Here is a 45,235-nt window from a genome sequence, read left to right as displayed (position 1 = left end):
AGTCCCCATCAGCCATCGCATCAAGAAATGCGCCTGGAACGACGACTATCTCATCAATGCCATCACTCATATGCGATAGCCCTGCCCTCGTGGGGGAGATGTCGCGAAGGCGACAGAGGGGGTCGTCTCGCGTGGAGCGCCGGCGTCTTTATCTGCGATGGAGACGATAGGAGGCCGCGTCAGGACGAACCGCCCCCCTCGGTCGCCCTCGGCGACATCTCCCCTTCAAGGGGAGAGATCAGCAGTTTCTACGGCTCGGCGTCGAACACCGGCGTCATGGCCCTGATCGTGCAGGGCGTCGGGTTGACATGACGAATGCGCACCCGCCCCTGCCCTTCCCAGCTATCGTCGATCGGCACCTCGACATTGCCGGTGAACAATTTCGCCATGCCGTCGAAAGCAACCATGGACGGGATGCGAACCTGCTCCCAGCGGCCGCGGATGAACGACTGAACCTGAAGCCCGGCGATGTCGGTTTCCAGCAGCGAAAGAATGAGCTTGGCCACCTTCTTGCGCCGCCCGACGATCGATCCGTCGCGGCCGCCGACGTCGAGCTCCAGCGTGTTGGCTTCGGACTGGTAGCCGAGCCCGACCTGCCATTTGGCTGCCGTAGCCCCACCGGGCAGCGAAACCGCGCCAGCCGCCACCGCAAGGCCCTGGTAGACCTTGCCATCAGCCAGGACGTCGACTGTTTCGTCGTTGAGATGACCAAGCCCTGAGACCGTGCCGACAGCGACGCCGTCATAGGTCAGGCCGCAGTCGACTTCGAATGCATCCCCGATCACGCCATACTCAAACGGCGCGGTCTTTATTTCGATATAGCGCCTGGTCACGCCGCCGATCGTGCGCTTGACGATCAGCCAGAGATCGTCGTTGCCGTCCTGGCCGGGCGTCACCACGGCGCTTTCGACAACGGCCCAGTTCGATCCTGCGAAGCTTCCGGCGATCTTGTGGACATGCATGCCGCGAACGTCTTGCGACGGCTGGTGCGTGTAGCCGCCGAGCTCTCCATCCCCGAGCGGAAACCACAGCAGCGGGTCGGGGTCGGTCTGGAAGGCGAGTTCGACGACGCCTTTCTTCGGAATGTGCTCCGATATTTGACCGACATCGTCGGAAGTGAAGCGGCCGGTGGCATTTTGCGTTAGCTCGGCGATCGATTTGCGGGAGCGGGTGACATATAGGAACGACTGCCCCGCATCGACGGGACGCAGCGGGGCACAGCCAAAGGTCCGCGACCGGCGGTTCTTGAACGAGGACGGCGTCAGCGCCTCGTCGATGCCGGAGCCCGACAGCGCCCTCACCCCGCCAAGCGTTCCGATGATCAGCGCACCGTCCGATTCCGCCACCCACGTAATGTCATTGGCCTGGCCGCCACCTGCCTGCACGAATTCCAGCGCGTCGGTGTCTTTCTCGCCGGTGGCGAAGTTATCGAAATCGCCGGTTTGCGAGGCATAGACCGAGAATTTTCGGCTGAACGCCAAGCGCTCCTCGTAAAGCGAACCGCTCTGGACATACTTGCCGGGCACGAACGTGCCGAGACGCCAGCGGATGATCGGGCTGAGATCGGGCAGAGCGTGCCCGTATAACTGGACCGTGACTACCGTCGTGCTGGTCCGGCCAATGATCTTGGCCCAGCGCCAGAAGCCGTCCGCGCCAAGCAGACGAATGGCGCGACCGATATCGCTGGTCTGGAAGCCGATGCCGTCATTGATGCCGACGATCGAGGAGGCCGAAAGATCGAACGGCGTTTGCGACGGCGCATATTCGTGCAGGGCCAGTTCGGCGATAGCGGTTCCGTCGCTGCCGCCACCTGAAAACAGCAGCTGATAATATTCGTAGGCAACCGTATTGTTGAAGCCGTCGAAGAAGCGGGTTTCCGACTTGGACCAGCCGGTCTCTCCGTCCCGGCTGTCGAGCGTCGTCCAGTCGGTGCCGTTGTGCGAGGCCTGGAATTGCCACTGGGTCGGCGATGCAGTGTCTGAGTGATCATTCGTGGCGGTAATCCAGTAGGCGTCGACCGTCTTGGTCCCGCCGCCGCCGAACTGGTAACGCAGATACCCGCTGGGAAAGCCCGCTATGTTCTCCCCCTTCTGCTTGTCGCCATCGAACACCTGCCACACGTCGGATGAGCCGTTGCTGTTGCTGACCGTGCCGCTTGGCAGCGTATTCGAGGCCATCACGGGCATGGCGTTGCCGGTTGCGGCCGGCGTTAGCGTCGTGGCCGTGGTGTTGATCTTGTCGTAAGGGCCGTCGAGAAAGACGAAATCGGCGAGCGTCCAGGTCGTGTGCGCGGTGCGCGTCAGCACTTTGACCGGATGATCCTTGTGGGTGATCCACATCTGGTCTGCCGACTGGACGAATTGCAGGTCGAACAGATCGGCCTCGAGATAAGGCGAAACGACTTCGACCGTGCCGACACGCGCGCCATAGGCATAGACACGGATGTAGAGATCGCCGAATTCGAGCGCATAGGCCTGGTCGGCCGAGAAGATGAACGGGATCAGCCGTGTCGCCTTTGACGGAGCCTTCACCTGCGCGCAAAAATACGTGCCGCCGCGCTTCCTGATGCCGCCATGCGGCAGCGTGACGAAGTTGGTGCATTTCGACAGCGCCGCCCGGTAAAGCTCGAGCGAGGCGCGAGCATGCAAGCGGGGAGAAATCTCGCCGCGGATGAAAGCGTCCTGGACCGGATAGAGCGTGGTCATCGGCCGACGAACCTGTTGTCGCCGCGCTGGAGAGCCCAGGAGGTTCTGGATAATCTGCCGCCGCGCTGGATGGCATTGGCCGAGTAGGCGGCGTCCAGCGCCCTATCATAGGCGCTGCGGGCGACGTCGATCATGCCGGCCTTGTGGGTCAAGGGATGCGCGATCTTGACGGCGAGCGCCGCCACCATCACTTCGCTGAACAGCGCATCCCAGTCGTTCGGGTCGCTCAGATTGGCGACATAGCGGATGATGCGCGGGCCGGCCTGATCGGAATAGATCAGCCCGGCCTCCTGCCGCCATGAGAGCGGAACGCCGTCCGGCTCGCCATTCCCCGTCAGCGGCAAGGGCCGCAGGCAATCGGCAGGAAGCTCATAGGCAAAGTTCAGCGTGCCAGCGCCGCTGCCGGTGTCGAAGCCGGCGACCGAGGTCGCCAGGATGGCGAAGACAAAGGCATGCTTGGTCAATTCGGCCTCGCGGGTCAGGTCGAAATGCAGATTGAGCAGGCGCGCCGCCTTGGCGTCCTGGTCGAGGCTGTCGATCGGCGCCTCGTCGAGCACGGCGAGCGCCATGTTGGCGATGTCGAGCGGGGTGATGGCCATGGCTCAGGCCTCCGGCTGTGTGGTTGGTCGGGGAAAACGGGGCATGGTGCCTCCACGGCAAAAAGCCGCTTCAAGGCGGCTGGGGATTTCTTGTGATTTGTGGCTTGGGCAGATGTTGCACGTCTCGTGCATGAGGCCGTCACGCCACCAACCGCCCATCAGGAAATGGCGTGGCAGACGCTTCGTCAGTCGTCTTTTCCCATTCGAGCAAGGAAGACGGCAATGCTTGGGCTATTGCAGTTTCACGACACCGCCGCGCAACGCGGCGATGTCTTGCCTTGATTGTGTCAGCCGACGCGTGCGCTGGTCGCGATCCACTGCCCTGTTTCGGCTGACTTGACAAAGGCGCCTGATTTCACCCTTCCGGCACCTCCTGCCATAGCCAAGCCCTTGTCCAGGGCATCCTGAAGACTCGGCGTGTAGTAGGCGGTGTTTTCCAGACCGCTGAAGAAGTTTATGCGATGAACTTCCCCCTTCTTGCTCATGACAATCCCCGCTTTTCGGAGCACTTCCTGAACTGTTTTGTACTTCACGTTCATAGTTACCTCCCTTGCCGAGACAGTCAGCATCGCCCTTTCTTGTAACTGTTTGGTGCCGTCGATTGGCCAAAGGGCAACATGAATGTTGTAGCGAACCCCAAAATTCACATCACTCTGACGCAGCGCAGCGGGTGAACTTGGGATTCGCCACCGTGGCCGACCTGGCGTCCCGAAGGGGCGAGACGTCGGACGCCCGCCCCTTCGCCGATCAGGACTCGGTCGTCTTCAGCGCGATGAACGTCATGTGCTTGACGCTCGAGGCCGTGCGGTCCCAGTTTGCCGCCAGTGCCAACTCGACATCGGTGGCGAATTCGCCGGCCGAGGACGCGTCGAGAAAGCGGGTGCCCGGCACATGCGGCACGAAATGCCGGCGGCCGACCATTTCAGTGACGCCGCCGCCATGGCCCTGCCGCGGCTTGCGGTCGAACTCGAGCGGCCCGCCTTCGGTGTTGACCGGCAGCTCGTTCCACAGAATCGCCTTGTCCTTGAACATGAACGCGGTGTAGACGCCGCCGGCAACCGGAATGTCGTCATCGACGACGGCCCTCAGCCCCATGTAATAGGGGATCAGCGGCCCGCCCTGCTCGGACGACGGCACATAGTCGATGAGATCGGCGAGTTTCAGTGCCTTCATCTGTTTCGAATGCATCCAGATCGTCTTGAACTTGTCGGCGCGGTCGCCCATCAGATAGGCGGCCTCGATGATGTCGGTGTCGACGATGGAGGCGCCGGTGACGCGCACCAGGTCGCCGCCGTCATTGGCGATGTTGTCGGCCAGCACGCCTTTCAGGATGCCGAGCAGCGTCAGCTTGTTGGCGCGCTGCCAGTAGTCGGTCTGGCGACGCACGATGAGCTTCTGCGGATCGTCACCGGCAAGGATCGAGGTCAGGTCCGGGATGCCCCAGGCCTGCGCACGCACATTGCGGGCCGCGACTTCGCGGCGCGCGCCGATCTTCTTCATCTCGATCGAGTCGGCCGGGTCGTCATTGACCGGCTCGGAGGGATCGTTGCCGAGATCCTTCCAGCCGGGCATGTCGACGGAGCGCCCGCCCAGGCTGAGCTTCGAGGCGATCGACGGGTCGGAAAACAGGATCCCGGCCTGGTAAATCTCCAGCGACTGGACGTGCTCCTCGAACGAGTATTGCGCGTAGACGGACGGAACGATCGCGTCCGCGATACGGGTGTAGGCGTCTGCCATTTTTGTCTTCCTTCAGGTTTGGGGTCAAAGAGGGTTGTTGGGCATCCACAGGTCGGGGTTTTCGCCGGCCTCGCGTGCCAGCCGCCGGGCGCGGGCGGGGTCGCTTTTGACCAGGGCCGAGATGCCAGTCAGGTTGCGCTCGCCGGCGGCATTGCGCTTGAAGGGGTTGCCTCCGCTCAAGGCAGCATTGCCGTCGATCGTGTCTTCGCGGAACATCGCCTCGCCGATAGCGTGGAACGCCTTGGCGATCTGCGGGTCGGTCAAGGCGCCGTCCGGCAGAAGGATGCCCTTCGCCTTGTAGGCATTGACCAGGCCGAGCTTCTTCATCGCCCGGTTGGCGACCTCGAGCTTCTGGCGAAAGCCATCGCTCCCGGTCGGTCCCCAATCCCGCACGAGGTCGTCGTGCGTAGTCTCGACCGAGCGGGCAACGGCGATTTGCTGTGCCTTGGCCTGCTCGGCCATGTAGCCGACGAAGCGGTCGTGATAGGCCTGTGCAACCTTCGGGGTAGCACCTGCCTCGACCGCCCAGGCCTTGGACGCATTGGCGAGCTCGTCCGAATAGGCGAAGTTTTCGGGGAGCCCGTCGGGGCGCCGGTACTCGACCTTGTCGGGCGAGGTCAGCGGACGCATCGCCTCGGGCAGCCGGGCATGGAACCTGTCCCAGTCTTCCGCGGCTGCATCGGCTGCCGGAACGCGCAGGCTCTCACCCTGCTGCCGCTCCAGCTCCGCATAGGAGGCGAAAACTCGATCGAGGCTTTCAGGCTTGGTCCAGCCCTTGGTTTCAGCGAGCTTGCGGTTGCCTTCGGAAAGACCGTCAAACCAGCTTGCGGCCTTAGGCGGGGCGGACCCGTTGTCCCCGTTGGCCGGTGGCCGTGCAAGGTTGCCCGCCGGTGGCACCGCCACCACGGACCCGGCGTCTGCCAGATCTGTCATGAGAAGATTCCTTTTGCTGAGAGTTTGAAGGCCGGTGATGAGAGCACTGGCGGTGAAACTTGGTATCTCCCCCCTCGAGGGGGAGATGGCCGGCAGGCCAGAGGGAGTAGCCGCGCGTGGAGCGCCGACCTCATCTGTCGCCGGGGGTCGCGCCCGGTCGAACCGACCCCCTCTGTCGCCTTCGGCGACATCTCCCCCTCAAGGGGGGAGATTAGCGCCTACGCATTGTCGCCCCAGTTCTCCCAGAGCAGCGTGATCGTGCCGGTAACGGCAATCGTGCCGTCGGCATCGATGTCGGTGCCGGTGGCAAACGCCAGATTGAGATAGAGGTCGACCGGCGTCACGGTGCCGTCGAGCGTCAAGGCTGCGGCAACATCGGCAATCGACGCGCTCGACGGCGCGGCACCGGCGCCATCCAGCGTGCGGCCGGTCGCGGCCAGCACATTGACCATGGTTCCGGCGAGCACAGCGCTCGACGCTGCCGCCGAGCCGAGCGCCCAGGTCAGCGCGGCATTGTCGTTGATGGTCGATGCTCGCGGCGTCAGCACGGCGAACTGCAATCTTGCCGTGCCGCCCTTGATCCGCACCTTGCCATCGAGAAAGTCAAAGAGCTTCTGGCTGGCATAGGCCAGTGCATCGGTGACCGGCACCGGCATGGCATTGAAGGAGAAGACGGAGCGGTAGGCGCCGCCCTGTCCGGTCGTCCTGACGGCAAGCCCCGCCTTGGGCGGGGCAAGGCCGGCTTCTCTGGCGGCGGCACGCGAAAGCGTCCGGGCAAGACCTCGGGTCATTTGGTTTCTCCATTTTTGGGATTTGAGGAAGAGTTAGCCGCTGCGTAGAAAAAGCAGATCGGGCACATGGGCCGTCAAAGATCAGTCTCGTTTGGGCATCGTCTTGCCGAGCCGTCGTCTCCGGCCGTCAGACAAAAACAACCATGTCTTATTTCGTGAGGCACGGTGCCTATGTTCCGCCGCAAATGCGACCCTACTTGGCAAAATCAGCCTGCGTATTAGTTCATAGACTTCAAGGGAGTATCAGACGATGACCGTATCCAGAGCCATTGCCGCCATGTTCGTAACCGCCGCGCTGGCAGGCTGCGCGCAGACCGAAGCACAGCAGAGAACCAGCACCGGTGCGCTGCTCGGCGCCGGCGCCGGTGCGCTCGCCGGCCAGGCCATAGGCGGCAACACCAAAAGCACGGTTATCGGCGCAGCCAGCGGCGCCCTGCTCGGTGCGGTCGTCGGCAACGCCACCACCCCGCAACCGCGCGGCGAACAGCTCTGCCGCTATCAGGATCGCTACGGCCGCATCTACACCGCGCCCTGCGACGACCGTTATTATAACGGTAATTATTGAGCGTAGCGAAAGCGCCGGCGACAGCCAATCTCCCCCCTCGTGGGGGAGATGTCCGGCAGGACAGCGGGGCGCCGTAGAGCGCCAGCCATAACAGCAATTCCAATCAATGCAGAACATTCAATCCACGAAATTTTCGTCCACGAACATCTCGGCAAATTTCTGGGGTGGGAGGGTTACACCATTGACGCGGGCGATCTCGAGATTCCTTGCCCACATGTCCCGGATTGCTGCCGGCATTCCCTCGGGCATGTGCATAGAGTGGGCTATTGCGTCATGCCATTGTCCGTCGCCGCCATAGATAGATCGCAGTTTGGGGGCCATCCTTTTCAAGCCATCCTCCGACTCTTGAGAAAGTTCTCCGATCGCCCAGAGCACATAAACATCGAGCAGCCTAAGCAGCGGCTGTCCGTCATAACGTGGATTAGTCAACATTTAACCTCTCACGCATCATAGGTGGCATAATAAATAACCCGTTCGCAGATGGCGGAAATGCTTGGCTTTTCTTTCTGCGATGCAACCAAAGCCTCGGTAATCTCGATCGCAAGGTTGATTTCGAGAAAGTATGCCAGGCCCTCTTTAGCTGCCTCGGGTGGTACCAACACCCCATCCTGCTGAGGCAAAACCATCGCGTCTGAATCCTCTGTCCAAGGCTCCGCCGCGTAGATTGTGGGCTCCGCTGCGTAGACCGGGTCCTCCTCGTCAAATTCCGACAACCGCCCAACGATATCCAGCAACTTCATTTTTTTCCCCATAGGGAAAATCCTCCTCGGCCATTCGGATGCAGTGTTTTCTGGAAGATACTCCCTCGATCATGTTGAGATCTAGGGACGAGTTGCATTACACCGGGTTCGTAAACTTGCACAATGATCGGCCGAAAGCGTCATGGCCTCCGCAAGGTCAGTGCTCCCCGCACCCTACCCATCCGCCGGTGCCGCTTTCTCCGGCGCTGCCTTAAGCAGAATCCCGATAGCTCGATTCCAGTAGCGCACCGCTTCAAAATGCCCTTGTCTGGTCAACCAGATCTTATTCTCCAAACTGACTGGATCGCCGATCTCAAACAGCTCCATGCCCTTGGGGCGCAAATATCTATTTTGGTCGGGCATTTTCAGTCCACCAACCGAGCAAATAGATCGGCGAGGTCACGCGCTATCGTCTCAGCGGATTGCCGATTCATACCTATGAATGGGATGCGTACGATTGGCATGGCCGCATCTTCAGTGTCGAAGCCATAGCCTTCACCTCCTCCGTCAGATGCGAATAAGAAGATGCCTGGCGCATATTTTTCAACCTCATATCCGCGGTTGAAGTCAGCCAGTTCTTCGGCTTTAAAAAAATAGTATAGTTATTGCCGATGAAACCTTCGCCTCCATTATGCTCTTTGAGGAAATCATGTAATCCTTGGCAGCACGACTCCCAACCGTGCGGACAGGCCGTCGACGACTGCGGATTCAGCCGGTGCGTCGAATGTCCCTCAGTTAAATATGTCCCATTGCTATCGTCCCAGGTCGCTCAGCAACTGGTTCCACCACGGCATACCCCTGTTGTCGGTGAACTGCCGCCAAACTTCACTGGATTGATTTCATGCACATCCACTACGGCGCGAACTATGGCAACAATAGCACTACCGACCGTCGTAGGGCTCAATCGTCGCTGACGGAATACCAAAGCGGTCGAGTAGATTCAGCACACGCTCTATATGACCACACGCAGATCGCCAGCAATGATAACATCGCCGAACCATCCTTCCATCTGGTAGGTGAGTTTGCTCACAACAGGGGGTGAACGCTTGTGTCCATGATGGTGCCACGGCCTATTCTGCCGGCGACATTGGGCTTTATGTAAAAATAGTCCACCATTCACCTAATGAGGATCAAAAAAATGAAAGCCCAACCTCATTGCTACTTACCATCGTAAGGCTCGATGACAGCAAACGGTATTCCCAATGATTCCAGCAAATCAAGAATGCGTTTCGAGATGACGAGGCGATAGTCCGCTGCGATCCCGAAATCGTCCCGGCCGGCCTTGCCATTCACTTTAAGCCAGACGAAGGGTGGAAGTTCCTGCCCAGGTTGATCCTCATGAAACTCTTCGGATGTTGTCACTTCGGCGTCGGCGAACGTCGCGCCTGAAAACCCCATCTTTTGCAGTGCGCGCTGGGTGTCTTCGGTGACGAGGTAACACGGGAACGTCGTAACGATCACATCGCCAAACCAGCCCTCTATAACGTAGTGAAGCTTGGTCACGATTGGCGGATGGACACTCGAGTCAAGAACGGTGTTTTCACCAAGTCCACCAGCGACGTTCGGCCATATGTAAAAATATTGCATCACTCACCTATTGGAGGATTGAACAGATGTCCGTATTGTTTGTCGATATAAGTCACGTAGTCCAGCACCTGCTGACGCGTTGGCTGGGGGTGCGACGCATAAAATTTATCCCATTCGAATCGGAAAACGATCTTGTGCAAAAGGTTATCTAATCCTTTTGGTATGCCGCGAAGATTTTGAAGAGAGTGCATCTCATCTTCAGCAACAAGGCTTGGATATCTGGTCCATATCTGTTGCTCTGCAGCGTGATGGACGACAACCTCTCCCTTTAGATTCGGGTTCGCATCAAGAAATGTTTTGCGGTAATTTTTTGAAAGAGCTTTGCCAAACGATGCTCCCGGATGCCTAATCTTAGAGGGGTCTCTGGCGATCGACTTTATTATCGCAAGAAGCTCAGCCTTGTCAGGCTTGACGCCGGTGCTCAAGAGGTAAGCGGCCTCTTTTGCTGCATTTATTGCACGAGACTCAACCTCGGTCGTCTGGCGAACCGCCGCTCCCTCAACGGCGAGTTCTGATGTGGCCCGCGACCCACTGGCCGTAAGCTCCTCTAACGGCTTGGCAAACTTGCCCGTCCCGGCGCGGACAATGGCCAGTCCTTTTGCAACGGCTTGGCCGAGTGACTCGAACGCCAGGCTGCCCTCTGCAGCTAATCCGGAGGCAGAAGTGACCGGCAGTTGACTGAGCGCGTCCAAAGGATCGTCGCGCAGATCCTGAAGAAACAGCCCAATGTCGTGCGGGGCTCGGCCTAGGCCTTCAAAACCTTCGGTGAGGTAGTTGCCGAAGTCCTCCGCGGCGAGTTCCAGTTTCGATTGAGGTTTCCTGCGGTTTGAAGGAGCAGGCGGTTGATTCTGCTTCCCGGCGATCACAGGTGCAACAACGGGCCTAGCCGGTTGGCTTTCGACCGATTGAGGAAGCCCGGCTTGGACGAGCTGTTGGGATAAGGCTGCTCGGACCTCTGGATCGGACGCCCCACCAACGAGGCTGTACAGGATGGTGTGCTTGTCCGCCTGTGGCACGCTCCCGTCTTTGAATGTCGTGGCGATGTTCTTGAGAACAGACCATGGGAAAGGTTGATAGTTCTCGATGCCCAGTTGCTTTTGTGCTGCAACTGAAGCGGCGATTGCTCGGACATAAGTTCCTCGGTCGTAGGTGTCCGGCCCTCCTTCACGATTCCATGACTCGCTGTCGGGAGTGGTGATCTCGCTCCAGGCTGCGTCGACGCTCGGAAAGACCTTGCGAACGTATGCGGCAGGGTCCGTCCGTCTGGCGTCCAGCGTCTGAAGCGCGGCGGCGGCCGTGACGTGATACCGCGCCTGCTCCCCTTGGGAACCTGCAGGACCAGGTTCGGCATCGCGTAGCGCCGCATGGATTGCTTGGTTCGGCATGGTGCGCATGCCGAAGGCCTGACGACCAACATCAATCTTTCTGGCAAAATCCCCGTACTGCTTGCCGCCCTCCTCGACGCCATAGACAGCGATGAAGGTGTCCCGGCCAGGCATCTTGCCGGAATAAGCGCCAGTCTGTGCGATGGCGTCCGGCGCGTTCTGCTCGGCGAGACCGATGTTGGTGCGAAGCTCAACCTGCTGAGCAGTGTTGGCCGCCTGCGCCTGTCGGATCAGCGCTGCCTGTTCCTGTTGCGGAAGGTCGTCCCTGAACGCCTGCGCCACCCTTTCATCAGGCGTCTGCTTGCCGACGCGATCACCCTTCGCTGCCGCCGCATTGGGCGCACCAAAGGCGCTGGAGCCGCCAACGACTTCGGTGGTCGTCCTTAGTTCGGTTTCCAGCCTGCGCGGCACCCAGCATCTCTGCAGCACGTTTCGGGTCCTGGGCGATCATCGCCTGGATCAGCGCCTTGGCCGTATTGCCGCGCCAGGCGACTTCCGCCGCTTGTCGGGCAAGCGGGTTGCTGAATTTGGCGATTAGGTCAAAGCCGTTCTGCCGGATCGCGTCGAAGTTCTCGGTGTCCTTCGGGTTGCTTTGCGCGATGGCACTGGTTGAGATGTTGTCGACCTTGGTCCACTCGGCCTGCTCATACTCGTCGCGCCGCTGAAGCTGCCTCGCCGCCATCCGTAGTGAGCCGGCCTCGCGCAATGCCTCCTTCTGCCTGGCGAAATTGGCGCGCTGGCTTTCGGGCATTTTCGGCAGGGCATCGGCGAACAGCGTGTCGAAAAGGCCGGTCTTGATCATCCGGCCGGTGCGCGGATCGACCTGGCCATACATCGTGTCATGCAGGCCGCTGCCGTCGGCCGGCGCATTCGCCACCACCTCGTCTTCCGCCTGCCCGATCTGGCCGTTGAACCGACGGCGCGCGAGGTCGGCGTCGAACGCCTCCTCCTGCTGCTTCTGCTGCTGGTAGCGTTCGGCGACGGCAGAGAGCTCGTCGCCAAAACCCTGCATCGCCCTGCCGACCGGCGATCCTTCGGGATAGGAGAGCACATTGCCGGCATCGAGCCGGCGCTGGGCAAGCTGGAGAGGTATGGTCGCCATCTATTTGTGTCCTGCCATGAGCGCGCCGGGGATCGTGGCGCGGCGCTGCCGCGCGCCGGCCCCGTGCCGCCGCCTTCGTCGGGTCATGAATTTTGGAGAGGTCGCCAATGAGAGTGTCGCCGGCACTGAAGATGCTGGCGGTCTGCGCCGTCGGCTAAATGGCCTCGGCAAAATATTATCATTCCCTTATGAGTTGGCCGGGCTCGCGGACTCCCGCGAACGATCGGTCGGAGCAGGCCATGACTGTGGCAAGGCCGCCGGTCCTAAGCCCGCTACCCTTCCAACCGCGCCGCCTTCTCCAGCGCCGCCAGCTGCGCTTCGTCCAGCGTCAGGAACCCCATAATGTGCTGCACCACTTCGGCCCGCGCGTTGCTGAGCGCGCTGTGCAGCTCGAAGCCGTTCGGCGTCTTGGTCTTGGCCAGCCATTCACCGTAGGACGGGCGGCGGTAATAGCCGGTCGCAGCCGTCAGGTCGGCCAGCACCATCTCGCCGTCCTGGCCCGAGAATACCCTGAAATAGGCTTTGGCCAGCGCATCCCGCGCCTTGGCCGGGCCGCCGGCCTGGCTGGAATGGGCGAAGCGTTTGCCACTCATGCCCCGCCACCCTGTACGTCGCCACCCTGTACGCCGTTGCCCTGCGGCATCAGCCCGCCGAGCCCATCGAGCAGGCCGCTGTCGCGCGCCTGCACGGCCGCCGGTACGGCATCCCTGGCCAGCTTGCCGGCAGAAACGATCGAAGCCATGCCTGCTTGTGCGGTTTGAGCCTTGGCTCTGGCATCGCGGATGCCCGCCACTTCATCCTGGCGGCGGAAGATGCGTTGTGGGCTGCGGCCGGCGCCCTGCACGATCTTCAGCGCCTCGTCGCCGTCGATATTGTCCATGACGCCGGGGTCGAACTGCGCCATCTGCATGGCGGTGGTGACCACCTGGATGGTGTCGCGCGCTTCGGCCGAGCGGCGCAGCACGTCGAGCGGGCCGGTGAAGGTCGGCCGCAGCGCCTTGCCGGCAAGGCTCGCCGGCGGCAGGAAGCGGCTGTCTTCCTCGTAAAGTCCCTTGTCTTCCAGAATACCCAGCTCGCGGTCGAGATTCGAGGCAAAGCCGGCCTGGATAATCGAGCCGGAGGGGCCGAGCAGAGCACCCTTTTCCTCTTGCCGGATCAAGGCCTCGGTCGCCGTCATCTGCGGGTTCTGTACCAGCGTCTGGAACAGATTGACGAACATCATGTCGCGGATCTCCTCGGCCCGGCTGTCGGCGTAATTGAAGGCATAGGTCGGGTTCTGGCCGGTGGCGATCGGCGCGATCAGCGGCCGGCCGGCATCGTCGATCAGGCCGGGATAGTTCTCGCCGGGATTGAGCACCGGCACATAATCGAGCCTGGCCTTCGAGGCGGTCGCCGGATCGGTGATCTGCTGAAGTGCGCGCAGGCCGGAGCGCCGCACGGCGTTCTCTTCGCGCACCGTCGTCAATGCCTCGATGGTTGGCGAGATGCCGTAGGGATCGCCCTCATAGCGGCGCCAGTTGAAGCACGATACCGGGAAGGAGCGAAAACCGCTTTCCCTGACGATCGCCTCCTCGTCCTCGATCACATGATAGGACGCGAACGCGGTGTCGAGATACTGGTAGGAGCCGCTCAGGCTGTACATCTTGCGCTCGTCGCGCGGCTGGATGCACTGGATCAGCGAGATTTTTGTCTCGCATTTGGCGGGGTCGTCGACCAGAACTTTGATCCGCGCCGGCAGTCTGTCGTAGCCGAGCAATTGCGCCGCCTGTCTTGCGGTGCGCTCGTAGCGGCGGTGGAAGATATCGACCTGGCCCCAGCGGTTGCGCGAGAGATAGCCTTCGACCACCGGGATCGAGGCATAGCGGATCAGCGTGCTGCCAAAACCCTCCTCGGCGTAGAGATAGGCCGGGCCGTAGCGCACGACATTGCGCAGGCAGGCTTGCGTTGCCGGCACGAAATTCGAATTGGCGGAGTAGCGCAGCGAAAACAGGAAATCGCGCAGCGCTTCCGCCCATTCCTTCTCCTCGTCGGTTTCCTCGTCATTGATTGCCGCGGTCGACAGCCCATGCCATTTCTCCGACTGCGGGATGATCAGGCTTTCCAGCCCCGCGGCCAGCCGGTTGGCGGCCGAGTTGATGGTATTGGCGTAGACACGCGCACCGCGCCGCTCCTGCCGCTCGGACTGCGAGTCCGCGCCGGCCTGCCGGCCGCCGCTCCACATGTCGGGCGCATCGGGATCGCAGAATTCGGACACCGCCTCCCAGACATGCTCAAACTGGCTGCGTTCGCTCTCCAGTTCAGCCTGTCGCGACAGAATATCGCGAGCACGGGAATCGCTCATGGTCAGCCTCGCTTGATGGAATTGATTGAAAAAGAAAACGGCGGGACGCCGAAGCTGCCAATCTCCCCACTTGAGGGGGAGATGTCCGGTAGGACAGAGGGGGTCGTCTCGCGTGGATCGGCGACCCCTCTGTCGCCTTCGGCGACATCTCCCCCTCAAGCGGGGAGATTGGAAGCGCCTTATTCCGCCGGCGTCGTCTCCAGCGCGGCTTTGCGCCCAAAGCGCTGCACCACGAAACGTCCCATCTTCTGGCCGGGCACTTCGATCAGCGTATAGGTGATCCAGGACAGCAGGCACACCACCGGTAAGACGACGACAACAACGATCGCGAAGCGCAGCGGCGCCGACAATTCGTGGCCGAACTGGGTGATAACCAGAGCCGCCGCCGGCTGGAGAACCAGCAGATGGATCAAATAGATGCTGAAGGAAAGCTCACCCATCAGATGAAAGAACCTGTTGGCGAGCGTCATGGCGATCTTTCTGGCCATGATGCCCGCTATTCCCGGCAGCATCCGGTAGAGAACCAGGGCAAAGAAACCCACGACGAGCGCTTCGCGCATCAAAAACTTGCCAAGCCCGTAGCCGCCGCCGAAGGGCAGCGCGGCCAGAGCCATGGCCAATGTCAGATGCACGAAAGGCCGCTTTTGCCTTTGATGGACGACGCCCGCCAGCAGCATCCCGCACAGGAAAATCTGCATCTTCAGCGGCAGGAACGACGGCATCGGAAAATGCACCGACAATTGTCCCATCAACAACACGATCGCGCTGCCGATCGCCGCGACCAGGATACCGCTCCATATCCAGTCAAGCCTGCGCACCAGCAGCATAATCGCCGGGAACACTGCATAGAACTGCATCTCCAAGCCAAGGCTCCAGTCGGGCAGCGGCGTGCGATAGGCGAAATTCGGCACCAGGCCGAACAGGAACAGCAGATGGGCGCCGATGTTTTTCAAGCCGCCGTCGAGATAACGCTCGGGCGCCTGCGGCGACCGCAGCAGGAACTCGTCGATGACCATCCTGGACTGGTAGAGATAAGGGCCAAGCGCCAGGGCAGCGAACAGCATGACGTAGAACAGCGGCGCAATCCTGAAATAGCGGCGGGTCCAGAACTTCAGCCAGGTTTCCGGCCTTTGCCAGGGCTCCTTGTCCTGGCGCAGCTGGTAGTGGAACACCATCAGGAAACCGGACAGCATGATGAAGAGGTCGACGCCGAGATCCGGCTCGCCGAGAATAGGAATATGCCAGCCGGTCAACAGCAGGCAGTGTCCGATGAGCACCCAGATCGCGGCGAGCGCCCGAAGCCCGTCCAGGCACTCGATGCGCGATGACCGGGCTTCTGTCATGCCGGACTCCTCGATGGCCATGTTGCATTGCAGCATGGCGGCTGAGGAAGGAATGTCAACCGTGCGGAAGGAACACGAATTGCGCTCGGCTGTTACGGAAAACGCGGAAGCTGCGATCTCCCCCCTCGTGGGGGAGATGGCCGGCAGGCCAGAGGGGGGCGCGAAGGAACGCCAAGCTCAGTTTCGTTCCCACCGGAATGAGCCGATGGCGGCAATGCAAATTGATCACCAAGGCCGGCGGGACAGCGCCCCCCTCTGCCCTGCCGGGCATCTCCCCCACGAGCGGGGAGATTGGCAGCTTCACCGCTTCTTCACCAACCTTGCGTGCCGGCGCCAGTACCACCACGCCAGCACCCGGTTGCGGAACACTCTTCTCATGGCGCCCATGTCAAACCCCCAGCAGCACGCGGCGCGGGCCGGTCAGGTCGCCGGGCGACAAATCGGTCTTCACGGTTCCTGCAGTGCCATCATTGGCCGCAAGCTGAGCCCGTAACGCGGCTTCGCGCGCCTGCACGTCCTTGTCGGCAATGGTCGGTGTCGGCGGCAACGGCTTCAGCGCCGGCGGCTTTTGAAAAAGGCACATGGTTTTCTCCGAAATGAGAGCTTCTTGTCCAGTCGTAGAGCAGAAAGTCCTCGCCGTTCCGGCCATAGCCCGGCAGGCGGCAGCGTTGCGTCGCGCCCAGCCGGGCAAGCCAGCGCAGCGCCAAACCGTTGGCGGCCAAGGCGCGGGCCTCGACCCGCCAGGCGCCGCGCGCGGCAACTTCAGGCCCGAGCACCGCGTGAAAGAACTCCGTAATAGCAGGCACGCAGCGCCTCATCCGGCGCGTGCCCCAACTCCAGGCGATCCACAATCCGCTGCGCTGCTCGGCAGCACCGAAGCCGGCCTCCGGATTGCCGTCGAGCTCGGCGACATAAGCAAAGCCCTGCAGCGCCGTCAGTGCCAGCAAAACCGGCGACCAGTTGTCCAATTGGCAGTCGATTTCGGCCCGATCCTCGGGGCGCAGATTGGCGGCGATGTAGGAGAGGTCGCGCAACGTGGCGGGAATGATGCGGAGGGTCACCTGAACAACCCCAGCGGATCGGCCTGCCCGGCCTTCCGCCGCGCCGCCTTGAATACCGCCGGATCGACCACCGCCTCCCGCAGCATCATCACGCCATAACGGGTCGCGGCCATCAGATCGTCGCGCAGCTTCACCACCTGGCCGTCCCTGCGGTGATAGAGCCGGAACTCCTCGAACCAGGGCAGAAGCGTCGAAAACACCTTGAAGCGGCCGGATTGCATGCGGTCGAGCATGTCCATCAGCCCGGCCTCGACCGATACGGAACCGTCGGCGAACTGCGCATGGCTGGCGAGCATGTTCAGCCCATGCGCGGAATATTGCTTCGCAAGCGCGGTGCCCGCACCCTCCAGCGTCTCGCGACGGCCGTCGCGCGGCCATGCCCATGGCAGCCAATCGCCCCACGGTTTCAGCGTCAGCGCCTGCATGGCGGGAGTCTGCTGCGAGGCACGGCAGGCCTTCGTGACATAGACGACATCGGCTTCCGTATCCCAGGCAAGCTCGACCGCGGCCGAGGGATGGTCCCAACCGAAATCGAGTGCGCCGAGCCGCGGCCAGTAGCGCGGCAGCCGGAACGGCTCGCAGGCGATCAGCTCCTCGGCCACCGGAAAGATGCGGCCGGAGCCGAGCACCGGAATGCCCTTGGCCCGCGCCTCGCGCTCATGCGCCGGATAGGCGGCAATGATCTCGGCGCGCTGCTGCGGCGTATAATGCTCGGCATCGTCGATGGTCATGAAGGTGACGTGACGGGTCATTGTTTTCACCCTCGCGGCATTGAATCATGGTGGCAGGTGGGACGTATGCTGCTGTTCGGTAAGATGTTTTCATGATGGCGGGACAGCGCCCCCCTCTGTCCTGCCGGACATCTCCCCCTCAAGGGGGGAGATGGCAGCTTCAGCGTCTCGCTTATCCGCAAGCATTGGAGATTGGCGAAAGCCAATGCGACATCCAATCTCCCCACTAGAGGGGGAGATGTCCGGCAGGACAGAGGGGGGCGCGAAGGAACGCGAGTTGCGCGATTTCGCAGCCCTGTCATCCCCTCCCCATCCCTCCCACCTGCTCCGCGGACAAAAACAGCAGCACCACGTCCGACATGCCGAGCAGCGGCGTGAGGGTGACGATGGTGATGCCGCCGGTGGCGTTGGTGCGGGTCAGCCCTTCGGAATAGATGTCGAGCGGCGGCTCCTCGTCGAACCAGACGCCGTGCAGCGTCTCGCCCTGCCACTTCTCGCGGCCCTTCTCGTAACTCTTGAACGACAGCACAGATTCGCCGGCCTGCACGTCGCCACCGCCGCCCCAGGCCACCACGACGCTGTCGAGCGCGCCCGGCGCCCGCCCCGCCATCGTGCTGAGGATCGCGTCGGCCGGGATCATACCGGTGCCCCACGCCGCCTGCTGCTGCGGCGGGCCGATCAGGATACGCTGCGGGTTGTCGCGCGTGCTTTCGCCGGTGACGCCGGCCGCCGACATCCGAACCGGACAATCGAAAACCTTGCCTTGCCACCAGTCGGGATAGCGGCCGGTGAGGTGCATCGCCCACTCGGCGCCGCCGGCCCTGGTCTTGCCGAGCTGGTTGCCGGCCATGAACAGACGTTCGCGATTGGTCGCGCCGGCGGCGTGGAATTCGGCCTGTCGGGGATAGGGCCGATAGGCGGCAAGCTGGTTAGTGCGGCGCCTCCGGTCGAGCTCCGCCAGCAGGCTGAGGTATTCCTTCCTTGCCGCCCGGCTGTGCGAGGCCTTTTGCGGGGCCTGGTCTTTCGAGGAACGGCCTGAGGACGGCCTCGAGGGCGCGGATGCGCTGCCTGATTTCGTCATCGCTCAATGCATCCAGATTGTTGATGTTGACACTAAGATCCTTGGGCAGCACCGACAGCACGAGCTTCAGATACTGGTCGGGCTTTTCGGCGCGCACCTCGGCGATGACGCCGGCGCCATGGGCGCGGAAATCGGCGCGGATCGCTTCGAGAAAGCCGTCGGCCAGGGTCTTCTTCGCCCGCCTGGTCTGCTTGCCGGGTGCTTGATCGTGCGGCTGCGGATCGCCGGCGGAAGGGGCCCTGGCCATGCCCTACTCCGCCGTCCCGGCGGAGATCGCCGGCTTCTTGTTGCCTGGCCGCACGATGCGCCTGCGCGGCTTAGCCTTCTTGCCGGCGCGTGCCGACTTCGGCTTCGGCGGCTGGCTTGCCGGTTTCGCATCAGTCGTCGTGCCGGGCCCCACCGTACTGGCGTCGGGCAACGCATTCAGCCTTGTCCTTAGGATTGCCGCCGCCTTGCCGTCGAGTGCTCCCAACGGGAAGCCGAAACCGCCGGCCGCGTCGCCGGGGCCGCCGCGCACCATGCCGATCCGCACGCCAGCGGCGACCTGCTCGAAGCGGCCATGGCGTGCATAGGGTGCGGCGCCGGCGAACTCGCCAATAGCGCTGACGACCTCTCGGCCGTCATCGTCGATGATGATGGTGGCGTAACGGTTGGACATGGGGATGTTCTCTGGAGATGGGCGCTCAGTGGCGCGTTGGAAAATTTACGATTGGTGAGACTTGCAGTTCCGACGATCGCCAGAGCCGCGTTCCTTCGCGCCCGCCGACTTAACAGCCGGCAGTTCACGTAGCGTTTGGTCCAAAAATGAAGCCTGAAACAAAAAACCCGCCTCGGCGGGCGGGTCGTTGGAGCCAATTAGCACCATACCTATATTAGTAGCATAGCTGCCGGCACAAAGCAAGAACAAAATTCACCTGAGACGCGAAAAAACGCAGAGTAGCCGATTGGCGAAGCACACTGGAATCTCCGGCGAGACGCCACCGTCCGGATCAGAACAGGCATTCGCGCGTTTGACCCTTAGCCAATGGGAGCAAAAATCATGAACGTCGCCAATCTGCAACTCGAAGGCCTGCTTATGGCCATCGCATCGATCAATCAGGTCCTGGTCCGCAAGGGCGTGCTCTCCGTCGAGGAGATAGATATCGCCTTGCGCAAGGCCGAAGCCAGCGAGACCAACGAGGAAAGGTCCGAGGGCATGTCGGCGTCGAGCCGCGACGCAGTCAACTTCCCGATCCGACTGCTGGAGTTGGCCAATCAGTGTCAGCCGGAGACGGACATGCCGTCCTTCTCAAAACTGGCGCGCATGGTCGGTCAGATCAAGGAACCTTACAACGACCAGATGTGAAGCGGCGATCATGACTGACGCAGCGACAACGGCTTGCTGCGGCGGGGCGGCAAGACTGCCAGCGGCCCTGCAGGATCTTGATCAACTTGCTGCTGTCGGCCCCCGGCGAGGAAAGCCTGCGGTAGTCCGAGTAAGTCAACCTGCCATTTGCAAGGGCATTAAAGAGCCGGTTACAAAAGGCGCTGTCGTATCTTGCGACGCTGACATTCATGATTGCTGCGTAAGTCTTTCTTTCGTTGAGCGGCGTGGACCTCTCGCGTGCAATGCATTCGTTGATCGCCACGCGCTTGGTGACAGGGCTGCCTTCAAGCGCGGTATGCATCGTGTTGAATTCGCCCTAGGTCAACGTGGTGCAGCCGGCAAGCAGTGACGCGCCGATCATGGCGGCAGCAAAACGCGTGGCGATGTTCATGAATTCCCCCTCAAGACCCGCGTCTTGCTTACCCCGCCGAATGTTGGAAGTACAGAGGGAATGCAGGCACATCTACAAAAAGCATAAACCTCGAACGTTTTTACTTTAGCTCTCGCTTTTATTGCACTCGACCTGCGATGGCCTAAATGACGGCATCCGGCCGTCCTCGATCGTCACGACGATGCTGGTGCGGATCGAGACGCCGGATCCGAAATTCCGGCATCACCCCCTGCCAAGCCTCAGCGCCAGGACGCGGCCCGGCCCATGCACGGCGGCAAACAGCAGCCCGGCCAGGAAGGTGAAGTGATCGACGAAGAAGCCGAACTCCGCCTGGTTGCCGGCCCAGTGCGACGGCCCGTGGAAGGCGAAGCCCAGGAACAGCACATAGGCGCCGGCGACGAGTGCTGCCCATGAGAAGAAGGCGCCAGTCAGGAAGCATAGAACGAGGACGACCTCAAGCAGGGCTGCGCACCAGGCCAGGAAGAGCGGGAATGGAAACCCGGCCGCCGCGATATAGCCGGCGGTGGCGCCGATATCGACGAACTTGAAGATCACGGCCATCAGGAAGACGGCTGCGAAGATCAGGCGGGCGATAAGGATTGCCGCGGTCTGCCACGGCGACTGGACGGTTGATTGAGCGGTTTCCAAGGTCACGACGTCCTCCCAAGAGTTACGATGGTTGTGCCCCAAGGACGCACCACCAGCCGCAAGCCCGACATCATCCCCCGAAAAACCTGCAGGAGACAAGTGCGCGGGGAGAAAGCCTCGCAAGACCAGGTTTCCTCGCCCCTATTCATGGGGGAGAGGTGGCGCGGCAAAGCCGCGACGGAGAGGGGACTGCGCCGGCAAAGAAAGGCCCTCTCCGGCCGCTTCGCGGCCCTCTCTCCGCCGCGAGGCGAGGAACCCGAGCCTGGAACTACCCTAAGTTCACCCCCGGCTTGCTGATCGGCTCCCGTACCGTTCCATACTGGCTGCCCCAGCGGTCGGTCATCGCCCAGCGTATGTCCCAGAGTTCCGGGAAGAAGCGGTGGCGGGCGCCGGCCTCCAGCAATTCGACCGGCCTGCCCTTCAGCGATTTCGCGCCGAGGCCGATCGTGCGGTGGATGAGATAGAGGTGGTTGGCGCGGAATTTCTGGAACAGCTCGTCGAACTCGACCAGCGCTTCGGCAACGACATAGCTGTCGCCGTGATCGTAGCCGGTATCGTAGACATCCTCGACCGAGAGGCCGCGGCCGTCGAGGTATGACGTCTTGAAGGCCCGCCACAGATCCGGCGGCAGACGCAACAGCTGCTTGAAACCCGGCGATTCCTGACCGCTGCCATTGCCGAGCTGCAGCCGGATCTGCTGGTACTCCTTGGGCGACATGGTTTCGAGCAGGTCGAGCTGCGCCGTCATCAGCCGCATCAGCCGGTGCACGCGCCCCATCAGCGTGACGATGCGATGCGTGTCCTGCTTTTCCAGGAAATCAACGACGTCGATCAGCGTGTAGGCGATGAGCTTCATCCACAGCTCCTCGACCTGGTGCACGATCTGGAACTGCAGCTCGTCGGCATTGACCATCTCGGCCAGCGGCTTCTGGCAGGCCAGCAGCCTGTCGCATTTGAGGTAGATGCCATAGTCGCGCATCTCGGGCGTTTCGATGCGGGCATAATAGTCCTGCTTGTCCATGGCCATGCTCCTTGCCGCGGCCGTTGGGCCGCAGGCGTTTGTTGGATCCCGGTCCCCGAGTCTAATCGCTTTCTTGCCGAACATTGTCCCTTTCTGTTATTCGATTGGCGAGAAATGAAGGACGAATGCTGCTTCTGAAGCAGACAGAAAGAACGAATGATGCTGGATGCGGTCGACCGGAAGATCGTCGCGGCGCTCGAACGCGATGCCCGCACCTCCTTTGCCGCGCTCGCCGACGAGGTCGGCTTGAGCAAGACGCCGTGCTGGAAGCGGGTCAAGGCGCTGGAGGATGCCGGCGTCATCCGCGGCTACTCGACCCGGATCGACCCAGCCAAGCTCGGCTTCGGCATCGAAGCCTTCATCCAGGTGTCGATCGATTTCGAACTGTCGGACGCCTTCGAGGCGGCGGTCAAACAGCATCCGCTGATCCGCCGCTGCCACGCCACGACTGGCGAGGCAGACTATCTCCTGCAGATCGTCACCGTGGACATGATGGCGCTCGACAGGATGCTGCGCGAGGAGCTCAGCCGGCTGCCCGGCGTGCGGCGCACGATCACCTCGATGGCGATGCGCGAGATCAAGGGCGGCATCTCGTTCGCCAATGCCGTCGGGCATACACAGACCAAGCGATAGACCGGTCAGGCCCTGGTCATCAATTCGCGGCCCAGCCGCTTCGGTTGCTCGGCGCGCAGAACCACATTTGTCGTCACCGTGCCGTACCGGCCGATGCTGTCGACGATGCTTTCAAGGTCGGGCGGTGACGGGACCACGACCTTGACCAGAAAACAATCCTCACCGGTCACCCGCAGCACCTCGACCACCTCCGGCAATTGGGCGAACTTCTTCAGGCAGGCCTGGATATGCTCATGCGTGGTGCGCAGGCGGATAACCGCCATGGTGCCGAGCCCGAGCGCTGCCGAATTGATCACCGCCTTGTAACCGAGGATGACCCCGCGCTCCTCCAGCCGCTTCACCCGTTCCGAGGTGGCGGGCTGGGACAGTCCGACGCGGCGGCCAAGCTCGGAGATGCCGATGCGGCCATCCTCCTGCATGATCTCAATGATCGCCAGATCGGTGGGATCGAGCCTTGGCCGGTAATCGCCGTTCCGCATGATCGCCTTTAATCCATCGGATTTCGTCGCTGCTTTCCGATGATCTCTCATTCCGCCGCCGGGGAGAAGACCTAGAATTGCACGCGCTGCATCAGGAAAGAAGGGCTTCGCATGACCGAATTCATCATTGTGCCGGGCATCGGCGGATCGGGCAAAGCCCATTGGCAGACGCATTGGCAGCAGGCAAGCCCGGCGATGCGGCGGTTCAGTCCGGCGAGTTGGGATGCGCCGGATTTCGACGACTGGGTGGCAGCACTGGAAACCGCTGTATGCCAGGCATGGACACCGCCGGTGCTCGTCGCCCATAGCCTCGGCTGTCTGCTGGTCGTACACTGGCAGCGGATCTCCCCCCGCTCTATCGGCGGCGCGTTGCTGGTCGCGGTTCCGGACCCTGCGTCGTCGGCCTTCCCTTCCTCCGCCCGAGCCTTCGCCGACGCGCCGCAACAACGGCTTCGCTTTCCGTCGCTGATTGTCGCCAGCACCAACGATCCCTACGGCTCGCTGGACTATGTCAGGGCGAAATCCGAGCGCTGGGGCAGCGATCTCCATATCGCCGGGCCGCTTGGCCACATCAATGGCGACAGCGGGCTCGGCGACTGGCCGGTGGGAATGGAGCTGCTGACGGCTTTTCTCGGGCGAACGAAGCAAGCGCCCGAGCCGCCGTGCTTCAGCCGTGACCGCAATGGGACGGCTACCGCGCCGCCGTCCTGATCTGGTTTGCGCCGCGGCGCCGCGCCTCAGTTCGATGCTGCGGCAGGTGTGCTGAGCTCCAGGAACGGCACTGTCGAACCCGGGATCATCGACTTCGGCAATTCGCCGTTCCATCTCTCCGCCTTGGTCAGTTCGACCAGCAGCGGATTGTTGGCGATCGCGGCGGCGCGAGCCTTGATGGCGCCCGCGGTCGCATCGCCTTCGACCCTGGTCTTGTAGGCGCTGGCCTCGGCTTCGGCCTTGACGCTGTCGGCGCGGCCCTTGGCCTGGGTGACGGCGATATCGGCCTTGATCTTTTCCTGCTGCAGGTTCTGTTCCTGCTTCTGCACCTCGACCTGCGCCGTCATCCTGGCTTCGACCGCCTGCTCGTAGGCGTCGGAGAAGTCGATGTTCTCAACCTGCACGCTGTCTATCATCACCGGGCCGTCGGTTACCGCCGCGATGGCGTCGGCGACGTCCTTGTTGAACTTCGCCCGGTTCTGGATAACCGACACCGCGTCGTACTGGCCGAACACGGTCTTGATCTCCTGCGGTGCTTTCCTGGCAATGACACGGTCGGCCAGTGCCTCTATCGATCCGTAATTGGTGTAGACGTTGCTGACTTCGGCGGCCGGCACGTGGAAGTTGACGGTGACGCGCATGTCGGCCGGCTGCTGGTCGCGCGAATAGGCCTGCATGGCCGGCAGGCCGCCGCAATCGTTCTGGTTCTCGCAGCCCCATTTGAGCACCTGCTGGCGCAGGCTGATCTTCTCGACGCGCTGCAACCACGGCAGCTTGAAATGCAGTCCGGGATCGACGACCGAACTCAGTGCCCCGTTGGTCAAGAGCACGCCGCGGTCGCCCTGATCGATCGTGTACCAGGATCCAAACAGCGCAAAGATGCCGAGCGCCACGATGAGGAGTGCGACCAGGCCGGAACCGATCGACCCCGACGCCGTCCCCGGCTTGCCTTGCGGACGGCCTGAATTGCCTTGCGTTTCGGTCATTGCCCCAACCCACCCGATTGCCGTGCTGCTTTTGCCCACAATAGCGGCGGCATTGCAATCCTCTCGACATTGAAGGATCTTCGCGCCGGCCTGGCGGACCGGCGGGGTGGTCAGGCTGGCTAGCGGATTTCCCCTGCAGCCGCGGCAGCGGGCTGGGACGCGCGGCCTGGCGTCTCCTTCTGCCGTTCGGCATCGCTTTTGCGCTTCGGGCAACCCTCGTAGTCGTGGTCGCGCCCACCGCAGTAGGAGCAGCATTTTGCCGGCGCGTCGGAGCGAAGCATCGTTGGCATGCACAAGGATGCACGAAAACCCGACAGATTGCGAAGGCTTGCGCACCGGCAACGTCGATTTCGCCACGGAACCGCTGCGGTCGCATGAAAGTTATCTGCTCATTGCAACGGGAGCACAGGACATGGCCGACGACCCGAACCATTACGAGACCGGAGCGAGGAAATATCCGGCAAAGATGAGCCCCGACGCGGCCGACCAATTTTCGCAGGATGCGGCCGGCAACAAGCCGCCTCCTGGCGGCATGGGATTGACCAGGCCGGCTGACGATTTCGACGACAAGACCCGGCATTCGGAGGGCCGGAACCCGCCGCGCGCAGCGATCCGGCCAGACGACAAGGCCAGCCCCAACAAGCCCGGTGAGGACGCGAAACGATGAACGTCGCCAATCTCCAGCTCGAAGGATTGATGATGGCGATCGCGGCCGTCAATAATGCGCTGGTCCACAAGGGCCTGCTGTCGGTCGACGAGGTCGACATGGCGTTGCGCCGGGCCGAGGCGGCGATGACGAGCGACGAGCGTCTCTATGAAGACATGTCGCCATCCAACCGCGACGCCGTCTGTTTTCCGCTCAGGCTGCTGCAGGCGGCCAACAATGCCCAGGGGGAAACCGGCGTACCTTCCTTTGCCGAACTGGCAAGGATGGTCGGCCGGACCAAGCAGCCCTATAACGACCAGATGTGATGGAGGACACCATGGCCGACGACAAATCCAAGACCAAGCAGGATCGCAAACTGGTTTCCGGCGAAGAGCCATACGAGGTCGCTGCCTTTGCCCGCAAATACGGCATACCGCAAAGCGAGGCCGCGACCATCATCAAGCGTTACGGCCCCTCGAGGAGGAAGCTCGACGCGCATATGGCGAGCCGCAACGCCTGATCCAACTCTGGCGGCGGCCGCCGTTCACGCCGGAAGCGTCCCTGCCCTGCCGCCTTGTCGAGAGTATCGGCACCGTCAGCCGTGACCTGTCGGGTTCGCCCCTGTGGGGATTCAACGCCTAGTTTTGACAGCCGCGGAATACTCTCGCGGCGCAACAACTCATTTACCTCGACGCTGTACCAGTCCGGTGAGCAAAGCCGGGGGTCGGATGCAGGAACAACTATTGCGTTACGAATGTGTCATGGAGCCGAACGGCCGTTGGATGGTGTGGGACATCGTTCACGATCTGCCGGCGCAATTTTCGGAAATCGCGCTGATCGGCCTGAGCCGTCGTGAAGCGGTTTCGCTCTGCCGGCTGCTCAACGAGACGAGCCGTTCCGAGACGCGGCAGAGCCGGGCCTCCTGAGAAGCGCGTGCGTCTCAGGCCTGCCAGGCTAAGAGGATTTTACATGCGATCGACAATATTCGGTTTGGTCCTGTTGCTGCCGGCCGCCGCAGTGGCAGAACCGATCGAGACGCAGAAGATCATCACGGCGGCGACCGGCGACTGGAACGGCGACGGCGCCGCCGATCTGGCGATGATCGTCGAGACCGAGCCCGGCCATCCCATGGACCTGCATTTGTTCCTCAGGGACCGCGACGGCAATTTTCTCAGACCTGCCGGGGTCGTGCATGAACAGATTTACGGCGAATGGAAGGATTACGAGCGGCCGGGCCCCGCCACATCCGACACCGAGCCCGAACTCACCGCGCTCGCCAACGGCTCGATCAAGCTCTATGTTCCGGCGATGGAGATCGGCAGCGAGCGGACCAACAAGACGCTGACGCTCGCCTGGCGCAACGGCACGTTCGTCGTCGCCGGTTTTGCCTACGAATATTGGGATTACATGGACGACAATGTTGCCGGCGACTGCGACTACAATGTGCTGACCGGCAAGGGCAAAAGCAGCAAGAAGCTGGCGGACGGCAGCACCAGGCAAGCGACCGTATCGGTCGAAGGCAAGGTCATCCCATTCGCGGAATGGACCCCGGGCACTGGCTTCAGCGCTTGCGGAGAGTGAGAGGTTTCGGTTGCCTCACTGCAGCGGCGGCTTCCACAGCAGACTGTTGCGATCGGCGGACTTGACGCGAAGCCAGGTTTCGCGGCCGTCGCGCAGCACCCGGAGCGGGATCTCGGCGCCCGCCGGGCCGCTGTTCCAAAGCTTGCGATAAAAATCGGCAAGCCCATCGACCGCCGTGTCGCGGACATCCGAGATGACATCGCCTTGGCGAAGGCCTGCCTGGGCGGCTGGACCGCCTTCGGCGACGCTCATCACCACGACCTTGCCGTCGCTCTCGGCCGAGAAGGCGCCGAGCCATGGCCGCGGCGGCTTGGCGACCTGCCCGCGCGTCAGCAGATCGTCGAGGATGGGCGGCAGAAGATCGATCGGCACCACCATGTTGATGTCTGCGACCTCGCCGTTGCGGCTCATCTGCAGGCGCAGCGAACCGATGCCGAGCAGCCTGCCATCCGCGCCGATGAGGCCGGCGCCGCCCCATGAGGGGTGAGCCGGCGCCGTGAAGATCGCCTCGTCGAGCAGATATTCCCAATAGCCGGCGAATTCCTGCTTGGTGACGATTCGCGCCCGCACGGAGCGGCCGACGCCGTCGGAGAGCACGACGGGATCGCCGATCTTCGCCCTGGACGCGTCGCCGAGCGCAATGGCGGGCAGCCCGAGCGGCGCCAGCGCCTGCACCAGGCCGAAGCCCGACTCCTGGTCGTAGGCGAGCGCATGGGCGGGAACCACGCGCCCGTCCTGGTCGGCCAGCCAGACCTCCTCGGCCTCGGTGATGAGATAGCCGATGGTGAGTACCAGCCCGTCGCCGCGGATGACCACGCCACTGCCCTCGCGGCGGGTGCCAAGTGTATTTGCCGTGAAGGCGTCCTCCGGCACGGTGGCGCGGACGGCCACGATGGATCGCAAAAGGGGTTCGATATTCATGCTTTGGTTCCCGGCAATGTTCGCAGGCTTATATGGGCTATAGGTATGGCGCAGGTGATCAGGCGCAAGAGGTGGCGCCGGCTTTGGCGTGGACCGGCGCCGCGCCGTTCGCGCCGGGGTTTTGCAACAGCGCCGGCAGCCCTATCTGTACCTACGGCTATCCCAAGCTGCCCTATGCAAAGTTCCTCCGCCATTACCCACGTTGATATCCGATATCCTCCCAACCCAACCCTTCCAAAGGCCTGCCAAATGAACGACTACGCAACGGACCAATACACGCCGCCAAAAGTCTGGACCTGGAACAAGGCAAATGGCGGCGCTTTCGCCAGCATCAATCGGCCGATCGCCGGCCCGACGCATGACAAGAAACTGCCGGTCGGCAAGCATCCGCTGCAGCTTTATTCGCTGGCGACACCGAACGGCGTCAAGGTGACGATCATGCTGGAGGAACTTCTGGCGCTCGGCCACAGCGGCGCCGAATACGATGCCTGGCTTATCAGGATCAACGACGGCGACCAGTTCGGCAGCGGCTTCGTCGAGGTCAACCCGAACTCGAAGATCCCGGCCATGATGGATCGCAGTGGGAAAAAGCCGGTCCGCATCTTCGAATCCGGCTCGATCCTGCTCTACCTCGCCGAAAAATTCGGCGAATTCCTGCCGACGGAGCAGCCGGCCCGCGCCGAGACCCTGTCATGGCTATTCTGGCAGGTGGGCTCGGCGCCCTATCTCGGTGGCGGCTTCGGCCATTTCTATGTCTATGCGCCAACGAAGATCGAATATGCCATCGACCGCTTCGCCATGGAAACCAAGCGGCAGATGGACGTGCTCGACCGACGCCTCGCCGAAAGCGAGTATTTAGGCGGCAGCGACTATACGATTGCCGACATTGCGGTGTGGCCCTGGTATGGCGGGCTGGCCAAGGGCCGCATGTATGACGATTCCGGCGAGTTCCTGCAGGTGGAGCAGTACAAGAACGTGCAGCGTTGGGCCGACGCCATCGACGCGCGGCCGGCGGTCAAGCGCGGCCGCATGGTCAACCGCACCTTCGGCGAGCCTTCGATGCAGTTGCACGAGCGCCATGATGCCAGCGATTTCGAGACCAAGACGCAAGACAAGCTCGCGGCAGCCAAAAGCTAAGCCGACGACGCGCCGATCTCTCGCCTTGTAGGGGGGATCGGCAGCTTCGGCTGACTGCTCAGGCCCGTCTCTACCGCCGCCATCCAAGCTGGCATCAACAAAAGGGAGCTTGCCAGCCGGTTGTAAAATGTGGCGTTAGGCACCGTCGTACAAGCAGCAGGCAGGTTTTCCCGCTAGCTCAAAAACGACGATATGAGTTGGGCCATATATATTAGTTGACTAAACTAGCGGAACGTCCAATGCACATTCCCAGAACCGAACATGTCCTGTCTAGACCATGATATCTATATGGGACATACTACATAAGCTGAACGCGACCTCGACGGTTTGGCGGCACAGCCCTCAGACGCCGCGGCTTTACCTCCGCGCTTTTCGCCCCGGATCCGTAGATCAACCGGACGACGAACAGGAAATATCCAACCTGCATGACGATCAAGGTCAAGATCGTCCAGGCCAGCGTCTTCCAGATTGAACCCGTCGCAAGGTAAGTCGAGATCGCCACGACGGACGATATGGTGGTCAGCCCCACCAGAAACCGTGGAAAGTTCATGACTTTTGCGCCGCCCCGTAACTCGCAACAGCCGGGACGAACTCCCCTAACCCATTACCCCGGACCAACGTTTTCACTATTTTGGCAATTGCGCAACCACCAAATAGAACTGCAGTTAACGCATGCTTCCGTGATCAAGGGCTGCGTGTCAGGTCACCAAGGTGGGCTGGCTTGGACGGCGGCTGCGCGTCCCTCCTCCCCGACCAGCTCTCCATACCCCCTCACAACCCCATCAAGCCCACGTATTCGCCACGTCTCCCCTTCGCACGCCTCGAGATAGGACTGGCCGAGCGGGACTTTCCCTCCGCCGTCCGGCAGGTCCAGCACGTAGACGGGATTGCAGATGCCGGACAGGCGCGCACGCAAGGCGCTGACCAGCGCCTGGCCCTCGGCGATCGTGGTGCGCCGGTGCGCCATGCCGGGCACGAGGTCGCCGTGGTGCAGGTAATAGGGTTTGACGCCAAGGCGATACATCAGCTCGCGGCACAGCTCTTCCAACACCTCGACCGTATCGTTCACGCCTTTCAGCAGAACGCTCTGGTTGAGCAGCACGAAGCCGCCCTGCCTTAAAGTACGGCAGGCCCGCTCGGTCGCCTCCGTGATTTCGCGTGGATGGTTGAAATGGGTGACGACAGTGACCATCAGCCGGCCCTGCAAGGCTTGAACCAACCGGCCGGTGACGCGCGACGGCAGCGCGACGGGTACGCGAGTGTGGATGCGCAACAGCCGTACGTGCTGGATCGCCTCGACACGGGCGCGGATTTCCGCCAGCGCCTTGTCCGGCAGCGACAGTGGGTCGCCGCCGGTCAGGATCACCTCGCGGATTTGCGGATGGGCCGCGACATAGGCGAAGGCCTCGTCGAGAGCTTCGCGCGTATAGCCGCGGCCGATCGAGGTCAGCTGCTCCTTGCGAAAGCAGAACCGGCAATAGACGGCGCATTGATAGGTCGGGAACAGCAAAACCCGGTCGGCATGTCGATGCGTCACTCTAGGCACGGGACTGAAGGCGTGGTCGGCGATCGGATCGTCGAGTTCGCCCTCCTGCTCTGCCAGTTCGTCGGGCGACGGGATGACCTGAAGCCGTATCGGATCGGCGGGGTCGTTCCAGTCGATCAGGTCGAGATAGGCCTTGGGGATGCGAACCTTGTGGCGCGTGGCCGCGGCTTCGGCCGCCGCCCGCTCGGCTGGCGACAGCGGCAGCGAATCCAGATCGCCTACATGCCGCACGCCCTCGCGAACATCGTCCCGCCATGCGGCATCCGCCTCGCGAGCGCGCCTGTCATCGGCTGTCATGACGGCCGCATCGACCGCCATGCTGGCGTCGGGGATGTCGGGATGTGAGGTCATTGCAGGCTCCTTGAATTTCGGCCGGGGTACAGCATCGGAGCCAGGACTTGAAGGCAATAAGCGGTGTTGGGCCGGGTTGGAGGGCGCGGCAGGAAGCCACAACCGGCCACTGATCGGCCCAATCGTCCAACATCGCTGAGGCACAACATTAGCTTGCGCTCATATTAGCTTGAGCGTATACACATAAACGGCCGGTGATCTACCCCCCAACCGGTTAGGCTCGGCGCCAGTCCCTCCCTACCCCTCAGGTCAACGACGCCGGGCCGCTCGGGGTCCGCCCGGTCGCCCGCGGCTGAGACCGGATCGTCGACCTCTTCGATGTCGATCATGCCCCCTGCTCGAGCAGCACCCAACTGAACATACCAGCTGAACACATCGGCGATGCCCGCGTCTCTCGGCCTTCCCGTCGCCGGCCGCGGTCGCTAATCTCGGATTGCGAAAAAGCTGGAGAAGAGCGTATGGCGAACGACTTGTCGCCAAGGCTTTTGGCGATTGTCAATGCGCTGCCCTTGCGGCAGGGCATGCGAGTGCTGGAGATCGGCTGCGGACCGGGTGCTGCAGCGCGCGAGATCGCGCGCCGGATCGGCGGCGGGCACGTGCTGGCGATCGACCGCTCGGCCAAGGCCATCGCGCAGGCCGGGGCCGCCTCGCGCGCCGAGATTGCGGCAGGCCGGCTGAGCCTTCGCCAGGTCGCCATCGAGGATTTCGAGTTGGAGGCCGATGAGAAGCACTTCGACATTGCCGTTGCGGTGCGCGTCGGCGCGCTGGACGGGCGTCATCCCGAAGCAGGAAAAATTGCCCTGCGACGGCTCGGCGCCGTGTTGACCGCGCAAGGCCGGCTGTTCATCGACGGCGGCGATCCGCTACGCGAAATTGCGATACACGGCTGAACAGCTCGTGCTTAGCCTCCGGAATCGAGCGGCAGAGCTGGGTGCGCGCCTCAGCTCCGCAACCCCGGCGCCTCCTGCCCGGTGCGCTCGACATATTCGGTATAGCCGCCGCCATAGGTGTGGATGCCCTCGGGCGTCAGTTCCAGCACCCGGTTCGACAGCGCCGCCAGGAAATGGCGGTCATGCGAGACGAACAGCATGGTTCCCTCGTACTGCGACAGTGCCGTGATCAGCATTTCCTTGGTGGCGATGTCGAGGTGGTTGGTCGGCTCGTCCAGCACCAGCAAATTGGGCGGATCGAACAGCATCAGCGCCATCACCAGCCGCGCCTTCTCGCCGCCCGACAGCACGCGGCACTTCTTCTCGATCTCGTCGCCGGAAAAGCCGAAGCAGCCGGCCAGCGCCCTGAGCGGCGCCTGGCCGGCCTGCGGAAATGCATCTTCCAGCGTCTGGAACACGGTGCGCTCGCCCTCCAGCACTTCCATGGCGTGCTGGGCGAAATAGCCCATCTTGACGCTAGGGCCGCGCGCCACCGTGCCATTGTCCGGCTCGGAAGCGCCGGCGACCAGCTTCAGCAGCGTCGACTTGCCGGCGCCGTTGACGCCCATGATGCACCAGCGCTCGCGGCGACGCACCTGAAAATCCAATCCCGCGTAGATCGAGCGGCTGCCATAGCCCTTGTGCACGTTCTTCAGCGTCACCACGTCCTCGCCGCAGCGCGGCGCCGGCTGAAAGTCGAACGATACCTTCTGGCGGCGCTTAGGCGGCTCGACCCGGTCGATCTTGTCCAGCTTCTTCACCCGGCTCTGCACCTGCGCGGCATGCGAGGCACGCGCCTTGAAGCGCTCGATGAAGGCGATCTCCTTGGCCAGCATCGCCTGCTGGCGCTCGAACTGCGCCTGCTGCTGGCGGTCGGCGATCGCCCGCTGCTGCTGGTAGAATTCGTAGTTGCCGGAGTAAGCGGTCAGCGAGCCGCCATCGATCTCGACCACCTTGTTGACGATGCGGTTCATGAACTCGCGGTCGTGCGAGGTCATCAGCAGCGCGCCGTCGTAGTTCTTCAGGAACTGCTCCAGCCAGATCAGGCTTTCGAGGTCGAGATGGTTGCTCGGCTCGTCGAGCAGCATGGCGTCGGGCCGCATCAAAAGGATCCTGGCCAGTGCCACGCGCATTTTCCAGCCGCCGGACAGCTTGCCGACGTCGCCGTCCATCATCTCCTGGCTGAAGCCAAGGCCGTCCAGCACCTCGCGAGCACGCCCATCCAGCGCGTAACCGTCGAGCTCCTCGAAGCGGTGCTGTGCCTCGCCGTAACGGGCGATGATCTCGTCCATTTCACCGGCGCGATCGGGGTCGCCCATCGCGTGCTCGAGCTCGCGCATCTCGGCCGCCACTTCGCTGACCGGCCCGGCGCCGTCCATCACTTCGGCAACGGCACTGCGGCCGGACATGTCGCCGACATCCTGGCTGAAATAACCTATAGTGACGCCGCGATCGACCGAGACCTGGCCCTCGTCAGGCTGCTCCTCGCCGTTGATCATGCGAAACAGCGTTGTCTTGCCGGCGCCGTTAGGCCCGACCAGCCCGACCTTCTCGCCCTTCTGCAACGCGGCGGACGCTTCGATGAAGACGATCTGCCGGCCGTTCTGCTTGCTGATGCTTTCGAGACGAATCATGGTTTTCCAGGAAAGGCCAAAGGAGAGTTCCCGCGCCAATACGCGATAGGCCGCGCCGGCGGAAGCCCGCAGTGGTGAGGCGCCCCGCGCCAAATTGTCTGAACCCTATCGTTGCATCGCCCGCCGGAATCGCTCGTCCAGCTGCTGGAACTCGGCAAAGAGCCCATCGCATGCCCGGCGACCCGCTTCGCATCGCATAGTCCGTGTTTGGTACCAACTGCCCTGCCGGTCCCTGCTGAGGCGATTGCAGGTTATGGCGGGATACGCCTGTTCGGTGGGCCTTGTGAAACTCCACTGTGTCAGCCCGTCAGCAGAAACGAACCGTTCGAAGCGGGATGAGGCAGCAACGCGACGCAACGCGGGAGACGCCCTCAGTTGCTCGACCAAATCCAGTGCGTCAGCACCGTGGAAACCGCACATCGTCGACGGCCCACGCGCGTCGCGGTGGATGCCTTCGTCCACAGTCTGGGCGTGCGAGGCGCCGTAGGTTGCGAGCATAATCGCGCCGACTACACGGAATCTTCTCACTGGAGCTTCCCTATTGGCTACTGCATTCCTTCAACACTGTTGGTTGCAGCAGGACCACTCACCCGATCCCGTCGCCTCATAGGCGCCGGCGGCGCGTCTGTCCTCAAGTCGCACCGGCCGGCACAAGGACACTACCGGTGAAGCGAGCGCCGCTCCGATGCCGCTCCGATGCATAACGACAGGCTCGCCGTTGACATGGACTTTGCGCTGGTTTTGGTCTTGGTCCCGGTCCCGATCTTGTCACTAAACCCAAGCGCGATGTTTATCTCGTCCGATCGCCTTCGCAAAGTAGCCGGCGGTCCGGACGATCACACCCGGCCCGATGTCCCGCCCTCGCCAAAAATCCGGGTCACCCAGTCGATGAACACGCGTACCCGTGGCGCGAGCTGGCGGTTCTGTGGGTAGAGCGCCGACAGCGGTGTCGGCGACGGCGGGTAATCCGGCAGCACTTCGACAAGCGTGCCGCGTGCGAAATCCCCGGCGAAGCGGTAATGCGGCGCCTGCACCAGGCCGAAGCCGAGACGCGCCAGCTCCGCCATCGTGTCGGAGCCGTTGACCGTCACCCGGCTCGGCAGCGTGACATAGCGCAACGCGCCGCCAACGGTGAATTCGAGCGGCATGATCTCGCCGGTCCGTGACGAGCGGAAGCCGACCATCAGATGGCCTTCCAGATCGTCGGGGGTTGCCGGCATGCCGTGCTTTTCGAGATAGGCGGGGCTGGCACAGGTGACTTCGCGCAATGTTGCCACCCGCCGCACGATCATACCGCTGTCGGCCTGTTCGCCGGAACGCAGCACGCAGTCGATGCCCTCGCGCACCAGATCGACCAGCCGGTCGCCGTCGCCGATATGCAGGTCGATCCCGGGGTAGCGGTCGAGGAATTCGGTGAGCCGCGGCAGGATGAAATGGCGGGCCATGAAGCCGTGCACGTCGATCCTCAAAAGGCCTTGCGGCTGCGCCGATTGAAAGCCGGCCTCGGCATCTTCGACATCGGCAAGAATGGCGAGGCAGCGCTGGTAATAGGCCTGGCCGTCCAATGTCGGCCTGACATGGCGCGTGGTGCGTTCCAGCAGCCTCACCCCCAGCCGCGCCTCGAGATCCTTGATCGCCTCGGTGGCGCTCGATCGCGACATCGACAGATCGGCGGCGGCCGCGGTGAAGCTGCCGCGCTCGATCACACGGACAAGCAGGCGCATCCGGTCGAGACTGTCCATCGCCATTGTTCGCCATATCCGAATGGTGTTGGCAAGTCCCGAGCGATTATCCCGCAGGATTTATCGCCTATTTTCAGCGGACAAGAATTGGAGAGCTGACATGACTGCGCGGAATGCAAAGGTGGCGCTGGTAACCGGCGCCTCGAAGGGTATCGGCGCCGAAATTGCCAGAAGGCTGGCACGCGACGGCTTTTCGGTCGTCGTCAACTATGCCAGGGGCGCCGAAGCAGCCGAAGGCGTGGTGCGCGGGATCGAAGCGGCGGGCGGCACGGCGATCGCCGTTCAGGCCGATGTCGGCGATCCCAAAGGCGTGGCGCATCTGTTCGACGCAGCCGAGCAGGCGTTTGGCGGCCTCGACGTGCTGGTCAACAACGCCGGCATCATGAAGCTCGCGCCGATCGCGCAGATGGACGACACCGGTTTTGAGCAGCAGGTCGCGGTGAACCTCGGTGGCGTCTTTCGTGGCATGCGCGAGGCCGCAAGAAGGCTGCGCGACGGCGGCCGCATCGTCAGCTTCTCGTCCAGCGTGGTCGGGCTCTACCAGCCGACCTACGGCGTTTACGCTGCCACCAAGGCCGGCGTCGAGGCGATGACGCATGTGCTGGCCAAGGAACTCGGGCCGCGCGGCATCACAGTCAATGTCGTTGCGCCGGGGCCGGTGGCCACCGAGCTGTTCCTCGGCGGCAAGTCTGAGGCACTGGTCGAAACGATCACCAGGATGATCCCGCTGGGGCGGCTCGGCCAGCCCGCCGACATCGCCGGCGTGGTGTCGTTCCTCGCCGGACCGGACAGCGGCTGGGTCAACGGCCAGGTGCTGCGCGCCAATGGCGGCACGGTCTGACTTTACCTCCAACAACCAACAGGAAATCGACGTCATGCCCTTTGCAAACTTCAAGGTACCTGAGCGCGCGCTGTCCGCCGCACAGAAGGAGGACCTCGTCCACAAGACCACAGCCCTGTTCGTCGAAATGTTCGGCGAAGGCGTGCGCCCCTACACCATGGTGCTGATCGAGGAGGTCGCCGATGGCGGCTACGGCCGCGCCGACGTGGTGTTCACGATTCCTGGGGCAGGATAAAATCCTGAACCCCAAGCACCGCCTTCACCCGCTCGAGCGCCAGCTCGTCATGAAGATTTCGATGGAAAAGACGTTGCAATAGGCGCCAAGGCCGCGCAGCGACGAGACGCGCAACGGCATGTCGGCAACGAAATGCCAGTTCACCCGCTGGTTCGGCGCGAACAGCTTCGTCAATCATGTGATCGCTTCAACTGCCGCGGCCGCGAGCGAACGCGGGTTCGGGGACGGCTAAGCTGCCGATGCCCTTCTTTGAGGGACCGTCAAGGGAGAGATTGCAGCTTGGCGGTCGCACGCTAGATCGCAGGCAGAGGCTAACGCGAGGCCAGCCATGGACGATTGGAAGCTACCTTGGGACGGCGGTTGCCTATGCGGCGGGATACGCTTTCGCGTAAGTGCCCCGCCCTTGCTGACGATGGCGTGTCACTGCACCGGCTGCCAGAAACTGAGCGCCAGCGCGTATTCCTTGACCATCGCCGTGCCGAGCGCCGGTTTCGCCGTCACCCAAGGCGAGCCGGCGGTCGGCGGCCTGCACGGCCCGCACCGGCAACTCTATTGCCGGGATTGCAAGAACTGGATGTTCACGCGTCCGCATGGCCTGGACTTTTTCGTCAACATTCGTGCGACCATGCTGGACGAACATCATTGGTATGTGCCTTTCGTCGAAGTCTTCTCATCGGAAAAGCTGCCCTGGGCTTCGACCGCCGCTACCCACAGTTTCGCTACGCAGCCCGACCTTGAGGGATACGCCCCTTTGATCGAAGCGTTCGCCCGTGAAGCGGCGCGGCCAACCTGACTGGTTGGCGCCCGGAAAGGCGGCGCCAGTTTTCGTGCTTCACCGCAACTCCGCCCAGACAGGCGCGTGGTCGCTGGCGCCGGTCTCGCCACGCACGTCGCGGTCGATACCCGCCGCGACCAGCCGGCGCGACAGTTTCTTGCTGAGCAAGATATGGTCGAGCCGCAGGCCGGCATCGCGCGGCCAGCGATTGCGGCGATAGTCCCAGAATGTGTAGAGCGTCTCCGTCGGGTGCTTCTTGCGCAGCGCGTCAAGCCAGCCCTGGTCGAGCAGCCGCTGGAACGACGCGCGGCTTTCCGGCTGCACCAGCGCGTTGTCGTCATAGGAGCGGGTCGGGTAGATGTCGCGCGCCTCGGGCACGATGTTGTAGTCGCCGGCCAGCACCACGGGCAGGCCGGTATCGAGCAACTGCGCCGCATGCGCCTCCAGCCTTTCGTGCCAGGCCAGCTTGTACTGGAATTTCGGGCCGGGCTGCGGGTTGCCATTCGGCGCGTAGAGCGAGGCGACGAGGATACCGTTGACCGCCGCTTCGATGTAGCGCGCCTGCTGATCGCTATCGTCGCCGGGCAGCGCCTCGCGGGTCAGAACGGGTTCTGAGCCCCGCGAAAGGATGGCGACGCCGTTCCAGGTGGGCTGCCCGACCCAAACCGCGCCGTAGCCGGCGGCCGCCAGCGCAGTGCGCGGAAACTGTGTCTGTCTCGCCTTGAGCTCCTGCAGGCAGGCGATGTCGGGTTTGGCGGCGGCCAGCCATGCGAGCAGGTTCGGCAGCCGGCTGTTGATGTTGTTGACGTTGAAGGTGGCGATCTTCATCGGCCTGCTTCAGCGCACGATGCGTTCGGTCCACGCCTTCACCGCATCAGCGAGCGTCTTCAGATGATCGGCGGTGGAGAAGCCGGAGATGTTTTTGCGCGGCTTCAGATCATGGTCGCCATCTTCCAGCCAGAGAATCTCGATCGCCTCGGACAGAGCATAGGTCGCGACCTCGTCTTTGATCCCGAACTCGTCGCGCGTGCCCTGGAGGATCAATGTCGGCGTCTTGAGATCGGCGAGGTGCTTTGTCCGAAGCTGCGTCGGTTTGTCCGGCGGATGGAACGGATAGCCGAGGCAAAGCAGGCCCGAGATCTCGCCCTTCGAAAACATCTCGTCGGCGATCATCGAAGCGACGCGTCCGCCCATCGAGTTGCCGCCGATGATGAGCGGCCCCTCCACGCCCTTCGCCCGGAGGTCGGCGATCGCCTTGACGTATTCCGGGTTAACCGTCTCGGCGCGCGGCGGCGGCTTGCGATGGCCGTAGCGGCGGGCGGCCATGTAGTGGAATTCAAAGCGCGCGACGCGGAAACCGGCCGCGGCGAGCGCTTTTGCCGTGGCTGTCAGCGAGGGCGAGTCCATAGGAGCGCCTGCGCCATGCGCGAGCAGGATGGTGATGGCGGCGGTGTCGGGGCCGTCGAAGAGGAAGGTGGTCATGGGGCGGCCCACTTATAGAGGCCGCGTTCCGTCCCACCCCCCTCTGTCCTACCGGACATCTCCCCCTCAAGGGGGGAGATTGGATGTCGCCGCCGGTTTCGCCAACCACTAAAGCTGAAAGGCACGCGGGGCACCGAAGCTGCCGATCTCCCCCCTTGAGGGGGAGATGTCCGGCAGGACAGAGGGGGGTGTTCAAGCGCAGGCATTGGATTACCTCACCCCGCCGACAGCCGCGCCAGCTGCAAATCCACGAACTGTATCCCCTTGGCCGCCATACGCGCCCATTCGGAATTGGCGTCGAGTTCGAGGTAGCGCACCCAGCGACGCCGCGCCTCGGCGAAATTGCCGGCGTCGAACTCCAGCCTCGCAAGGTTGAACACCGCGTCGGCATAATTGGGATCGAGTGCGATAGCCTTCAGCAAATGGCGGCGCGCCGAGGCTACCCGCCCCTCTTCGCTCATCAGCCCGGCAAGATTGAACCAGGCCTCGACGAAGCCGGGGTCGCACTTGATGGCGCGGGCATAGTCGTGCGCCGCCTCGGCCGCTTGGCCGGCGGCGCGCAGGCAGTTGGCGCGGTTGAAGGCGGCGATCGCATCGCTCGGGTCGATGGCCAGACAGCGCTGGTAGAGTGCCGCCGCCTGCTCGTGGTCTTCAGCCTCTTCCGCCGCCTCGGCATCGGCGAACAGCTCTTCCAGCGTGTCGTCATCCCGCGTTCCCAGATCGAACAGCAGCTGGCCGTCGAGTTCGCTCTGGCCTCCCTCGAGATAGATCGCGTCGGCCCGCCCATGCTGCGAGCCGACGGCGAGCGACTTGGCGGTGAGCGAGGCGACCGGGCCCGAGCGATGCACAGAGCGGGCGATCGCCCCCCATGAGGCGCCGCCGGCAACCAGCCCGGCATATTTGCGGGCGAGGATCAGGTCGCGAAAGGAATACGGTTCGCAATCATGCTCGAAGGCATCGAACAGCGACAAAAGGTCGAGATCCGCGCCGGTCAGCCGCGACTGGTCGATCAGCGACTGCCGCGACAGCGCCGAAGCCTCCGGCGCTTTCATCAGCCCGAGCAGGCGCAGGAAGCCGTTCTCGCTGACCAGCTTGCGCCCGGCCGCGCGCTCGGTGACGACGCGGCGTTCAATCTCGGTATCGCCGGCCCTGGCGAGCAACATGCGGCCCAACACGACATGTGTGGTGCGCCGAGTGACGCCGCGCCGCAACTGGCCGTGCCGGCGCTCGACCTCGCGCGCCGCCAGCCTGAGCGGAAAGGCGGCCAGCGCGCCGACGATACCGAAGACCGTGCCGGCGAGAGCCGTCACGCCTTGCTCTTGCCGACGGCTTTGAGAAGGTTCGCCTTGAGCGGGTTTTCCTTGGCCGCGGCGGCGCCGGCCTTGGCGGATTTCGCCGCGGGCTTGGCCGTTTCATCGGCCTTGCTCTTGGACTTGGCCGGCGGCTTGGCCGATTGCGACAGGCTCGCCTTCAGCGCATCCATGAGGTTGATGACATTGCCGCGCTCAGGCGCCGCCGCGATGATAGGCTTGTGGCCCTTGAGCTTCTCGCGGATCATCGCCATCAGCGCGATCTCGTAGCGGTCCTCGTAATTCTTTGGATCGAAGGTGGTTTCCTTCTGCTTGATCAGCGCTTCGGCCAATTGCAGCATTTCGGGATCGGGGTTTCCGGCCGGGATATTGCCGAAATATTCAGCCGTGCCACGCACTTCGTTCGGATTCCTCAAGGTGCAGACGAACATGCCGTTCTCGCGCGCGCCGATCGTCACGACGCGCTCGCGGCTGGACAGCACAAGGCGGGCGATCGCCAGCTTGCCCGATTTGCGCATCGCTTCGCGCAGCACGGCAAAGGTCTCCTCGGCCATTGCGCCATCCGGCGCCAGGTAATAGGGCGCGTCCTGATAGATGACGTCGACCGAATGCTCGTCGACAAAAGCCTCGATGTTCATCGTATGGTTGGATTCGATGCGCACCGCATCGAGATCGGAGTCCTCGATGATGATGTACTGCTTGTCCTCGTATTCGTAGCCCTTGACCAGGTCCGAACGCTCGACCAGCCCGAGCTCGGGGTCGACCGGCTTCATGTTGATGCGGTTGTGCGTCTTCTTGTGCAGCTGATTGAAGCTGATGCGTTCGCTGGCGCTCGTCGCCGGATAGAGCCGGACCGGACAGCTGACCAGACTGAGCTTGAGGTAACCTTTCCAACTTGCCCTGGGCGCCATGAAATACTCCTACGCGGCCTTGTGCTGTCGAACAGTTCGCAGCGTTCATTCGCCCGGAGGACGAACGGGACTGCCGAAATCCTACATTGCCCTTACAATACCGGGCCCTTACAATACCGGCAAATCCCTAGCGAAATCTTCCTCCGCTGAGAGCCGCCTGCACGCAAGAGGTCCCATGGCGAAGAATAATTCAAATTTTCCGGAGCGTCGATGGAGTCTGGGGCCCGCAGAACTACCTCGCGGTGGCTATCAACGGCAAATCCCGGGCGAAATCTTCCATGTCGGCCCAAGGGTCGCCTGACGTCGCCAGCAGGCCCGGCAGTGACGAATAATTCAGGTCCTGCGGGGCGTCGATGGATTCCAGGTCGCTCCAGCTCACCGGTGTCGAGGCCGGCAAATTGGTGCGGGCGCGCAGCGAATAGGGAGCCGCCGAGGTGTGGCCGCGCGCATTGCGGTGAAAATCGATGAAGATGCGCCGCTTGCGGTTCTCCTTGCCCATGGTGGTGGTGAAAGTGTCGGGCGCGGTGGCGGCAAGATGCGTGGAGATGGCGCCGGTCGCCTGGTGCAGTTTCTTCCAGTTCTGCTTTTGTGTCACCGGCACGGTGATGTGGATGCCGTGGCCCCCGGAGGTCTTGACGAACGGCACCAGCCCTAGCGCTTCGAGCTCGCTGCGAATATGCACCGCCGCCTCCACCACGTCGCGCCAGGCGATCCCCTCGCCCGGGTCGAGATCGAAAACGATCAAATCCGGCTTGTCGAGCCGCGTGCGATGGGTGCCCCAGGTGTGGAACTCGACGACGCCGAACTGCGCCAGCGCCAGATAGCCCTTGGCGTCTTCCACCGAGAGATAGGATTTGGTCTCGCCCTCGGAGTTGGTCGCCTCGAAGGTCGCCACGGATGACGGCATGCCGGTGAAGGCATGGCGCTGGAAGAAACAGTCCTGCGGTCTGCCGGTCGGGCAGCGCACCAGCGAGACCGGCCGGCCGAGAATGTGCGGCAGCATGAAATCGCCGACCAGCGCGTAATAGACGGCAATGTCGAGCTTGGTCGGGCCGGTCTTGCCGAATAGCCGCCGCGTCGGGTTGGTCACCCAGATGGTTGCGAGGTCGGCCTCGGCGATCAGCCGCTTGCGCTTGGCCGAAACCGGCGTCGACAGGCCGACGTCGCGCAGGCCGCGGAACACGGCATGGCGCAGCGCATTGTCGGTGGTCCGGTTGGCGTAGTGGATATGCGCCGAAAGCAGCGGCCGCACCCAGTTCATCTCGCGCATGATTTCGCGCGGAACACCTTCCGGCGCGGACGCCCCGGCGCGCAACGGCTCCAGCCGCGCCAGCAACTCGCCGGCGGTGGCGGCGTCGAAGCCGGTGCCGACCTTGCCGCGATAGTGCAGCTCGCCATCCTCGAATTCGCCGAGACCGAGTGCGGCCAGCCCCTCGGCCGCGTCGGAGACAGTGTAGCCGGCGATAACGAAATCGCCGGTCTGAAGCGCCTTGGTCTTGGTCCAGGTCTTGGTGCGGCCGCTCTGGTAGACCGCCGTAGCACGTTTCGAGACGACGCCCTCCAGCCCCATTTCCGATGCCTGGTCATAAAGCGCCTGGCCGTCGCCCTCGGCGTGATCGCTGTACTGGATGGCGGAGTTGGCGCCAAGACCGGACAGCAGCTGCGAAAGCAGCGTCTTGCGCCGGCGGAGCGGCACTTGCCTCAGGTCCCAGCCGTCGAGATAGAGAAGGTCGAAGGCATAGAAGTGGAGCTTGTTGCCGGCGCCTTCGGCCAGCGCATCCTGCAAAAGGGCAAAGCGGCTGATGCCCTTGGCGTCGAGCGCGACGACCTCGCCGTCGATGATCGCCTCGCGGCAGGGCAGCCTGGCGAAGGCAAGCGGCAGGTCGCCATAGCGCTTCGTCCAGTCGAGACCGGCGCGGGTGATCAGCCTGACCTTCCCGTCGGAAACATGCGCCATGGTGCGGTAGCCGTCGAACTTGATCTCGTGCAGCCAGGCTTCGTGCGTTTTTTCCGCGGGACCTTCGCCGCCCGGCGGTTTCGGAACCTGCGTCGCCAGTTGCGGCTCGATACGGGTGGGCGGCGGCGCCTTGACGGCGCCCGGCAATGCACCTGGCTTCAGCACCACCGGCTTGGCAGGCTTGGCGGCCGGCTTCGGCGTTGCCGCCAGTTCCTCGATGCGGCGCCCGGATTTGACACTTTCCGGCCGGGCTTCCAGTATGTCGAGCTTGGCGTCGGCGGCCAGATCACGCTCCTTGAACAGCAGCCAGTTCTTCTTGCCCTCATCCTCGCCGGGCTTCGGCTTCAGCCGCGCCAGCATCCAGCCGCCATTGAGCTTCTCGCCGGCGAGCCGGAACTTGAAGGAGCCGGTGCGCAGGCTCTTCTCGACGTCGTCCATCGGCGCCCAGATGCCGGTGTCCCAGACGATCATCGGCCCGCCGCCATATTCGCCCTCGGGAATGACACCTTCGAAGTCGATATATTCGAGCGGATGGTCCTCGGTCTCGACCGCCAGCCTTTTGTCGGCCGGATTGAGCGAGGGGCCGCGCGGCACCGCCCAGCTCTTCAGCACGTCGCCGACCTGGAGGCGAAGGTCGTAGTGGTCGGCGGTGGCGTGGTGCTTGTGAACGACGAAGCGGTTGCCTTCCCCGGCAACCAGCCCGCCGGCGGGTTCCGGCGTCCTCGTGAACTCGCGCTTCGCGCGATAGGCCTTGAGCTTCGAAGGAGCTGGCATGGACTAGACGTAGGTGGCGGGCAAAAGCAACGAGCGCAGCATCAAAATCCCATCGCAGCGGCGCTCCAATGTCACGGCATCGATCCCAGGGTCTCCGCGACGCAGCTTCGCTCCTGCTCCGCCCTGGGATGACGAAGGATGGGAGGTCACGCCGCTCAATCGTCGGTGGCCGGTGTCAATTCGAGTTCGGCCGGCGACAGGCCCTGCTGCAGCTGGCTGAGCCGGAATTCGTCGACCCAATAGGCCTCGCCGTCGACCAGCACGCGCGCGCTGTAGCTGCCGGCCGAAAAACGCTGCGCAGTGATGTACACCTTGTGGCGGTCGAGCGCCTTGCGCACCGCGGCGCGCTTGGATTTTTGGCTGGTAGCGGAACTGGCCATGCAATTTGCTCATACACGCAGAGCCGCAAGACAAGACGGCCGGCTCAAGGATGGCTGAGACGGGGTGTCGTGTCAATTTCGGCGAGCGAGCGTCCCACGACCGCCGGCGCATAGTGCCCGACGTCCATATATCAGGACGTGACACTTCCCCGGACTGGATGAAGCATCCCTCGAATGGATGAAGCTAAAAGCTCGAATTTATGCGTAGGCTCGTGGTGCACGTCTTCCAATTGGCGTCGCGGGATAGCAAGCCCCCGACCGAGGTCGCTTTTTTGACGAACGGAAAACGGACAGACATTGGCCTCAAAGCTGCGGTTCCACCTGCAAGCGGCGCCGAGTTGCTGAAATCCAGGGGCTGGTTTCGTGTCAAATGGCAAAAAATACTCTTGGCTAGTATGTTGATCGTCGGCGCGACAATTACGCTCTCGACTGCGTCCGCAGTTGAGATCGAAAAGCTGCGGCAGCAGGCGACCGCCGATCACACGGAGCTGGTGAGCGAAGCCGCCCAGGCGGCTTCGACGGATGCCGCCCCGCTCGATCGCCAGCTGGCCGAGCTCGCGGCTGAGATCGAAAAGCTGCGGCAGGACGCGACGATCGACCGCGCGACCGTGGCGCAACTGCGGACGCAGGTGAGCGAAGCCGCCCGGGCGCCGCCACCGGATTCGGCTACGCTCGATCGCCAGTTGACCGAACTTTTGGGTCAGATCGAAAAATTGCAGCAGGTGGCGGCGGGCGACAGCACGAACCTCCTCCAGTTGGTCGAAAAGCTGCGGCAGGACGCGACCGCCGACCGCGCGGCAGTGGCGCAGCTGCGGACGCAGGTAAGAGAAGCCGCCCGGGCACCGCCACCGGATGCGGTTACGCTCGACCGCCAGCGGACTGAACTCGCGGCCGAGATCGAAAAGTTGCGGCAGGGGGCGACCGCCGACCGCGCGGAGCTGGCGCAGTTGCGAGCGCAGGTGAGCGAAGGCGCCCGGGCGCCTCCGCCGGATGCGGTTGCGCTCGATCGCCAGCGGGCAGAGCTCGCGGCCGAGATCGAAAAGCTGCGGCAGGGGGCGACCGCCGACCGCGCGGAGCTGGCGCAGTTGCGAGCGCAGGTGAGCGAAGGCGCCCGGGCGCCTCCGCCGGATGCGGTTGCGCTCGATCG

Annotated in this window: 52 protein-coding genes; 15 read left to right on the top strand and 37 right to left on the bottom strand. The window is 63.0% G+C overall.

The window, feature by feature from the left end; translation table 11 throughout:
• Positions 1 to 248: 248 nt before the first annotated feature.
• From NKH17_RS30335 to NKH17_RS30310, 6 genes are all read right to left on the bottom strand, one after another.
• Positions 249 to 2,705 carry a phage tail protein gene (locus NKH17_RS30335; RefSeq protein WP_352901392.1) on the bottom strand — a complete coding sequence of 819 codons (2,457 nt, stop codon included), beginning with the start codon at positions 2,703 to 2,705 and terminating at the stop codon, positions 249 to 251.
• A complete protein-coding gene (locus tag NKH17_RS30330; protein ID WP_352901395.1) occupies positions 2,702 to 3,304 on the bottom strand; it encodes a phage connector family protein in 603 nt (200 codons plus the stop codon). Before NKH17_RS30330 ends, NKH17_RS30335 begins: the two co-directional genes overlap by 4 nt.
• Before the next feature lie 287 nt (positions 3,305 to 3,591).
• A complete protein-coding gene (locus NKH17_RS30325; protein WP_352901398.1) occupies positions 3,592 to 3,843 on the bottom strand; it encodes a hypothetical protein in 252 nt (83 codons plus the stop codon).
• 208 nt (positions 3,844 to 4,051) lie between these two features.
• On the bottom strand, positions 4,052 to 5,041 hold the full coding sequence (locus NKH17_RS30320) for a Coat protein (protein WP_352644941.1): 990 nt from the start codon (positions 5,039 to 5,041) through the stop codon (positions 4,052 to 4,054).
• Positions 5,042 to 5,065: 24 nt separating this feature from the next.
• On the bottom strand, positions 5,066 to 5,974 hold the full coding sequence (locus NKH17_RS30315) for a hypothetical protein (RefSeq protein WP_352644943.1): 909 nt from the start codon (positions 5,972 to 5,974) through the stop codon (positions 5,066 to 5,068).
• A gap of 218 nt (positions 5,975 to 6,192) precedes the next feature.
• Positions 6,193 to 6,765 (bottom strand): hypothetical protein, encoded by a 573-nt coding sequence (locus NKH17_RS30310; protein ID WP_352901401.1) that lies wholly within the window; start codon positions 6,763 to 6,765, stop codon positions 6,193 to 6,195.
• 250 nt (positions 6,766 to 7,015) lie between these two features.
• Here NKH17_RS30310 and NKH17_RS30305 point away from each other — a divergent pair, with 250 nt between their 5' ends.
• Positions 7,016 to 7,330 carry a YMGG-like glycine zipper-containing protein gene (locus NKH17_RS30305; protein WP_352687421.1) on the top strand — a complete coding sequence of 105 codons (315 nt, stop codon included), beginning with the start codon at positions 7,016 to 7,018 and terminating at the stop codon, positions 7,328 to 7,330.
• A gap of 117 nt (positions 7,331 to 7,447) precedes the next feature.
• Here NKH17_RS30305 and NKH17_RS30300 read toward each other — a convergent pair whose 3' ends face one another.
• The 14 genes from NKH17_RS30300 to NKH17_RS30235 form a co-directional block, all read right to left on the bottom strand.
• The gene (locus NKH17_RS30300; protein ID WP_352807205.1) at positions 7,448 to 7,762 is read right to left on the bottom strand and encodes a hypothetical protein; all 315 of its coding nucleotides are present in this window, start codon (positions 7,760 to 7,762) and stop codon (positions 7,448 to 7,450) included.
• A gap of 8 nt (positions 7,763 to 7,770) precedes the next feature.
• Positions 7,771 to 8,082, bottom strand: coding sequence for a DUF7716 domain-containing protein (locus NKH17_RS30295; protein WP_127205314.1), 312 nt, complete (start codon positions 8,080 to 8,082; stop codon positions 7,771 to 7,773).
• Between the two features lie 162 nt (positions 8,083 to 8,244).
• Positions 8,245 to 8,433 carry a hypothetical protein gene (locus NKH17_RS30290; protein WP_352475512.1) on the bottom strand — a complete coding sequence of 63 codons (189 nt, stop codon included), beginning with the start codon at positions 8,431 to 8,433 and terminating at the stop codon, positions 8,245 to 8,247.
• 795 nt (positions 8,434 to 9,228) lie between these two features.
• Positions 9,229 to 9,657: a hypothetical protein gene (locus NKH17_RS30285; RefSeq protein ID WP_352475513.1), complete on the bottom strand. Its 429-nt coding sequence runs from the start codon at positions 9,655 to 9,657 to the stop codon at positions 9,229 to 9,231.
• Positions 9,657 to 11,453 carry a hypothetical protein gene (locus NKH17_RS30280; RefSeq protein WP_352901406.1) on the bottom strand — a complete coding sequence of 599 codons (1,797 nt, stop codon included), beginning with the start codon at positions 11,451 to 11,453 and terminating at the stop codon, positions 9,657 to 9,659. Before NKH17_RS30280 ends, NKH17_RS30285 begins: the two co-directional genes overlap by 1 nt.
• The gene (locus tag NKH17_RS30275) at positions 11,356 to 12,144 is read right to left on the bottom strand and encodes a hypothetical protein (RefSeq protein ID WP_352901409.1); all 789 of its coding nucleotides are present in this window, start codon (positions 12,142 to 12,144) and stop codon (positions 11,356 to 11,358) included. Before NKH17_RS30275 ends, NKH17_RS30280 begins: the two co-directional genes overlap by 98 nt.
• 272 nt (positions 12,145 to 12,416) lie before the next feature.
• Positions 12,417 to 12,737 carry a Bbp19 family protein gene (locus tag NKH17_RS30270; RefSeq protein ID WP_352509923.1) on the bottom strand — a complete coding sequence of 107 codons (321 nt, stop codon included), beginning with the start codon at positions 12,735 to 12,737 and terminating at the stop codon, positions 12,417 to 12,419.
• Complete coding sequence (locus NKH17_RS30265; protein WP_352901412.1) at positions 12,734 to 14,485, bottom strand: portal protein; 1,752 nt, start codon at positions 14,483 to 14,485, stop codon at positions 12,734 to 12,736. Before NKH17_RS30265 ends, NKH17_RS30270 begins: the two co-directional genes overlap by 4 nt.
• Before the next feature lie 179 nt (positions 14,486 to 14,664).
• Entirely contained in the window at positions 14,665 to 15,828 is a 1,164-nt protein-coding gene (locus tag NKH17_RS30260) for an acyltransferase family protein (RefSeq protein ID WP_352799336.1), read from the bottom strand.
• A gap of 467 nt (positions 15,829 to 16,295) precedes the next feature.
• Entirely contained in the window at positions 16,296 to 16,889 is a 594-nt protein-coding gene (locus NKH17_RS30255) for a hypothetical protein (protein ID WP_352901415.1), read from the bottom strand.
• A complete protein-coding gene (locus tag NKH17_RS30250) occupies positions 16,886 to 17,641 on the bottom strand; it encodes a phage terminase large subunit family protein (RefSeq protein ID WP_352901418.1) in 756 nt (251 codons plus the stop codon). Before NKH17_RS30250 ends, NKH17_RS30255 begins: the two co-directional genes overlap by 4 nt.
• Before the next feature lie 277 nt (positions 17,642 to 17,918).
• Positions 17,919 to 18,470, bottom strand: a complete 552-nt coding sequence (locus tag NKH17_RS30245) for a terminase large subunit domain-containing protein (RefSeq protein ID WP_352901421.1) — start codon at positions 18,468 to 18,470, stop codon at positions 17,919 to 17,921.
• Between the two features lie 79 nt (positions 18,471 to 18,549).
• Positions 18,550 to 18,948 carry a hypothetical protein gene (locus NKH17_RS30240; RefSeq protein WP_352901423.1) on the bottom strand — a complete coding sequence of 133 codons (399 nt, stop codon included), beginning with the start codon at positions 18,946 to 18,948 and terminating at the stop codon, positions 18,550 to 18,552.
• A 3-nt stretch (positions 18,949 to 18,951) separates the two neighbouring features.
• Positions 18,952 to 19,359 (bottom strand): hypothetical protein, encoded by a 408-nt coding sequence (locus NKH17_RS30235; RefSeq protein ID WP_352901426.1) that lies wholly within the window; start codon positions 19,357 to 19,359, stop codon positions 18,952 to 18,954.
• A 381-nt stretch (positions 19,360 to 19,740) separates the two neighbouring features.
• On the opposite strand from NKH17_RS30235, the gene NKH17_RS30230 reads away from it, so the two are divergent.
• Entirely contained in the window at positions 19,741 to 20,046 is a 306-nt protein-coding gene (locus NKH17_RS30230) for a hypothetical protein (RefSeq protein ID WP_023675713.1), read from the top strand.
• Here NKH17_RS30230 and NKH17_RS30225 read toward each other — a convergent pair.
• From NKH17_RS30225 to NKH17_RS30215, 3 genes are all read right to left on the bottom strand, one after another.
• Entirely contained in the window at positions 20,018 to 20,368 is a 351-nt protein-coding gene (locus tag NKH17_RS30225) for a hypothetical protein (protein ID WP_352901429.1), read from the bottom strand. The two genes, NKH17_RS30230 and NKH17_RS30225, sit on opposite strands and share 29 nt — an antisense overlap.
• A gap of 312 nt (positions 20,369 to 20,680) precedes the next feature.
• On the bottom strand, positions 20,681 to 21,112 hold the full coding sequence (locus tag NKH17_RS30220; RefSeq protein ID WP_254819626.1) for a DoxX family protein: 432 nt from the start codon (positions 21,110 to 21,112) through the stop codon (positions 20,681 to 20,683).
• Positions 21,113 to 21,374: 262 nt separating this feature from the next.
• The gene (locus tag NKH17_RS30215) at positions 21,375 to 22,127 is read right to left on the bottom strand and encodes a tryptophan 2,3-dioxygenase family protein (protein ID WP_352901432.1); all 753 of its coding nucleotides are present in this window, start codon (positions 22,125 to 22,127) and stop codon (positions 21,375 to 21,377) included.
• A gap of 156 nt (positions 22,128 to 22,283) precedes the next feature.
• On the opposite strand from NKH17_RS30215, the gene NKH17_RS30210 reads away from it, so the two are divergent.
• The gene (locus tag NKH17_RS30210; protein WP_254819628.1) at positions 22,284 to 22,760 is read left to right on the top strand and encodes an Lrp/AsnC family transcriptional regulator; all 477 of its coding nucleotides are present in this window, start codon (positions 22,284 to 22,286) and stop codon (positions 22,758 to 22,760) included.
• 5 nt (positions 22,761 to 22,765) lie between these two features.
• On the opposite strand, the gene NKH17_RS30205 is transcribed toward NKH17_RS30210, so the two are convergent.
• A complete protein-coding gene (locus NKH17_RS30205; RefSeq protein ID WP_352644960.1) occupies positions 22,766 to 23,239 on the bottom strand; it encodes an Lrp/AsnC family transcriptional regulator in 474 nt (157 codons plus the stop codon).
• A gap of 111 nt (positions 23,240 to 23,350) precedes the next feature.
• Between NKH17_RS30205 and NKH17_RS30200 the strand changes: the two genes are divergently transcribed.
• On the top strand, positions 23,351 to 23,950 hold the full coding sequence (locus NKH17_RS30200; RefSeq protein WP_352901436.1) for an RBBP9/YdeN family alpha/beta hydrolase: 600 nt from the start codon (positions 23,351 to 23,353) through the stop codon (positions 23,948 to 23,950).
• Positions 23,951 to 23,976: 26 nt separating this feature from the next.
• Here NKH17_RS30200 and NKH17_RS30195 read toward each other — a convergent pair whose 3' ends face one another.
• Positions 23,977 to 24,936 carry a prohibitin family protein gene (locus tag NKH17_RS30195; RefSeq protein WP_352901438.1) on the bottom strand — a complete coding sequence of 320 codons (960 nt, stop codon included), beginning with the start codon at positions 24,934 to 24,936 and terminating at the stop codon, positions 23,977 to 23,979.
• A gap of 412 nt (positions 24,937 to 25,348) precedes the next feature.
• Here NKH17_RS30195 and NKH17_RS30190 point away from each other — a divergent pair, with 412 nt between their 5' ends.
• The 5 genes from NKH17_RS30190 (at position 25,349) to NKH17_RS30170 (ending at position 27,163) form a co-directional block, all read left to right on the top strand.
• Positions 25,349 to 25,603 (top strand): hypothetical protein, encoded by a 255-nt coding sequence (locus tag NKH17_RS30190; RefSeq protein ID WP_352901441.1) that lies wholly within the window; start codon positions 25,349 to 25,351, stop codon positions 25,601 to 25,603.
• The gene (locus NKH17_RS30185; protein WP_352475529.1) at positions 25,600 to 25,908 is read left to right on the top strand and encodes a hypothetical protein; all 309 of its coding nucleotides are present in this window, start codon (positions 25,600 to 25,602) and stop codon (positions 25,906 to 25,908) included. The genes NKH17_RS30190 and NKH17_RS30185 overlap by 4 nt, the downstream gene beginning before the upstream one ends.
• An 11-nt stretch (positions 25,909 to 25,919) precedes the next feature.
• Positions 25,920 to 26,102 carry a DUF3606 domain-containing protein gene (locus tag NKH17_RS30180; RefSeq protein ID WP_023675702.1) on the top strand — a complete coding sequence of 61 codons (183 nt, stop codon included), beginning with the start codon at positions 25,920 to 25,922 and terminating at the stop codon, positions 26,100 to 26,102.
• 223 nt (positions 26,103 to 26,325) lie between these two features.
• Positions 26,326 to 26,508, top strand: a complete 183-nt coding sequence (locus NKH17_RS30175) for a hypothetical protein (protein ID WP_245274654.1) — start codon at positions 26,326 to 26,328, stop codon at positions 26,506 to 26,508.
• 43 nt (positions 26,509 to 26,551) lie between these two features.
• Positions 26,552 to 27,163: a hypothetical protein gene (locus NKH17_RS30170; protein ID WP_352901444.1), complete on the top strand. Its 612-nt coding sequence runs from the start codon at positions 26,552 to 26,554 to the stop codon at positions 27,161 to 27,163.
• A 15-nt stretch (positions 27,164 to 27,178) separates the two neighbouring features.
• On the opposite strand, the gene NKH17_RS30165 is transcribed toward NKH17_RS30170, so the two are convergent.
• Positions 27,179 to 28,084 (bottom strand): S1C family serine protease, encoded by a 906-nt coding sequence (locus tag NKH17_RS30165; RefSeq protein WP_254819635.1) that lies wholly within the window; start codon positions 28,082 to 28,084, stop codon positions 27,179 to 27,181.
• 249 nt (positions 28,085 to 28,333) lie between these two features.
• On the opposite strand from NKH17_RS30165, the gene yghU reads away from it, so the two are divergent.
• On the top strand, positions 28,334 to 29,221 hold the full coding sequence (gene yghU / locus NKH17_RS30160; RefSeq protein ID WP_352644964.1) for a glutathione-dependent disulfide-bond oxidoreductase: 888 nt from the start codon (positions 28,334 to 28,336) through the stop codon (positions 29,219 to 29,221).
• A 298-nt stretch (positions 29,222 to 29,519) separates the two neighbouring features.
• Here yghU and NKH17_RS30155 read toward each other — a convergent pair whose 3' ends face one another.
• Positions 29,520 to 29,771 (bottom strand): exopolysaccharide production repressor protein, encoded by a 252-nt coding sequence (locus NKH17_RS30155; protein WP_352644965.1) that lies wholly within the window; start codon positions 29,769 to 29,771, stop codon positions 29,520 to 29,522.
• Between the two features lie 153 nt (positions 29,772 to 29,924).
• A complete protein-coding gene (locus tag NKH17_RS30150; RefSeq protein ID WP_502910641.1) occupies positions 29,925 to 31,118 on the bottom strand; it encodes a KamA family radical SAM protein in 1,194 nt (397 codons plus the stop codon).
• Positions 31,119 to 31,576: 458 nt separating this feature from the next.
• On the opposite strand from NKH17_RS30150, the gene NKH17_RS30145 reads away from it, so the two are divergent.
• On the top strand, positions 31,577 to 32,008 hold the full coding sequence (locus NKH17_RS30145) for an SAM-dependent methyltransferase (RefSeq protein WP_352901448.1): 432 nt from the start codon (positions 31,577 to 31,579) through the stop codon (positions 32,006 to 32,008).
• A 50-nt stretch (positions 32,009 to 32,058) separates the two neighbouring features.
• On the opposite strand, the gene NKH17_RS30140 is transcribed toward NKH17_RS30145, so the two are convergent.
• Both NKH17_RS30140 and NKH17_RS30135 read right to left on the bottom strand, forming a co-directional pair.
• Entirely contained in the window at positions 32,059 to 33,681 is a 1,623-nt protein-coding gene (locus NKH17_RS30140) for an ABC-F family ATP-binding cassette domain-containing protein (protein WP_352507784.1), read from the bottom strand.
• 836 nt (positions 33,682 to 34,517) lie between these two features.
• Complete coding sequence (locus tag NKH17_RS30135; protein ID WP_352901480.1) at positions 34,518 to 35,423, bottom strand: LysR family transcriptional regulator; 906 nt, start codon at positions 35,421 to 35,423, stop codon at positions 34,518 to 34,520.
• A 100-nt stretch (positions 35,424 to 35,523) separates the two neighbouring features.
• Here NKH17_RS30135 and NKH17_RS30130 point away from each other — a divergent pair, with 100 nt between their 5' ends.
• Together NKH17_RS30130 and NKH17_RS30125 are read left to right on the top strand one after the other, a co-directional pair.
• Positions 35,524 to 36,264, top strand: coding sequence for an SDR family oxidoreductase (locus tag NKH17_RS30130; RefSeq protein WP_352475535.1), 741 nt, complete (start codon positions 35,524 to 35,526; stop codon positions 36,262 to 36,264).
• A 34-nt stretch (positions 36,265 to 36,298) separates the two neighbouring features.
• Positions 36,299 to 36,499 (top strand): tautomerase family protein, encoded by a 201-nt coding sequence (locus tag NKH17_RS30125; protein ID WP_352475732.1) that lies wholly within the window; start codon positions 36,299 to 36,301, stop codon positions 36,497 to 36,499.
• Between the two features lie 24 nt (positions 36,500 to 36,523).
• On the opposite strand, the gene NKH17_RS30120 is transcribed toward NKH17_RS30125, so the two are convergent.
• The gene (locus NKH17_RS30120; RefSeq protein ID WP_352799314.1) at positions 36,524 to 36,673 is read right to left on the bottom strand and encodes a hypothetical protein; all 150 of its coding nucleotides are present in this window, start codon (positions 36,671 to 36,673) and stop codon (positions 36,524 to 36,526) included.
• A gap of 154 nt (positions 36,674 to 36,827) precedes the next feature.
• Here NKH17_RS30120 and NKH17_RS30115 point away from each other — a divergent pair, with 154 nt between their 5' ends.
• Entirely contained in the window at positions 36,828 to 37,292 is a 465-nt protein-coding gene (locus NKH17_RS30115) for a GFA family protein (protein WP_352799312.1), read from the top strand.
• A gap of 39 nt (positions 37,293 to 37,331) precedes the next feature.
• On the opposite strand, the gene NKH17_RS30110 is transcribed toward NKH17_RS30115, so the two are convergent.
• From NKH17_RS30110 to NKH17_RS30085, 6 genes are all read right to left on the bottom strand, one after another.
• The gene (locus NKH17_RS30110) at positions 37,332 to 38,102 is read right to left on the bottom strand and encodes an exodeoxyribonuclease III (RefSeq protein ID WP_352799310.1); all 771 of its coding nucleotides are present in this window, start codon (positions 38,100 to 38,102) and stop codon (positions 37,332 to 37,334) included.
• A gap of 9 nt (positions 38,103 to 38,111) precedes the next feature.
• Positions 38,112 to 38,756, bottom strand: a complete 645-nt coding sequence (locus tag NKH17_RS30105) for an alpha/beta hydrolase family protein (protein ID WP_352901453.1) — start codon at positions 38,754 to 38,756, stop codon at positions 38,112 to 38,114.
• A gap of 215 nt (positions 38,757 to 38,971) precedes the next feature.
• Positions 38,972 to 40,066, bottom strand: coding sequence for a tetratricopeptide repeat protein (locus NKH17_RS30100; RefSeq protein ID WP_352901456.1), 1,095 nt, complete (start codon positions 40,064 to 40,066; stop codon positions 38,972 to 38,974).
• Positions 40,063 to 40,977 (bottom strand): non-homologous end joining protein Ku, encoded by a 915-nt coding sequence (gene ku, locus NKH17_RS30095; protein ID WP_352807142.1) that lies wholly within the window; start codon positions 40,975 to 40,977, stop codon positions 40,063 to 40,065. The genes NKH17_RS30100 and ku overlap by 4 nt, the downstream gene beginning before the upstream one ends.
• Before the next feature lie 232 nt (positions 40,978 to 41,209).
• Positions 41,210 to 43,708 carry a DNA ligase D gene (ligD, locus tag NKH17_RS30090; protein WP_352901459.1) on the bottom strand — a complete coding sequence of 833 codons (2,499 nt, stop codon included), beginning with the start codon at positions 43,706 to 43,708 and terminating at the stop codon, positions 41,210 to 41,212.
• A gap of 155 nt (positions 43,709 to 43,863) precedes the next feature.
• Complete coding sequence (locus NKH17_RS30085) at positions 43,864 to 44,088, bottom strand: hypothetical protein (protein WP_352799302.1); 225 nt, start codon at positions 44,086 to 44,088, stop codon at positions 43,864 to 43,866.
• A gap of 272 nt (positions 44,089 to 44,360) precedes the next feature.
• Between NKH17_RS30085 and NKH17_RS30080 the strand changes: the two genes are divergently transcribed.
• Positions 44,361 to 45,235 (top strand): hypothetical protein (locus NKH17_RS30080; protein ID WP_352973176.1); only part of this gene is annotated, 875 nt, incomplete at its 3' end.

The organism is Mesorhizobium sp. M1334, from assembly GCF_040317995.1.
Classification (GTDB): Bacteria; Pseudomonadota; Alphaproteobacteria; order Rhizobiales; family Rhizobiaceae; genus Mesorhizobium.
The sequence above is the reverse complement of the archived record's forward strand: the minus strand, read 5'-3'. Positions and strand labels throughout refer to the sequence as shown.

What these genes read in the sequence shown, in the direction of transcription:
- NKH17_RS30190 (WP_352901441.1), top strand. Translation starts at nt 25,349, where the DNA reads ATGGCCGACGACCCGAACCATTACGAGACCGGAGCGAGGAAATATCCG.
- NKH17_RS30210 (WP_254819628.1), top strand. Translation starts at nt 22,284, where the DNA reads ATGATGCTGGATGCGGTCGACCGGAAGATCGTCGCGGCGCTCGAACGC.
- NKH17_RS30205 (WP_352644960.1), bottom strand. Translation starts at nt 23,239, where the DNA reads ATGCGGAACGGCGATTACCGGCCAAGGCTCGATCCCACCGATCTGGCG.
- NKH17_RS30300 (WP_352807205.1), bottom strand. Translation starts at nt 7,762, where the DNA reads ATGTTGACTAATCCACGTTATGACGGACAGCCGCTGCTTAGGCTGCTC.
- NKH17_RS30145 (WP_352901448.1), top strand. Translation starts at nt 31,577, where the DNA reads ATGGCGAACGACTTGTCGCCAAGGCTTTTGGCGATTGTCAATGCGCTG.
- NKH17_RS30315 (WP_352644943.1), bottom strand. Translation starts at nt 5,974, where the DNA reads ATGACAGATCTGGCAGACGCCGGGTCCGTGGTGGCGGTGCCACCGGCG.
- NKH17_RS30260 (WP_352799336.1), bottom strand. Translation starts at nt 15,828, where the DNA reads ATGACAGAAGCCCGGTCATCGCGCATCGAGTGCCTGGACGGGCTTCGG.
- NKH17_RS30245 (WP_352901421.1), bottom strand. Translation starts at nt 18,470, where the DNA reads ATGGCCGGCAACCAGCTCGGCAAGACCAGGGCCGGCGGCGCCGAGTGG.
- NKH17_RS30085 (WP_352799302.1), bottom strand. Translation starts at nt 44,088, where the DNA reads ATGGCCAGTTCCGCTACCAGCCAAAAATCCAAGCGCGCCGCGGTGCGC.
- NKH17_RS30130 (WP_352475535.1), top strand. Translation starts at nt 35,524, where the DNA reads ATGACTGCGCGGAATGCAAAGGTGGCGCTGGTAACCGGCGCCTCGAAG.
- NKH17_RS30150 (WP_502910641.1), bottom strand. Translation starts at nt 31,118, where the DNA reads ATGACCTCACATCCCGACATCCCCGACGCCAGCATGGCGGTCGATGCG.
- NKH17_RS30285 (WP_352475513.1), bottom strand. Translation starts at nt 9,657, where the DNA reads ATGCAATATTTTTACATATGGCCGAACGTCGCTGGTGGACTTGGTGAA.
- NKH17_RS30320 (WP_352644941.1), bottom strand. Translation starts at nt 5,041, where the DNA reads ATGGCAGACGCCTACACCCGTATCGCGGACGCGATCGTTCCGTCCGTC.
- NKH17_RS30310 (WP_352901401.1), bottom strand. Translation starts at nt 6,765, where the DNA reads ATGACCCGAGGTCTTGCCCGGACGCTTTCGCGTGCCGCCGCCAGAGAA.
- ligD (WP_352901459.1), bottom strand. Translation starts at nt 43,708, where the DNA reads ATGCCAGCTCCTTCGAAGCTCAAGGCCTATCGCGCGAAGCGCGAGTTC.
- NKH17_RS30290 (WP_352475512.1), bottom strand. Translation starts at nt 8,433, where the DNA reads ATGCCCGACCAAAATAGATATTTGCGCCCCAAGGGCATGGAGCTGTTT.
- NKH17_RS30250 (WP_352901418.1), bottom strand. Translation starts at nt 17,641, where the DNA reads ATGACCCGTCACGTCACCTTCATGACCATCGACGATGCCGAGCATTAT.
- ku (WP_352807142.1), bottom strand. Translation starts at nt 40,977, where the DNA reads ATGGCGCCCAGGGCAAGTTGGAAAGGTTACCTCAAGCTCAGTCTGGTC.
- NKH17_RS30140 (WP_352507784.1), bottom strand. Translation starts at nt 33,681, where the DNA reads ATGATTCGTCTCGAAAGCATCAGCAAGCAGAACGGCCGGCAGATCGTC.
- NKH17_RS30305 (WP_352687421.1), top strand. Translation starts at nt 7,016, where the DNA reads ATGACCGTATCCAGAGCCATTGCCGCCATGTTCGTAACCGCCGCGCTG.
- NKH17_RS30125 (WP_352475732.1), top strand. Translation starts at nt 36,299, where the DNA reads ATGCCCTTTGCAAACTTCAAGGTACCTGAGCGCGCGCTGTCCGCCGCA.
- NKH17_RS30115 (WP_352799312.1), top strand. Translation starts at nt 36,828, where the DNA reads ATGGACGATTGGAAGCTACCTTGGGACGGCGGTTGCCTATGCGGCGGG.
- yghU (WP_352644964.1), top strand. Translation starts at nt 28,334, where the DNA reads ATGAACGACTACGCAACGGACCAATACACGCCGCCAAAAGTCTGGACC.
- NKH17_RS30240 (WP_352901423.1), bottom strand. Translation starts at nt 18,948, where the DNA reads ATGGCCAGGGCCCCTTCCGCCGGCGATCCGCAGCCGCACGATCAAGCA.
- NKH17_RS30110 (WP_352799310.1), bottom strand. Translation starts at nt 38,102, where the DNA reads ATGAAGATCGCCACCTTCAACGTCAACAACATCAACAGCCGGCTGCCG.
- NKH17_RS30335 (WP_352901392.1), bottom strand. Translation starts at nt 2,705, where the DNA reads ATGACCACGCTCTATCCGGTCCAGGACGCTTTCATCCGCGGCGAGATT.
- NKH17_RS30330 (WP_352901395.1), bottom strand. Translation starts at nt 3,304, where the DNA reads ATGGCCATCACCCCGCTCGACATCGCCAACATGGCGCTCGCCGTGCTC.
- NKH17_RS30165 (WP_254819635.1), bottom strand. Translation starts at nt 28,084, where the DNA reads ATGAATATCGAACCCCTTTTGCGATCCATCGTGGCCGTCCGCGCCACC.
- NKH17_RS30200 (WP_352901436.1), top strand. Translation starts at nt 23,351, where the DNA reads ATGACCGAATTCATCATTGTGCCGGGCATCGGCGGATCGGGCAAAGCC.
- NKH17_RS30270 (WP_352509923.1), bottom strand. Translation starts at nt 12,737, where the DNA reads ATGAGTGGCAAACGCTTCGCCCATTCCAGCCAGGCCGGCGGCCCGGCC.
- NKH17_RS30180 (WP_023675702.1), top strand. Translation starts at nt 25,920, where the DNA reads ATGGCCGACGACAAATCCAAGACCAAGCAGGATCGCAAACTGGTTTCC.
- NKH17_RS30155 (WP_352644965.1), bottom strand. Translation starts at nt 29,771, where the DNA reads ATGAACTTTCCACGGTTTCTGGTGGGGCTGACCACCATATCGTCCGTC.
- NKH17_RS30275 (WP_352901409.1), bottom strand. Translation starts at nt 12,144, where the DNA reads ATGGCGACCATACCTCTCCAGCTTGCCCAGCGCCGGCTCGATGCCGGC.
- NKH17_RS30105 (WP_352901453.1), bottom strand. Translation starts at nt 38,756, where the DNA reads ATGACCACCTTCCTCTTCGACGGCCCCGACACCGCCGCCATCACCATC.
- NKH17_RS30135 (WP_352901480.1), bottom strand. Translation starts at nt 35,423, where the DNA reads ATGGACAGTCTCGACCGGATGCGCCTGCTTGTCCGTGTGATCGAGCGC.
- NKH17_RS30265 (WP_352901412.1), bottom strand. Translation starts at nt 14,485, where the DNA reads ATGAGCGATTCCCGTGCTCGCGATATTCTGTCGCGACAGGCTGAACTG.
- NKH17_RS30225 (WP_352901429.1), bottom strand. Translation starts at nt 20,368, where the DNA reads ATGCATACCGCGCTTGAAGGCAGCCCTGTCACCAAGCGCGTGGCGATC.
- NKH17_RS30170 (WP_352901444.1), top strand. Translation starts at nt 26,552, where the DNA reads ATGCGATCGACAATATTCGGTTTGGTCCTGTTGCTGCCGGCCGCCGCA.
- NKH17_RS30195 (WP_352901438.1), bottom strand. Translation starts at nt 24,936, where the DNA reads ATGACCGAAACGCAAGGCAATTCAGGCCGTCCGCAAGGCAAGCCGGGG.
- NKH17_RS30215 (WP_352901432.1), bottom strand. Translation starts at nt 22,127, where the DNA reads ATGGACAAGCAGGACTATTATGCCCGCATCGAAACGCCCGAGATGCGC.
- NKH17_RS30230 (WP_023675713.1), top strand. Translation starts at nt 19,741, where the DNA reads ATGAACGTCGCCAATCTGCAACTCGAAGGCCTGCTTATGGCCATCGCA.
- NKH17_RS30325 (WP_352901398.1), bottom strand. Translation starts at nt 3,843, where the DNA reads ATGAACGTGAAGTACAAAACAGTTCAGGAAGTGCTCCGAAAAGCGGGG.
- NKH17_RS30185 (WP_352475529.1), top strand. Translation starts at nt 25,600, where the DNA reads ATGAACGTCGCCAATCTCCAGCTCGAAGGATTGATGATGGCGATCGCG.
- NKH17_RS30235 (WP_352901426.1), bottom strand. Translation starts at nt 19,359, where the DNA reads ATGTCCAACCGTTACGCCACCATCATCATCGACGATGACGGCCGAGAG.
- NKH17_RS30295 (WP_127205314.1), bottom strand. Translation starts at nt 8,082, where the DNA reads ATGGGGAAAAAAATGAAGTTGCTGGATATCGTTGGGCGGTTGTCGGAA.